Raw genomic sequence first — 41,189 nt, forward strand, 5'->3', positions numbered from 1 at the left:
CCCCCGCCCCCTACCCCCCTCCCGCGAGGGGAGGGGGGACTCAAAAGGGACAACGTGCGAGTGCCGTAGGCCGCGGGTGGCCGGCGGGTGATGCGTACCCGCAGGCTGGGAGCCTGCGATGATCACCGTCGTTGATCTCGGCGGCACCAAGATCGCCGCCGCCCGGGTGATGGGCGCCAGAGTGCTGGATCGGCGCCAAGCGCCGACCCCGCGCGATGGAAAATTCGAGAGCCTGGTCGAGGCCGTCGCCGCCCTGGTGGCCGGCTGGGCCGACGGGCCGGTCGGCATCGCCACCACCGGCCTGGTGCGGGACGGCAGGCTCTCCGCCACCAACCCCGGCACCCTGCCGGTGCCGCCGGATTCGCCTCTGGTCGCGGCGCTGCAGGACCGGCTCGGCGTGACGGTGCGGGCGGTCAACGATGCCCAGGCCGCGGCCTGGGGCGAGTTCCGCCACGGTGCCGCGCGGGGCGTCGGGTCGATGGTGTTCCTGACCGTGTCGACCGGCGTCGGCGGCGGGCTGGTGCTGGATGGAGAATTGCGGGTCGGGCCGGGCGGCCTGGCCGGGCATCTCGGCCATGTCGTGGCGGTGCCGGACGGGCCTCTGTGCGGCTGCGGCCGGCGCGGCTGCGTCGAAGCCGTGGCCTCCGGCCGGGCCCTGGCCGCCGCGGCGACCAAGACCTTCGGAGTGGAGATGGACACGCCAGCCCTGTTCCGGCGGGCGGACCCGGCGGCCGCGGCGCTGATCGACCGTGCCACCGCCGCCATCGCCCGGCTGCTGGCCGACCTGAAGGCGGCGCTGGACCTCGACCTCGCCGTGATCGGCGGCGGCGTCGGCCTGGCGGACGGGTTCCTCGGCCGGGTCGAGCTCGCGCTGGCGGCCGAGCCGCGGCAGTTCCGGCTGCCGCTGCGCCCGGCCGCGCTCGGTCACGATGCGGGGCTGATCGGCATGGCCGGCCTGCTGGGTGCCGACCAGCCCCGCTGATCCTGCGTCAGGCCGCCGCCGCCGCCGTCCTGCGCGGCCGGATGCCGACCGTGATCATCACCGCGGCGACCAGCAGCACGAAGCCGGCGGCGGTGAACACGCCCAAGGCACCACTGACGTCGAAGATGGCGCCGCCGGCCGCGGCCCCGGTCGCGATCGCCAGCTGCACCGCGGCGACCAAGAGGCCGCCGGCGCTTTCCGCCTCGTCGGGGACGGTGCGGGTCAGCCAGGTCGACCAGGCCACCGGCACCGCGCCGAAGGCCACGCCCCACAGCGCCACCATCGCCGTGTTCGCCACCGGCGCGCCGCCGCCCACCGCCACCAGGCCGAGCCCGAGGACGCCCATGGTCAGCGGCATCAGCATCATGGTCAGCCGCATGCTGCGCTCGAGCAGGAAGCCGCCCAGGAAGGTGCCCAGGAAATTGGCGATGCCGAAGCCCAGCAGGATGCCCGACACGCCGGTGATGCCGACGCCGGTCACGGTCTCCAGGAACGGCCGGATATAGGTGAAGAAGGCGAAATGCCCGGTGAACACCAGCAGCACGGCCAGCATGCCGAAGCCGACCTGCGGCCGGGCCAGCACCTCGACCAGGGTGCGCAGCCGCGTCGTCCCGCTCGGCGCCATGCGCGGCAGCGTCGCGACCTGCACGGCCAGCGCCAGCAGCCCCAGGCCCGCCGCGATCACGAACACGCCGCGCCAGCCGATGATGTCGCCGAAATAGCTGCCCATCGGGGCGGCGGCGACGGTCGCGGCCGAGACGCCGCTGAACAGCAGCGACAACGCCCGCGGCACCAGCGCCTCCGGCACCAGCCGCATCACCGTCGCCGCCGACATGGTCCAGAAGCCGCCCAGCGCCACGCCCAGCAGCACCCGCGCCAGCAGCAGGGCCGGCAGGCCGGGGGCGAAGGCGACCAGCAGGTTCGACACCGTCAGCAGGATGGAGAAGGACAGCAGCACGATGCGCCGGTCGATCCGACGGGTCGCGGTCGAGACCAGCAGGCTGGTCACCAGCGCCACCACGGCGGTCGCCGTCACCGCCTGGCCGGCCAGGCCCTCGGTCACGCCCAGATCGGCCGCCATCGGCGTCAGCAGGCTGGCCGGCAGGAACTCCGCCGTCACCAGCCCGAACACGCCGAGCGTCATCGAGACGACCGCGCCCCAGGCCGGCTCCTCCCGCGCCGACGCCGCGCCCGTCCGCTGTGCTCCCTCGATCATGGGGACCATCCTTCGAAGAGTTTTGCTGAAGAGGATTTTGATGCAGTGCAGCAGAAGGTAGGATGGACTCTTCGGACGATCCATGCCAGATACTCCGGAATGTTTGATCGTCCGTCCGAATCGCGATCCGAGCCCTCGGCGCCGCGGCCGACTGGCCCTCGGACCTCCGGCGACCTGGTCAGCGAGCTGCTGCTGGGCATGCGCCTGTTCGGCGTGGACTACCGCCGGATCGCGCTCGTGCCGCCCTTCGGCATCGGCTTCGGCACCGTCGAGAACCGGGCCCAGTTCCACTTCGTCGCCCGCGGCCCGGTGGTCCTGCGCACCGCCGACGGCACGCTCCACACCCTCGGCTCGGGCGACGCCGTGCTGCTGCCGCGCGGTGGCCCGCACGAGCTGCTCTCCGCGCCTGACCAGGCCAGCCGCGACATCTCCAGCTTCGCGACCGAGACCTTGTGCAAGAGCGTCGGCGTCATCCGCGCCTGCCCGGAAGGCTGCGAGCCCGGCTCGGGCATGCTGATCTTCAGCGGCTGCATGGAGTTCGACCTCGGCGGCATGCACCCGCTGGTGGCGCTGATGCCGGAGGTGATGCTGGTCGGCACGCTGCTCGACCGCCACCCGGAGATCCTGCCGATGCTGGAGGCGATGGCGCGCGAGGCCTGCGACGAGCGCGCCGGCTTCGCCGCGATCCTGGCGCGGCTGGCCGATGTCGTCTCCGCCTCGATCGTCCGCGGCTGGGTCGAATGCGGCTGCGGCGACGCCAAGGGCTGGATCGAGGCGCTGCGCGACCCACGCCTCGGCCGCGTCATCGCCGCCATGCACCGCGACCCGGGCCGGGACTGGACGGTGGCGGAGCTGGCGGCGGAGATGGGCGCGTCGCGCTCGGTCTTCGCCGAACGCTTCCTGGCCGTCACCGGCCTGACCCCGCTGCGCTATGTGGCCGATCTGCGCATGCGCCTCGCCGCGCAGTGGATCGGCCGCGACCGGATGCCGATCGAGGCCGCGGCCCACCGCCTCGGCTACGGCTCGCAGGCCGCGTTCAGCCGGGCCTTCAAGCGCGTGATCGGCCGGTCGCCCGGGGCGGTCCGCGCCGCCCCCGCGGGCGCCGACGGTCAGACGTTCGAGCTGTAGATCGCGTCGACCACCGCGTCGGTGACCTGCTGCGTCGTGGCGGTGCCGCCGACATCCGGGGTCAGGATCCCGGCCCCGGTCACCCGCTCGACCGCCCGCATCAGCCGCCCCGCCGCCTCATGCTCGCCGAGATGCTCCAGCATCTGCGCCGCGGTCCAGAAGCTGGCGACCGGGTTGGCGATGCCCTTGCCGGTGATGTCGAAGGCCGAGCCGTGGATCGGCTCGAACATCGACGGAAAGCGCCGCTCCGGGTCGATGTTGGCGGTCGGCGCCACGCCCAGGCTGCCGGCCAGCGCCCCGGCCAGGTCGGACAGGATGTCGGCATGCAGGTTGGTGGCGACGACGGTGTCGATGCTTTGCGGCTTCAGCGTCATCCGGACCGTCATGGCGTCGACCAGCATCTTGTCCCAGGTCACGTCCGGGAATTCGCGGGCCACCTCGGCCGCGATCTCGTCCCACATCACCATGCCGTGGCGCTGGGCGTTCGACTTGGTGACGACGGTCAGCAGCTTGCGCGGCCGCGCCTGCGCCAGGCGGAAGGCGTAGCGCATGATCCGGCTGACGCCGACACGGGTGAAGATTGCGACCTCGGTGCCGACCTCCTCCGGCAGGCCGCGATGGGCGCGCCCGCCATGGCCGGAATACTCGCCCTCGGAGTTCTCGCGCACGATCACCCAGTCCAGGTCGCCGGGCCCGGCATGGCGCAGCGGCGAGGTGATGCCCGGCAGGATCCGGGTCGGCCGGACATTGGCGTACTGGTCGAAGCCCTGGCAGATCGGCAGCCGCAGGCCCCACAGCGTGATGTGGTCCGGCACGTCGGGCGCGCCGACCGCGCCGAAATAGATCGCGTCGAACGGCTTCAGGATCTCCAGCCCGTCCGCCGGCATCATCGCGCCGTGCGTCTTGTAGTAGTCCGACCCCCAGTCGAAGGTCGTCACCTCGAACCGGACGTCGCCGAGCCGCTGCTGCAGCGCCTCCAGCACGGTGATGCCGGCGGCGATCACCTCGGGGCCGATGCCGTCGGCGGGGATGGCTGCGATCGAATGGTCGCGCATGGGCGGGTCTCCTGGGACGAGCGTAAGGTCAGCGCGGGCCGACCGGAAGGGGGATGGGGCGGCGCGGCAGTGTCGCCGGGCACCTTAGGCTCGGGGTGTGCGGACCCTCAATCCGCGTTGGATTGTCCAAACAAATGATATAATCCGGCGCGGGCAGGGGAGACGGGATGGATCTGCACCAGCTTCGCTGCTTCGTCGCGGCCGCGGAGGAGCTGCATTTCGGGCGCGCGGCGCAGCGGCTGGCCATGCTGCCCTCGGCGCTCGGCCGACACATCCGCCTGCTCGAGGAGGATCTCGGCACGCGGCTCCTGGCCCGGACCACGCGCCATGTCACCCTGACCGAGGACGGCGCCGTCCTGCTCGACGAGGCGCGGGCCTTGTTGGCGCGGGCCGACGATCTGGCGACGCGGTTCCGGGCCCGCGGACGCAGCCGGGCCGCGACGCTGCGGCTCGGCGCCATCGACAGCGCCGCGGCGGGGCTGGTGCCGCTGCTGCTCCATGATTTCCGGGAGCGCCGCCCCGACGTCACGGTCCGCCTGGTCGAGGACAAGACCATCCGCCTGGTGCCGCGCCTGCTGTCGGGCCGGCTCGACCTCGCCCTGATCCGCCCGCCGGAGACGCCGGACAAGGCGCTGGAGATCCTGTTCCTGTTCCATGAATCCGCCGTGGTGGCGGTGCCGGAAGCCCATGTCCTGGCCGGCCGCGACCGGCTGGCGGTCGCCGATCTCGCCGGTGAGCCGCTGATCGTGCCGGAGCGCCGGTCGCGGCCCCACAGCCACGACCTCACCGTCAAGCTCTTCGCCGAGGCCGGGCTGCAGCCGCACATCGCGCAGGTCGCGGACGAGAAGCAGACCATCGTCAACCTGGTCGCGGCCGGGCTGGGCGTGGCCGTCGTGCCGCGCTGGACCGAGAGGATGGCGACCCGGGGCGTCCGCTACATCCCGCTCGAAGGGACCGGCGGGACCATGGACCGGCTGCCACTGGCGGCCGCCTGGTTGCGCGGCGCCCGCGACGCGGTGCGCGACGACATGATCGCGCTGCTGCGGTCAGGCCTGGGCCGCTATTCCGGCCAGGCCTGACGGGCGACGCCGATCTGGACCTTGTCGGGCGCTGATGTCGCCCTCCCGCGAGCAGGGCGGTTCGCAATAGAGAAATCTGGATTTTATCAATATTTCTCGATCAATATAAATATTGATGTAATGGTGATGCAAGAACTACAATGAAGGTCAGAATATGAGAGGCAAATTCATTTAAAATCGTGGGTGACGCGCTGAGGATCCGCATGGCGCGGCGCCGGCGATGACGAAGCCTCCAGCCCAAGGATGTGTGGCCTTTTCACGTTGGAGGCGACCATGCCGCAATTGAACATCTCGACGATCTGCGATCGCATTGCCGTACAAGCGCCCTATTTCGCTTTTGGCGAACTGGAAGCCCTCCCGGAGGGGGCCGTTCGTGGCGTCTTCGCCTCGGAGCAGACGGTCGGCTACGAGCGCGGGCCGGTCGCCTCGGCCGAAATCGGGCGGCATCTCGCCATCCTCGGCTCCTGCGCCGCGGTGGCCGGGCGGGCGACGGAGCGCATCTACTATCTCGCGACCAGGGCGCGCTTCAGCACCCTCGATGGCGTCCCGCCCAGGGGCGCGGGGCGAGGCTTCGAAGCGACCGCCGAGACGGTGAGCCAGGACCGGCGGTCCCTGACGGCGCAGGCGATCGTGTCGGACGGTGCGCCTTTCGGCCATCTGCGCTGCGAGTACCAGGCTCTGCCGGAACGGGTGTTCCAGCGGCTGTTCCAGGACTACAGGACCGAGGAGGTCCCTCTTCCCGGCGGGTCTCCCTATCGCGAGCCGATCCCGCTGGAGTTCGACGAGCCGCAGGCACTGTCGCTCACAGCGCGCAGCCAGCCGCTCGCGCCGGCCCGGTGCGCCGGCCACTTTCCCGGCTATCCGGCATGGCCGGTCGCGATCATCGCGGAGACTATCGCGCAGGTGGTGAGCCGGCTCCTGCACAACATCCTGGGCCGGGAAACCGACTACTCCGTGATCCGGACCGACATCGCGGCGCTGAAGCTCGTTCCCGCCGCGGCGCCGCTGTCCTTCCATGTCGATTGCCTTTCGGCCTCGCGCACCCTCTCGCACTACGTCTTCTCCGCCCGGGTGATGCAGGGCGAGGAGATCGCAGCGACCCTGGATACGGAGCTGCGCGTGTGATCGGCCGCCGTTCCGGGCGCTACCTCTTCGCGAAATTGGCCGCGATCCGCTGCTGCAGATAGTCATGCGCCGTGATCGGCTCGTAGCGCCGGCCCTGGATCACCGCGTCCTTGTTGGCCTGGCAGAAGAAGGCCATGGAATAGCGCGACCCCTGCGGCTCCTGCGGCTTCGGCATGCGGACGCGGTGCAGGGTGGACAGCAGCCGGTCGTCGCTCCAGCGCATCAGCATGTCGCCGATGTTGCAGGTGACGACGCCGGGCAGCGGCTCGACATCGGTCCATTCCAGCGCCTCGGCCTCCTTGCCGGGGCACAGCTGCAGCCCGCCCTGGCCGGGACGCTGGTGCAGCAGGGTCAGGCAGTCGAAATCCGTGTGCGCCCCGGCGCGCCAGAATTGGAAGTCCTCCGGCCGCGCGTTCTCCATCGGCAGGTAGTGCAGCAGGCGCAGCGTGCTCTGGTACTCCGGCGATTGCGGGTCGTGCGCCGCGGTGAAGAAGTCGGGTGCGAAGCCGAGCTTCAGCCGGAAGCAGTCCAGCACCTTCATGCCGAGCGTCCAGTTCGCCCGCTCGAAGGCCAGCATCGTGGCCTTGAAGCCGGCCAGCTCCTCGCCGCCCGGCCACAGCGCCGCCATCCGCGGCAGGGTGATCTGGTAGGATTCCTTCTGGTCGGCGGTACCGGTTGACGGCCGCACCTGCGCCTTGTACTCCCAGCCGGCATTGCTGCCGCCGATCAGCGGGTACTGCGCCTTGACCGGCTGCGGCAGGGCGAAGAAGCGCTCGGCCATCAGGAACGCCTCGTCCACCAGCTCCGGCGCAATGCCGTGGCCGACCAGCTGGAAGAAGCCGATCTCGGTCGCCGCGGCCCACAGCGCATCGGCGATCTCCACCTTCCGCGCCTCGTAGCGGCTCATGTCGATGCGCGGCACCTCGCGCGGCTTCTCCCGGCCCGCGCCGCCATAGGTCGCCTCCCGGCGCAGCTCCTCGAGCGTGGTGTCGGTCATCGAATTCTCCTTCCGTGACATGCGGTTGCTCACCCGGCCCGGGCGATCCGGGCCACGATCCGTCCGGCGTCGGCGGACAGCCGGTCGAGGTCGAGCCACGGCAGCGTGCCGCCCTCCACCACCGGCCGGCCGTCGACGAAGCTGTGGCGGACCCGCGCCCCGCCGCCGGAGATGACCGGCCCCAGCACCCGGTCGTGCTGGCCGAGATAGCGCGGCGCGCCGAGGTCGAAGATGGCGAGATCGGCCTGCTTGCCGGGCTCGATCGTGCCGATCGCGTCGAAGCCCAGGGCGCGGGCGCCGCCGGCCGTGGCCCAGTGCAGCACGGTCTCGGCGGTGGTCGCGGCCGCGCCCTTCTGCGCCCGGTGCAGCGAGAAGGCGGCGTACAGCGCCGAGGCCATGTCCGCGGCCTCGTTCGCCGCCGCCCCGTCGACCGCCAGCGACACCGTCCCGCCCAGCGCGTGCAGCCGGTCGGCCGGCGCGATGCCGGATCCCAGCCGGGCATTGGCCTGCGGGCAATGCGCCATGGCGGTCCCGGTCTCGGCCAGAAGCCGCAGCTCGGCCTCGTCGCATTCGACCAGATGGGCGAACCAGACGTCGGGCCCCAGCCAGCCGTGCCCGGCCAGCCATTCCACCGGCCGCTGGGCATAGCGCGCCATGGTGTAGGTGACGTAGTCGATGGTCTCCGACAGGTGCGAATGCAGCCTGAGGCCCATGGACCGCGCCGCGGCGGCGACCTCGCGCAGTTCCCCTTCCTCCAGCGAGAAGGTCGGGGTGGTCGGGGCGAAGGCGACCCGGCGCATCGACGTGGGGGAGGGGTCGTGCCAGCGCCGGGCCGCGGCCTCGACCGCGGCGATCATGCGGTCGAGCGGCTCGGTCGGCAGCGGCGCGGCGCGGCCGGAATCGAAGGCGCGACCCTTGGTGGCGCCGCCGCGGGCCAGGACGAAGCGCAGGCCGAAGCGCTGCGCCGTCTCGAACAGGATCGCGTCCGGATCGAAGTCGTAGCGCTCTGAGTAGAAATAGTGATGATCGGCGACCGTGGTCGCGCCGGACAGCGCCAGCTCGGCCAGGCCGATGGTGGCGGCGACGCCCATCGCCTCCTCGTCCAGCCGGTCCCAATAGGCGTAGGGGACCAGGCGCAGCCAGGCGGCCAGCGCCTCGTTCATCCCCTCCGGCACGGCCTTCAGCACGCTCTGGAACAGGTGGTGGTGGGTGTTGACCAGGCCGGGGGTGACGACCGCGCCGGCGGCGTCGACCACCCGCTCGCCCGGCTCCGGCCGCAGGTCGCCGAGCTCGGCGATGACGCCGCCGCGCACCCGGATGTCGCCCGCCGCCCGGGCCGCGGCACCGGGCAGGCCGGTCAGGATGCCGACGGCACCGGTGATCACGAAATCGGTCATGCGCGGCCCCGCGGCAGGCTCCAGGGGAACCACAGGCGCTGCACCGCGGTGACCAGGTGGAACAGCGCCAGCGACAGCAGCACCAGCACCACCAGCCCGGCCCAGGCCTGCTGCACCTTGAACATCGAGGTCGAGAACTGGATGAAGTAGCCCAGGCCCTTCTCGGCGGCGACGAACTCGGCCACCACCGCGCCGATCACGGCGAGGGTGATCGAGATCTTCAGCGCCGAGAAGATATACGGCACGGCGAAGGGCAGGCGGATCTGCGTGATCTCGCGGATCGCCGGCGCGCGCAGGCTGCGCGACAGCTCGATCAGCTCGGGCGGCGTCGCCATCATCCCGGTGGTGATCGAGACCACCAGCGGGAAGAAGGTGATCAGCCCGGTGATGACGACGCGCGGCGCGTCGCCGGAGCCGAGCCCGACGATGATGATCGGCGCCACCGCCACGACCGGGATCGACTGGACGACGACGAGGATCGGGTACAGCGCCCGCGACAGCAGCTCCGACCGCGCCAGGGCCACGGCGATCGGCAGCGAGACGGCGATCGAGACGAAATAGCCGATCAGGGCCACGCGCAGCGTCGCCCAGACATGGTCGAGCCAGCGCGCGGTCTCGACCGCCTCGAAGCCGCCGAGGATGCGGCTCGGCGCCGGCAGCAGGAAGCTGGGGATGTCGAGCAGGCGGCAGGACGCCTCCCAGGCGACCAGGATCAGCGTGAAGGTCGCGGCCGGCAGCAGGCCGGGCGTGCGGGCCAGCCGTGCCGCCCGCAGCCGCCGGTCGGCGCCGGCCTCAGGCCGCGCGCTTGAGGAGGAGGGTGCGGAGATATCCGACATGGTCGTGCAGGGCCTTCTGGTTGCTGGTGTCGATGCCGCGCGGCCGGGGCAGGCCGATGGTGAGGTCCTCGACCACGCGGCCGGGCCGGTCGCTCAGCACCACGACCCGGTCGGCCAGCAGCACCGCCTCGCCGATCGAATGGGTGATGAACAGCACCGTCTTCGGCTGCGCCTCCCAGATCCGCAGCAGCTCGAACCCCATCTCTTCGCGGGTCAGCGCGTCGAGGGCGGAGAAGGGCTCGTCCATCAGCAGGATGTCCGGGTCCATGAACAGCGCCCGGGCGATGCCGACGCGCTGCTGCATGCCGCCCGACAGCTCGGCCGGCAGCCGCTTCTCGAAGCCCGCCAGGCCGACCCGGGCCAGCAGGGACCGGGCGCGCTCCCGGTCGCCGGGGCCGGCCCGTCCGGCCTTGTGCCGGGCCGGGAAGACGACGTTGTCCTCGGCCGTGGCCCAGGGCAGCAGCGTCGGCTTCTGGAACACGATGCCGATGTCGTCGCGCGGCTCCGTCACCTGTCGGCCGAAGACCTCGACCGTGCCGGCGGTCGGACGCAGGAGGCCGGCGGCCAGGCGCAGCAGGGTGGACTTGCCGCAGCCCGACGGGCCGAGCACCGCCACGAACTCGTGCCGGCCGATCGCCATGTCGACGCCGCCGAGGGCGCGGATCGTGCCGGCATCGGTCCGGAACGCCTGCTCGACGCCGGCGAAGCGGATGGCGGGCGGCGGGGCCGTCATGCGCTCACATCCCCGGCAGGAAGCTGCGGTCGACGACGGCCTCGGGGTCGAGCGCCGCGGGGTCCAGCTTCTCCGCCTTGGCCACGCGCTCCCAGGTCGCCTTCAGGCGGCCGGGCTCGAACACGCCGAGCCCGTCCTTCTCCGTCACCTCGTTGAAGGCGAGCGCCAGCGCGTCCTTGACCGAGCCCTCGACGTCCTCGGCCGACAGCTCCGGCACCATCGCCGCGACCGCCTCCGCAGCCTCCTTCGGATGGGCCTTCGTGAACTCCAGGGACTGCTTGTAGGCGGCGACGAAGCGCCGGGCCACGTCCGGCCGCTCCTTCAGGAACCGGTCGGAGGCGATCAGCGACGCGGAGTAGAGGTCGAGCCCCGCCGCCGACCACGGCAGGATGACCAGCTCCTTGCCCGCCTCCCGCGCCTGGCCGGTGTAGCGGGCGACATCGGTCAGCCAGGCGATGATCACGTCGGTCCGGCCGGTCATCAGCATGGGGCCGAGCGCGCCGGGATCGGCCTTGGTCAGGGTGATGTCGCCCTCGGACAGGCCGACATCGGCCAGCACCAGCGGCAGGTAGATGTTGGATTCGGTGAAGGGCGAGGTGGCGACGCCCTTGCCCTTCACATCCGCGATCGTGGCGATGCCGCCGCCGGCCAGGGCATAGAAGGCGTGCGGGCCCTGGTTGAACAGCGACATCACCGCGGTGACCGGCACCTTCTCGGTCGCCCGCGCCGACATCAGCGCGCCGAGGCCGGCCGAGCCGATGTCGGAATTGCCGGTGGCGATCTTGGTGATCGCCTCGGACGAGCCGCGACCGCTCTCGATCTTGACCTCCAGCCCGGCCTCCGCGCAGAAGCCCTTCTGGACGCAGACATAGATCGGCGCCTTGTCGCCGCCCGGCAGCCAGTCGAGCTGGTAGACGACCTTGTCCGCCGCCTGCGCAGCCGGAATGGCAATGGCCAGGGCGAAGACCCCGCCGAGCAGCCTCGCGAGTGTTCCGTGCACGGAAAGCCCCCTTGGTTCGTGGCGCAGACGTGGTCCCGTCCGTCCGATGCCGGACGGGCCGGCTGCTGCGCCTGTCGTGTCGCTGAACGGGTTAGAAGTCGGCATGCCGTCGCTCCAAGCGTCGATCCTGCCGAGCAATGTCCCGGGCCTCGGCCCTGACCGCTTCTACTCGTCGCCGCGAACCATGCAGGAGGCGTGCCACTCCTCAGGCCGGCAGAATGGCGGCGCCCAACGATATTCGGCACGCGTGACCGGCCTGGATTTGAGCAGCCTGCCCAAACAATGGTCAGATCCGCGGTTGCCCGAGTCATGGGCGCTGCGGTCCTTGTGGCAGGGCGGAGGGCCCGCTAGGACTGTCGGGACGGACGAGGAGAAGGGCCATGGCGATAACCCCGGAACGCGACCTCGCGCTGCTGCGCCGGACGATCCGGCTGGCCGAAGAGGCGCGGGCGCGCGGCGACCATCCGTTCGGCGCGCTGCTGGCCGACGCCGACGGCAATGTCCTGCTGGAGGCGATGAACACCTGCGGCACGCGGGGCGACCGGACCGGCCATGCCGAGCGCAACCTGATGACGGAGGCGTCGATCCAATACGGCGTCGCCTTCCTCGCCGGCTGCACCCTGTATTCCAGCGCCGAGCCCTGTGCGATGTGCGCCGGCTCGGCCTATTGGGCCGGGGTCGGCCGGGTGGTCCACGGCTTCGGCGAGGCGGCGCTGAAGGCGCTGATCGGCCCCGATCCGGAGAACCTGACCATGGACCTGCCCTGCCGCGATGTCTTCGCCGCCGGCCAGCGGCGGGTCGAGGTGGTCGGCCCGCTCTTGGAGGAGGAGTCGGCGCGGGTGCATGACGGCTTCTGGCGGCCGCCGGCGCCATAACCGGAAGTGATGCCCGCCGGTCCCGATGGTATGATGATCGTGCCATCACGGATCGCGGCCGCGTTTCGGCGGCCCAGGCAGGAGGTCATCTGGTGCGGGATTCCGCCGAACCCATCGTCCGCCGGAAGCTGTGGCACGAGATCTTCGATCGCCTCAGGTCGATGATCACGCGCGGCGAGCTGGCGCCGGGCGACGCCATGCCGTCGGAGCGCGACCTGATGGACCGCTTCGGCGTCGGCCGCCCGGCGATCCGCGAGGCGATGCAGGCCCTGGCCAATATGGGCCTGATCACCATCAGCCATGGCGAGCGCGCCCGCGTGCGGCAGCTGACGGCGAAGTCGATCATCCAGCAGGTCGACCTTTCCGCCCAGTTCCTGCTCTCCGCCTCGCCGGACAGCCTCGAGCATCTGAAGCAGGCGCGCCGCTTCTTCGAGCGCGGCATGGTGCGCGAGGCGGCGGAGAAGGCGACGGAAGAGGATGTCGCCCGGCTGGAGGAAACGCTGCGGGACCAGAGCGGCAAGCTCGACGACCCGGCCGCCTTCATCGCCGCCGACATGCGCTTCCACAGCCGGATCGCCGCGATCTCCGGCAACCCGATCTTCGAGGCGGTCAGCGAGGCGATGCTGAGCTGGCTGCGCGAATACCACACCGAGATGCTGATCTGGACGGGGAAGGAGAACGTCACCCTGTCCGAGCACCGCGAGATCCTCGCCCACATCCGCCGGCACGACCCGGATGCCGCCGAGGCGGCGATGATCCGCCACCTGGACCGGTCCGCCGTGCTCTACGCGCATCACGCCTGACGCGCATCCGCGGCCATGGACATCTCGCAGCTGCCGCTCAATGCCCTGCGGGCCTTCGAGGCCTCGGCGCGGCATTGCAGCTTCACCCGGGCGGGGCTGGAGCTGCGGGTGACGCAGACGGCCATCAGCCATCAGGTCAAGGCGCTCGAGGAGGTGCTGGGCGTCACCCTGTTCAAGCGCCTGTCGCGCGGCCTGGCCCTGACCGACGAAGGGCACGTGCTGCTGCCGGTGCTCACCGACGCCTTCCGCCGGATGAGCACCGCGCTCAGCCAGTTCGAGGAAGGGAATTTCCGTGAGATCCTCACCATCGGCGTGGTCGGCACCTTCGCCATCGGCTGGCTGCTGCCGCGCCTGGCATCGTTCCGGGATCAGCATCCGCATGTCGATCTGCGCCTGAAGACCAACAACAACCGTTCGGACATCCTGCTCGACGGGCTGGACCTGTTCATCCGGTTCGGCGACGGCGCCTGGCACGGGACGGACGCCATCCACCTGATGGACGCGCCGCTGTCCCCGGTCTGCGCGCCGGCGATCGCCCGGCGGCTGCGCATCCCGGCGGATCTGGCGGGGGAGGAGCTGCTGCGGTCCTACCGCAGGGACGAGTGGTCCCTCTGGTTCAGGGCGGCCGGATTCGAGCCGCCGGTCCTCCGGGGCTGGATGTTCGATTCGTCGCTGACGCTCGTGCAGGCGGCGGAGCGGGGCATGGGCGTCGCGCTGGTTCCGGTCGCGATGTTCGGCCAGGAGATCGAGGCAGGCCGGATCGTCCAGCCCTTCGACATGGCGGTGCAGGCCGGCGGCTATTGGCTGACGCGGCTGAAATCGCGCGAGGAAAGCGCCTCGATGCGGGCATTCCGCCAATGGCTGCTGGCCGAAGCCGGGGCAGGGCGCCGGCCGTAGGAGACGGCCCTTGTCCCGCCCGCCCAGTCGCCAGGGGCGTCGGCCTCGAGGCTTCCGACCCCTCCTTTGGCGTTTTTATCTCCTCGGTTTTGCTGTAACCGGCTGATGCAGGGGTGGTCATGGCGGGAGAGGGGTGATACCGCACCGCAGACTTGGCGATGATGCGATCCAGGACGATGGACTCGGATGACGGTGCATGAGCCGATCGGCAGGCCGGGCGCGCCGCGCCTGATGGAGTGCCATGAATGCGGCCTGGGCCATGCCGTGCCGGTGCTGCCGGACGGCACCGCCGCCCGCTGTGTGCGCTGCGGCGCCACCCTGCACCGGTTCCGCGCCAGCTCGCTCGACCACGCCTTCGCCTACACCTGCGCCGGGCTGGTGCTGTTCCTGATGGCGAATCTCCTGCCCTTCATCTCGCTGGAGATCTCCGGCCGGGTGCAGAGCGCCAGCCTGGTCACCGGCGTCTTCGCGCTCTACCGGCAGGGCTTGTGGGAGCTGGCGGCGGTGGTGGCGCTGACCATGTTCCTGGCCCCCGGCCTGCGGCTGGGCACGCTGTTCCTGGTGCTGGGGGGCCTGCGCCTCAGCCGTCCGCCGCGCTGGCTGCCGCGGCTGTACCGCTGGGCCGACCGGCTGGGCCCCTGGGCGATGGTCGAGGTCTACATGCTCGGCGTCTTCGTCGCCTATGTGAAGCTGGTCGACCTCGCCACCATCGTGGTCGGGCCCGGCCTCTATTCGGTCGGCGGGCTGATGCTGGCGATCATCGCCGCCGGCACCAGCCTGGACACCGAGACGGTGTGGCGGGCGTTCGAGCGCCGCGGCCTGGTGCCGACCCCGCCGCCGGCCGATCCGCGCCGCCCGACCTGCCTGTGCCATGGCTGCGGCCAGGTCTCCAACCTGCCGCCCGGCGGCCATGGCGGCTGCCCGCGCTGCGGCGCCGCCCTGCACCGGCGCCGGCCGGAGAGCCTGACCCGCACCTGGGCGCTGGTGGTGACCGCGATCATCCTCTACATCCCGGCCAACCTGCTGCCGGTGATGACGGTGATCTCGCTGGGCAGCGGGGCGCCGGACACGATCATGAGCGGGGTGATCGAGCTGGCCGATTCCGGCATGTGGCCGCTGGCGGCGCTGGTGTTCTTCGCCTCGATCACCGTGCCGGTGCTGAAGCTGGCCGGGCTGATCTATCTGCTGGTGACGACCCGGCGCGGCAAGACCGGGCAGTTGCGCAACCGCACCGTGATCTACCGCATCGTCGAGGCGGTCGGCCGCTGGTCGATGATCGACATCTTCATGATCTCGATCCTGGTGGCGCTGGTCCAGCTCGGCGAGCTGGCGACGATCGAGCCCGGGGTCGGCGCCGTGTGCTTCGCCGCCGTCGTGGTCATCACCATGATCGCGGCGATGACCTTCGATCCGCGGCTGATGTGGGACGCGGCAGGGGAAAACCATGACTGAGCCCGATGATCGGCCCGGGCCGGCGCCGGCCGCGCCGCGCCTCGACCGCAGGCGGCGGTTCTCGCCGATCTGGCTGGTGCCGATCGTGGCGGCGCTGGTCGGCGTCTACCTCGCCTGGATCACCTTCTCGGAGAAGGGGCCGACCATCACCATCAGCTTCCAGACCGCGGACGGGCTGGAGGCCGGCAAGACCCAGATCAAGCACAAGGAGGTGGTGTTCGGCACGGTCAGGACCATCACCCTGTCCGAGGATCTGAGCCATGTCGAGGTCACCGCCGAGATGACCCGCGAGGCGGCGCCGCATCTGCGGGCCGGAACCCGCTTCTGGGTGGTGCGGCCGCGCTTCTCCGCCAGCGGCGTCTCCGGCTTGAGCACGATCGTCTCCGGCGCCCATATCGAGCTCGATCCCGGCCAGGGTACCAGCGAACGCCGTTTCACCGGGCTGGAGGACCCGCCGGTGGTGCGGGCCGGCGTGCCCGGCACATCCTATCTCCTGAAGACCGAGCGGATCGGCTCGGTCGGCGCTGGCTCGCCCGTCTATTTCCGCGGCGTGCAGGTTGGCCAGGTCACGGGCTACGATACCAACGATCTCGAGGCCGGGGTGACCATCCACGCTTTCGTGCGGGCACCCTACGACCGGTATGTCCATGACGGCACCCGGTTCTGGAACGCCGCCGGCATCTCGCTGACCACCGGTCCGCAAGGCTTCAAGCTGCAGCTCGAATCCCTCACGGCGGTGCTGGCCGGCGGCATCGCCTTCGACACCCCCGCCACCGCCCGCACCGGCGAGCCGGCCAAGGGCGGCACGGTCTTCACCCTGTACAAGGACGCCACCAGTAGCGAGGAGGCGGACTACACCGTCCGCCTGCCCTATCTGGTGTATTTCGACGGCTCGGTCGGCGGCCTGGCGCCCGGCGCCTCGGTCGAGTGGCATGGCATCAAGGTCGGCCAGGTCACCGATGTCCGGCTGCAATACGACGCCGCACAGAACCGGATGCGGATCCCGGTGGTGGTCGAGCTGGAGCCGCAGCGGGTCGAGCTGGTCGGCACCGACAAGGATTTCGGGGCCGGCAACTACATCGCCGACTTCGTCCGGCGCGGGCTGCGGGCGCAGCTGAAGACCGGCAACCTGATCACCGGCCAGATGGTGGTGACGCTCGACCTCTATCCCGACGCCGCCCCGGCGGAGCTGGGCACGGGCGACCGCTATCCGGTGATCCCGAGCGTTCCCGGGCAGCTCGACAGCGCCATGCGCTCGATCAACGGCATCCTCGACAAGGTCTCGGCGCTGCCGCTCGACCGGCTGGTCGAGCAGGCCAACGCCACGCTGAAATCCTTCGAGACCCTCGCGGCCGCGCCGGAGATCACGGAATCGCTGCGCTCGCTGGCCGGCGCCCTGTCCTCGACCCAGCAGCTCCTGGCCCAGGCCAACACCGACCTCCGCCCGGTGATGGAGAGGCTGCCGCCGCTGCTGACCACGGCGCAGCAGGCGGTGCGGCGGCTCAGCGGCACGCTCGGCGACCAGGGCTACGGCGCGGAGTCGACCTTCAAGCGCGACCTCACCCGGCTGATGAGCCAGGTCGAGGACACGCTGCGCTCGGTCCGGGTTCTCAGCGACTATCTCGAGCAGCACCCCGAGGCGCTGATCCGGGGCAAGACCGAAGGGCTGAACCGATGATGCTGTCGCGCCGCACCGCCCTCGCCGTCCTGCTGGCCGGGACGGCCGCCTGCTCCTCGACGCCGCCCAGGGTCTACACCCTGACGACGGCGCCGGGCGCGCAAGGTCCTGGCGGAGGCCGGCCGGTGACGGCCTCGGTGGCGGCGGTCGACATCCCGAAATATCTCGACCGGCCGCAGATCGTCCGCCGCTCCGGCGCGGTCGAGCTCGGAGTCGAGGAGTTCGAGCGCTGGGGCGAGCCCCTGGCCGACATGGTGCAGCGGGTGCTGGCCGACGACCTGGCCGCGCGCCTGCCGGCCGGGTCGGTCGTCACCACCAGCCGGACGCTGTCCGGCGACGAGGCCCTGACGGTCGAGCTGGCGCTCAGCCGTTTCGATCCCGACCCCGACAGCACGGTGGTGCTGGAGGCGCAGTGGCGGGTGCGGCGCAAGGCCGGCGGCCGGGCCCGGACCGAGACCGCCCGGATCACCCGCCGGCCGACGGACGACAGCACCGCCGCCCAGGTCCGGGCCATGAGTGACGCCCTGGGCGAACTCGCCGACCGCATCGCCCGGGACATGCGGTAGCCGCCGCTCAGCGGCCAACCAGTTTCTGCAGATGCTCGGGGTAGCGGGCGCCCTGCACCGCGATGCCGGAGAGGGCGTCGTCGATGTCGCGCAGCTCGTCGGGCGTCAGCTCGACCGCCGACGCGCCGACATTCTCCTCCAGCCGGTGCGGCTTGGTGGTGCCGGGGATCGGCACGATCCAGGGCTTCTGCGCCAGCAGCCAGGCGAGCGCGATCTGGGCCGAGGTCACCCGCTTGCGGGCGGCGATGGCGCCGAGCAGGTCGACCAGGGCCTGGTTCGCCTTGCGCGCCTCGGTCGAGAATCGCGGCACGATGTTACGGAAGTCGCCGCTGCCGAAGACCGTGCTGTCGCTGATCGCGCCGGTGAGGAAGCCCTTGCCCAGCGGGCTGAAGGGAACCAGGCCGATGCCGAGCTCCTCCAGCACCGGCAGAACCTCGGCCTCCGGCTCGCGCCACCACAGCGAATACTCGCTCTGCAGCGCCGCGACCGGCTGTACCGCATGGGCCCGCCGGATCGTCTGCGCCCCGGCCTCGGACAGGCCGAAATGCCGGACCTTTCCCTCTTGAATCAGGTCCTTGACCGCGCCGGCGACGTCCTCGATCGGCACGTTGGGGTCGACGCGGTGCTGGTAAAACAGGTCGATGACATCGGTCTTCAGCCGCTTGAGCGAAGCCTCGGCGACCTGCCGGATGCGCTCCGGCCGGCTGTCCGGGCCGGCCGGGGCGCTGCCGTCCTTGAAGCCGAACTTGGTGGCGATCACCACCTGGTCCCGCACTGGGGCGAGCGCTTCGCCGACCAGTTCCTCATTGGCGAAGGGGCCATAGGCCTCGGCGGTGTCGAAGAAGGTGACGCCGAGGTCGACGGCCTTGCGGATCAGCACGATCCCCGCCGCCGTCTCGACCGCCGGGCCGTAGCCGAAGCTGAGCCCCATGCAGCCGAGGCCGAGGGCCGACACTTCGAGGTCGCCGCGGCCCAGTTTGCGCTTCTGCATGTCTTTCTCCATTGGATCGGCCTGCTGCCGGTCAGATCTCCTGGCGGGTCGGCCGGAACAGGATCTCGTTGATGTCGACGTCGTCCGGCTGGCTCATGGCGAAGGCCACCATATTGGCGAAGGAGCCGGCGGGGATGGCGGTGCTCTCGTAGAACGAGCGGATGCCCTCGGCGACGTCCGGTTCGGTGATGCTGCCGGGCAGCTCGCTTTGGACCGCGCCCGGCGAGATCACGGTGGTCCGGATGTCGTAGGGCTTGACCTCCTGCCGCAGCCCTTCGGAGATCACCCGCACCGCCGTCTTGGTCGCGGCGTACACGGCGCTGCCGGGGCGCACCTTGTGGCCGGCGACCGACGAGACGTTGATGATGTGGCCGCTGCGCCGGGCCTTCATGTGCGGCAGCGCGGCGGCGATGCCGTAGAGCACCCCCTTGAGGTTCACGTCGATCATCCGCTCCCAGTCCTGCACCTTGCCGCGTTCGAGTGGCGAGTGCGGCATCAGCCCGGCATTGTTGACGATCACGTCGATCCGCCCATGCAGCTGCACCGCCCGGTCCACGAGATGCTGGACCTGCTCGAACCTGGTGACGTCGGTCTGCACGGCGGCGTCACCGTCCAGCGCAAGCTCCTCCGCCAGCGCCTGCAGCCGCTCCAGCCGCCGCGCGCCCAGCACCAGCCTGGCGCCGTCACGGGCCAGGCGGCGGGCCGTCGCCTCGCCCAGCCCGCTGCTGGCCCCGGTGATGACCACCACCTTGCCTGCGATGCCGTCTGTCATCGGTCTCTCTCCAGTGCTTCGAGAGGCAGATCAGTCGAGGTTCTTCTGGTCGAGGAACTTCGACATCTGGTCTGCGACTTCGAGATTGTTCAGGTCCGAGAACGGGAAATGCGTGTTGCCGCGAATGCCGATCTCAGGCAGGTGCACCACGGTCACGTCGCCGCCATGGCGATTGACGGCGTCCCGCCACAGCCGCGCCATCTCCAGCCGCACGCGCCACTGGTCCGGCCCCGGCTCGGCCACGGGCGTGTCGGGGATGTTGTCGCCGTAGAAGACGATGATCGGGATCTCCGTCAGCCGCTGGAACTCCGGCAGGGAGATGCTCTCCGCCTCCAGCGGACCGTTGGCACTTTGCCTCGGCGGCGGCGCTTCCCCCTCCGGGAAGACGAAGCCGCTGCCCGGTTCGTAGGCCACGATCGCGCGCACGTTCCGGCTCTTGATCGCGGTGCGCCAGCCCGGCCCGCCGGCCTGCGAATGGGTGACGAGAATTCCGGGCCCGATCCTGTCGAACAGGGCCGCGGTCGCGTCCGAGACCACCGCGACATCGAAGGGACCCGTGTTCGGGGTCATCTGGCGGAAGTACTGGTTCAGCGACTCCGGGTCGTGCGGGAACTGGACGCCGGGAAAGTGGTTCGGCTATAGCCCGACGCGAAAGATGTCGAACCATCTCTGCTCGTCGGGCGTCGGCGTGATGGTGACCGGCTGCGTGCTGCGCCCGGCATCGCCGCGCCGGGGCTGATCGATCACATAGACGCCGAAGCCGCGGCGCAGGAAGATGGTCTGGTAGCCCTCGCGACCGTCCGGCGTGGTTTCCCAGGTCTTCGAGAACTGGCCGGCGCCGTGCCAGAGCACGAGGGGCAGCGGCCGCGCGTCGACCGGCACCTGATAGAACACATAGGCGTGATCGCCGTGAAACGTCTGCCCGGCAGGCGACGGCTTGTAGGGATCATAGGTGCCCGGAGCGCTGATCGTGGTTCCGCCGATGGCGAAGCTGCCCTGCTCCTGGATGACAAGGGGCGCGGGCTTCTCGTTGGCGAGAGCCACGGCGCTCAGCGACGGAATGATGCCGATCGAGACGGACAGGAGTGCGGCGAACAAGATCCGAGGCTTCGATGTCATAGGCTGATCCCGTCAATCTCGCTGCGTTCGACCGCAAATCTGGTGAGCGAAACGGCACGCGATTAGATGGTATAATCTGCATGAACCTATGACGGGTGCTCATGAATGCCGCGCGAGAACCTGAATGACCTCCTTGCTTTCCTGGCAGTCGCGCGCGAGCGCAGCTTCACCCGGGCGGCGGCGCAGCTCGGCGTGTCCCAGTCGGCGCTCAGCCACACCATCCGCGGGCTCGAGGAACGGCTCGGCCTGCGGCTCCTGACCCGCACCACGCGCAGCGTCGCCCCGACGGAGGCCGGCGAGCGTCTGGTCCTGAGCATCGGGCCGCGCTTCGAGGAGATCGACGCCGGGCTGGCCGCGCTGAGCGCGCTGCGGGACAAGCCGGCCGGCACCGTCCGCATCACCGCGGGCGAGCATGCGGCCAACACGATCCTGTGGCCGGCGGTGGCGAAGCTGCTGCCCGACTATCCGGACATCCGGATCGAGATCGCCGTCGACTACGCCCTCACCGATATCGTCGCGGAGCGCTACGACGCCGGAATCCGCCTCGGCGAGCAGGTGGCGAAGGACATGATCGCGGTCCGCATCGGCCCGGACATGCGCATGGCGGTCGTCGGCTCGCCGTCCTATTTCGGCAAGCGGCCGCCACCGCGGACGCCGCACGAGCTGACGGCCCACAACTGCATCAATATGCGCCTTCCCACCTATGGCGGGCTGTACGCCTGGGAGTTCGAGCGCGACGGGCGCGAGCTGAAGGTGCGGGTCGAGGGGGCGCTGGTGTTCAACACCGGCGTCCTGCGGCTGAACGCGGTGCTGGACGGGCTCGGTCTGGCCTATCTGCCCGAGGACCAGGTGCGGGATCACGTCGCGGCAGGCCAGCTGGTCCACGTGCTGGCCGACTGGTGCCCGCCGTTCCCGGGCTATCACCTGTACTATCCCAGCCGCCGGCAGTGCTCGCCGGCCCTGTCCGTGCTGATCGATGCGCTGCGCTACCGGGGAGACCCGCGCCCGCATTGATGAGCCCGGTCGATAGCTCCATGCGTCTTCGGGCCTCTAATCGCCGGCCGCCGCCCGGCCCATCTCCCGAGCTCCCCGGATGATGGACGGAGAGTGATCGATGAAGCTGCCCGCCACCCTGCTCGCGATGGCCTCTCTGGCCGCTTCGGCCCAGGCGGATGAACGGAGGCCGGCGGTCCCGCGGGTGGCCCCGCCCGATGTCCGGGCGACCGTGCCGGCGCTGGCCGACTACACCGACGAGGTGCTGTTCGCGGATGTCTGGGCCAGGCCCGGCCTGTCGCCGCGCGACCGCAGCCTGGTCACGATCGCGGCCCTGATCGCGACGGGCCAGACCGCGCAGCTGACGGGCCACATGAACCGGGGGATCGACAACGGCTTGACCCGGGCCCAGTTGTCTGAGGTCATCACCCATCTCGCCTTCTATGCCGGCTGGCCCAGGGCGATGTCCGCGGTCCCGGTGGCCAAATCGGTGTTCGAGGCGCGCGGGCTGCCACCGGGAGAGACCGCCGGCCCCGAGACGCAAGGGAGCACGACATTGGATATCGTTCGCCACGGCTCGACGCCGGCCCAGCCCGGCCCGGCGGAGTACTTCACCGGCACGGTCCGGATCGCCTCGCGCTTCCAGCGCCCCGATCCGGCGCGGGTCGGCGGCGCGATCGTCAGCTTCGAGCCCGGCGCCCGCACCGCCTGGCACACCCATCCGCTGGGCCAGACGCTGATCGTCACCTCCGGCCAGGGCTGGGTACAGCGCGAGGGCGGCCCGGTCGAGGAGATCCGCCCCGGCGACGTGGTCTGGATCCCGCCGGGTGAGAAGCACTGGCACGGCGCGACCGCGACCTCGGCCATGACCCATGTCGCCGTCGCGGAGGCGGTCGACGGCAAGAGCGTCGACTGGCTGGAGCACGTCTCCGACGACCAGTACGGCGCCGCCCGAAGCGGAGGCTGAGCCGCGACGGGCCGTCCGCGGTCGGCTGATCGCCGAGGCTCCGGCACCGCTTCTGGCGTTTCCTCGGATTCGGCGTAAAATCGGGCCATGAGCGAAGTCCAGGCCCTGTTCGCGGCCCTGCGGCAATCTGCCGACGGGGAGGCTGCGGCAGCGGTGGAGCGGCTGGTGCAGGACGGGCCGGACCGCGCGCTCTGCCGCGTCAACGTCTTCGACTTCGCGGCGCACACCGGGATCGATATCGAGCGCGCCATCGCGGTGTTCCTGCACGCCGCGCGCCTCGGCCTGTTCGAGCTGTCCTGGAACGTGCTCTGCCCCGGCTGCGGCGGCGTCCTGGACGCCGGCGCCACGCTGAAGTCGCTGGACCGCGAGGAATACCACTGCGCTCTCTGCGCCGCGGGCTACGAGCCCACGCTCGACGAGATGGTGGAGGTGGCCTTCACCGTGAGCCCGCGGGTGCGCCGGATCGGGGCGCACGACCCCGACACGCTTCCGCCGGTGGAGTATTGCCGTCAGGTGTTCTGGGGATCCGGCGTCGATCTGCCGTCGAATTTCGAACAGCTGATCGAGGACATCACGCTCGATTTCGTCGAACTGCCGGCCGGCGAGAAGGCGCTCCTGTCGCTGCAGCTGCCGGCGGAGTTCCTCATCGTCTTCGATCCCGTCAGCCATGCGACGCAGTTCCTCGACGTGAAGGGCGAGCCCACGCGCGACCGCCAGACGCTGTCCTTCATCATCGATCCGGTGCACCGGCCGAACGAGACCATCCCGCTGCGGCCCGGTCCGCTGCGCCTCTCCGTCGAGAACCGGACCGGCCGCCGCGTGCTGGCGGGGGTCTGGATCGCCGGGCCCGCGCTGCACGACCTGCTCGGCCGGCGCAAGCCGTTCCTGACCGCCAAGCGCCTGCTCACCAACCAGACCTTCCGCGACATCTACCGGACCGACACGCTCGATATCGACCAGCGGCTCAGGATCACGAGCATGACCTTCCTGTTCACCGATCTCAAAGGGTCGACGGCGCTGTACGAGCGCGTCGGCGACCTGGCCGCCTTCGACCTGGTGCGCGCCCATTTCCGCGTGCTGCACGAGATCGTCGCGGCCGAGGCCGGCGCCGTGGTCAAGACCATCGGTGACGCCGTGATGGCCACCTTCCCGACGCCCGACCGGGCCGTGGCCGCCGCGCTGCGCATGCGCGACGCCATGGGCCGCCTGAACGATGCGCATGCGAACGAGGACCTGGTGCTCAAGATCGGCATCCACGAGGGGCCGTGCCTCGCGGTCACGCTGAACGAGCGCCAGGACTATTTCGGCCAGACCGTCAACATCGCCTCCCGCGTGCAGACCCTGGTGAATTCACGCGCCATCTTCGCGACGGAGGCGGTGGTGAAGGATTCCGATACCGCAAGGCTGCTGCAGGCCGGCGGCATCGAGCCGGTCCCGCAGCGCCACACGCTGCGCGGCATCGCCAACGAGTTGACGCTCTACGAGATCCCTTAGCTTCCGGGGAAACGCGGCGGGTGCTCGATGGGCCCCGCTCGGTGTCGAGCCGAACCCGCGCGTCGTCCCGCGAGCCGGCCTCAGCCGCGGCGCTTCCGCCCGGGCCGGCGGACGGCTCTCACCAATCCGCTCTTGCCGCTGCCGCAGAAGAACTGGTCGCCGCCGTCGGATTCCAGGCCTGACACGAACGTTCCGGCCGGCATCTCCAGGCTCTCCAGGACCTTCCCCGACTGCGGATCGATCCGCCGCAGCTCGCTCTCGTCGGCCTCCCAGGTGGCGTGCCACAGCTCGCCGTCCACCCAGCTGACGCCGGTGACATGGCGGTTGGATTCGATGGTGCGCAGCACCTTGCCGGTCTCCGGATCGAGCTGGTGGATCTTGCACTCCCGGTACTGCCCGACCCAGAGCGTCCCTTCGGCCCAGGCGAGGCCCGAATCCCCGCCGCCGCCGGGCGCCGGGATGGTGGCCAGCACCCGGCCGGTCTCCGGGTCGATCTTCTGGATCCTACTCTCGGCGATCTGGAACAGGTGCCGGCCGTCGAAGGCCGTGCCCGCATGCGCCGCCACGTCGAGCGAGCGCACCATCTTGCCGCTCTTCGGGTCGAGGGCGTTGAGCCTGTCGCCGGAGGCGAACCAGACATGCTCGCCGTCATAGGTGACGCCGGCCACCTCGTCGACGCCCGGAAACGGCCCGTATTCGCGGATGATGTCGGCCATGGATTGTTTCCCTGATCGTTTCATGGGGTCAGCCTAGCCGTCGGGCAGCGGGGCCGGGAGTAACAAGGCCGTCGTGAAACCGGGCAGGGGCGGGGTCACCCAGCGGCGCGCCCGGCCCTGGCCGAAGAACTGCACCTTGCCGGCTTCCGCAAGCACGTCGAGCGCGCGCTGCACCGTGCGCTGGCTGGCGTCGAGCGCCAGCGCCAGGGCCGAGCTGGACCAGGATTCGCCGTCGGCGAGGAAGGCCAGCACCGCTGCGTGCCGCTCCTCCACCGGCCGGGCCAGCACCAGGACCTCGCGGCCGGGCCGCGGCACCAGGGCGTAGCCGCGCGCCGTCGCGTGCAATTCCGCCAGCGGCCGCAGCGCCGCGCGCAGCCGCCCGATCTCGACCCGCAGCCGCGCCCGATGCGACTCGTCGGCGAACTTCGCGCCGAAGGCCCGCTGCAGCAGCGTGCCCCTCGGCACATCGCCGGGCCAGGCTTCGCCCAGGGCGCGGGCGAGCGCGAACAGCACCGGGCGCCGGGCCAGCGGCACCGCGGTGCCGGCCTCCCGCACGACATGGCGGCACGCATCCACGACCAGCGCCGGCGACATCAGCAGCGCCTCGACCTCCTCCAGCCGCAGCGGGCGCTCCCGGCCGCGCGCGATCAGGCGTGCCGCGGGCGCCTCCAGCATGCGGGACGCGCTCTCGACCTCGGCCGACAGCGCCGGGATCCGGGCGAGGCGGGCGGCGTGCTCGGCCCGGGCCAGCGCGGCACGCGCCGGCGCCGTCCGCAGGCGCCGCATCGCGATCCCCGCGGCCACCAGCTCATGGGCAGTGCGCCAGGCCGGCGGAAAGGGCGCGGGGTCGAGCTCGGCCAGCGCCTGCTCGGCCTCGTCGAGCCGCCCGATCAGCAGCAGGCGCCGGATCGCGAGGGTGCGCGCATGGGCGGCGTTCAGCCGGTCGCCATGCGCTTCCAGCGTCGCCCGCGCCGCGTCCAGCGCCTTGGGCGGCCAGCCCAGGTCGCGCGAGGCCAGCGCGACCTCGGCCTCGGCGACGATGCAGCGGGCGCGGGCCACGGCCTCCTTCGTCCCGAAGGCGCGGGCCGCCCGCCGCAGCAGGGCCTTCGCCCGGGTGAGGTCGCCCAGCTGCGCCATGGCGATGCCGCGCAGCGCCAGCGCCGGGGCGTCGTCGCGCAGCGCGACCCGGTTCAGGGCACCGAGCGGATCGCCCGCGGCGAGAGCGCGCCCCGCCGCCGTGATCAGCGAGTCCATCGGAATCCCGTCACACTTGTCACTCCCCGCTGTCCGCTCCCCGGCGCCAGTCTAACCCATGACCACCGGACACCAATGGAGAGTGGAACGATGACGACGCACCCGACCGGAACCCGCGAGGAATGGCTGGCGGCGCGGCTCGGCCTGCTGGCGGCGGAAAAGGAGCTGACGCGGCAGAGCGACGAGCTGGCGCGGCGGCGGCAGGACCTGCCCTGGGTCCGGATCGACAAGGACTACCGGTTCGAGACCGACGGCGGCACCGCCTCGCTGAAGGACCTGTTCCAGGGGCGGTCGCAGCTCCTGGTCTATCACTTCATGTTCGGGCCCGACTGGAAGGCGGGCTGCCCGTCCTGCTCGATGATCGCGGACAGCTTCAACGGCTTCGCGGTCCATCTCGCCAATCACGACGTGATGCTGTGGGCGGTGTCGCTGGCGCCGCTGGCGAAGCTGCAGGCTTACAAGCAGCGGATGGGATGGACCTTCCCCTGGGCCTCCTCGCTCGGCGGCGACTTCAACCACGACTTCAACGTCTCCTTCACCGAGGAGCAGCAGCGCGGCGGGGCCATCGAATACAACTTCCGGCGCGGCGGCCATGCGATGGACCTGGTCCCGGCGCCGGAGCCGATCGTCCAGTTCGCGGCCGCCTGCGGCACCGACGCGCCCAGCTACAATCGCGACCGGCCGGGCCTGAGCGCATTCGCCCTTCAGGACGGCGCCGTCCACCACACCTATTCCGCCTATGCCCGCGGGCTCGATGCGCTGTGGGCGTCGTATCAGTGGCTCGACCGTGCCCCCAGGGGACGCAACGAGGCCGGGATCTGGTGGCGCCGCCGCGACGAGTACGCCCATGGCTGACCTCGCGATGCCCCGCCGGCCGCTCGGCGCGGCCGGCTGGCTGCACCTCGCCGCCACGCCGACCTTCGCCGTCATGGCGCTGGTCACGGGCCTGTCCGGGGGCGAGGCGGATGTCCTCTGCTCGGCCGCGGGCATGTCGCCGCTGGGCGGGATGGTGCCGATGTACCTGCTGATGAGCGTCTTTCACGCGGCGCCCTGGCTGAGGCTGGTCGGACGAGGAGAGAAGGAATGAGCGAGCCCTGGACCGGCGGATGCGCCTGCGGCGCGATCCGCTACGAGATCGCGGCCGAGCCGATCTTCATGAACGACTGCCAGTGCCGCGACTGCCAGCAGCGGAGCGGTACCGGCCACGGCTCGTACCTGACCTTCCTGAGCGCCGGGGTGAAGAAGCTTCAAGGCGAGGCCACGCGCTGGGACATCGTCGCCGACAACGGCAACGTGAAGAGCCATGCCTTCTGTCCCGCCTGCGGATCGCCGGTCTACCTGACCTCCGCGGCCAAGCCCGATGTCTTCACCGTGCACGCCGCCAGCCTCGACGATCCGGCCCGGTTCAGGCCGCAGGTCGTGACCTACCGCATCCGCGGCCATGCCTGGGACCGCATCGACGAGGCCCTGCCGCAATTCGAGAAGATGCCGCCGATGTGAGATGCGGTGTGACCGAAGCCGATCTCCGGCCGGGCCGCGCACCGATCATCGCAGCCGCATGCGGCCGGTCACGGCGGATCCGCCAGGTCGACGGTCCGCCCGGCCCCGGCGCTGCGATAGGCGGCCTCGAGCAAAGCGAGCGTCTTGAGATTGTCGCGGCCGGAGGTCGCCGGCTCCCGCCCGTCGCGCAGGCAATCGACCCAGTGCTGCTGGATCGCCGCGACGCTCTCCTGGATGTTGTGCCAGGGCCGCGCGGCCCAGGGCAGCAGGCGGGGCGGGACATCGACCGTCTCGCTGCCGTCGCGGCCGGTCACCACCATGCGGTAGCCCTGGCTGAGCCGGATGGTGCCGGCGCTGCCGTCGACCTCGACCAGCGTCTCCGGGAAGGGCTCGGTCTCCAGCCGCGTGGCGTAGGAGCAGTCGACCACCGAGGTCACCCCGCCGGCATGGTCCAGCAGCATGGTCGCGACATCCTCGCCGCGGATCGCCGGGTTGACCCGCCGGGTCCGGGCGGTGAGCCGCGTCGCGTCGCCGAACAGGAAGCGGGCGATGTCGAGGATGTGGATGCCCAGGTCCTCAATGATGAAGCGCTCGCCGGTGGCGAGGTAGGGCTGGCCGGAGAACACGTCATAGGCCGAGCGGAAGGAGACGCGGCCCCAGAACACCTCGCCGATCCGGCCGGACTCGATCACCCGGCGCACCGCCTGGATCGGCGACTGCCAGCGGAAGTTCTCATGCACCATCAGGGCCACGCCGGCCGCCTCGCAGGCCGCGACCATGGCCTTCGCGTCGTCCAGCGTGGCGGCGAAGGGCTTCTGGCAGATCACCGGCACCCGGTACCGGGCGGCCAGCTCGACCAGCGGCCGGTGGCTTGGCACCGTGGTGGCGATGTCGACGAAATCCGGCGTCTCGCGCGCCAGCATCTCTTCGGCATCGGCATACAGCCGGGCGATGCCGAAATCGCGCCCCGCCGCCTCCAGCCGGGCCGGGTCGCGGTCGCACAGCGCCGTGATCTCCGCGCCCTCGACGTCGCGCCAGGCGTGCAGCTGGTTGACGGCGAAGAAGCCGCAGCCGATCAGGGCGCCGCGCAGCATGTCAGCCCTCCCGCGCCATGCGCCGCAGCACCACGCGCTGCTGCAGCCGGCGCTGCGCCTGGTCGACCACCACCGCGGCGATGATCACGAGGCCCTTGATCACGGTCTGCCAGAACGAGCTGACGCCCATCATCACGAGGCCGTCCGACAGGATGCCGATGACGAAGGCACCGATGATGGTGCCGCCGATGGTGCCGCGCCCGCCCGACATCGAGGTGCCGCCCAGCACCGCCGCGGCGATGGCGTTCAGCTCGAAGGTCTCGCCCGTCGCCGGATGCGAGGCCATCAGCTGCGAGGAGATGATCAGCCCGACCAGCGCGGCGCAGAAGCCGGAGAACATGTAGACGAACAGCTTCACCCGGTTGACCCGGACGCCGGACAGGCCCGACGCGCGCTCATTGCCGCCGACGGCGAAGATGTGCCGGCCCAGCGGTGTCCGCGCGGCGAGATAGGCGGCCCCGGCCGCGACCAGGATCAGGAGCCAGATGGTCAGCGGCAGCCCCAGCAGCGTGCCGGCGCCGAGCGTGGCAAAGCCGGTGGTGCCGTGCTCCGGCTTGCCCGCGAGGTTGGGGAAGGTGCTGCCGTCGGACAGCAGCATCGCCGCACCGCGGGCGACATACAGCGTGCCCAGCGTGGCGATGAAGGGCGCCACCTTCAGCCGGGTGATCAGGAGGCCGTTGACCGCGCCGATCAGCACCCCGAGGGCGAGGGTGATCAGCATGATCTCCGGCACGTTGAAATAGAGGGTGTAGCCGAAGCCGAGGGCCGACAGGTCGATGCCGTGCAGGATCAGCCCGCCCGCCACCATGCCGCACAGCCCGACGATCGACCCGACCGACAGGTCGATGCCGCCGGTGATGATGACGAAGGTCATGCCGATCGCCAGGAAGGCGTTCAGCGCCACATGCTTCGACATCAGGATCAGGTTGGCGGTGCTGAGGAAGTTCGGCGCGATGGCGGAGAACACGATCAGCACCGCGAACAGCGCGATGAAGGTGCGCAGCTTCATCAGATGGAGCGCGATGGCGTCGCCGCTCCAGCCCTCGGCCGCCTTGTCCGCTGCCATCATGCGTGCGCCTCCCTCAAGACTTGGTCCGGCCCGTGCCCGGCGGCGGAGGCCGCAACGACGCGGTCCTCGGTCGCGTCGGCGCGGTCGAACACCTCGACCAGCCTGCCGTTGCTCATCACCGCGATCCGGTCCGACAGCGCCATCACCTCTTCGAGGTCCGATGTCGCGAACAGGATGCCGAGGCCCTGGGCCGCGAGGTCGCGCATCACCCGGAAGATCTCGGCCTTGGCGCCGACATCGATGCCGCGGCTGGGCTCGTCCATCAGCAGCACCCTGGGGTTGGTCATCAGCGCCTTGCCGATCACCACCTTCTGCTGGTTGCCGCCCGACAGCGCGCTGACCTCGATGGCCGGATCCGATACCTTGATCGCCAGCTCGCGGATCGACCGCCGCGCCGCCTCGGCCTCCGCCCCTCGCCTCAGATGGAAGCCGCGCAGGAAGCGCCGCAGGCTGGACAGGGTCAGGTTCTCGGCCACCGACAGGATCGGCACCAGCCCGTCGCGCTGCCGGTCCTCCGGGATGATGGCGAGGCCGCGGCGGATCCGCCCGGTCACGTCGCGCGCCGTCACCCGCTCGCCGTCGAGATAAATGGCGCCGCGAGCGAAGGCATGGCGCCCCATGATGCAGTCGAACAGCTCGGTCCGCCCGGCGCCCATCAGCCCGTAGAGGCCGAGGATCTCGCCCGCCCGCAGCGACAGCGAGACATGGTCGACGGCATAGCCGCCGGTGGCGCGCGGCAGGCAGATCGTCTCGGCCCGGAAGATCTCCGGCCCCGGCGGCCGGTCGCCCGGCGCGGCGAAATCCGTCATGGCGGAGCCGACCATCTGCCGCACGATCCAGGGCACGTCGATCCGGCCCATCCGCTCATGGCCGGTGATGCGCCCGTCGCGCAGCACGGTGATGTGGTCGCCGATCCGCACCAGCTCCTCCAGCCGGTGCGAGATGTAGACGATGGCGACACCCTGCGCCTTCAGCTCGGCGATCACCCGGAACAGGATCTCGACCTCGGCGGCGCTGAGGGCCGAGGTCGGCTCGTCCATGATCAGGATGCGGGCATCCTGCGCCAGCGCCTTGGCGATCTCGACGATCTGCTGCTGGCCGATGCCGAGGTCGCCGACCTCGGCGCGCGGGTCGATGTCGTGCTCCAGCCGACGCAGCAGCTCCGCCGCCCGGCGGTTCTGGCCGCGATGGTCGATGCCGCGCAGCCCGCCCGTCAGCTCGCGGGCCATGAAGATGTTCTCCGCCACCGACAGGTTGGCGCAGAGGTTCAGCTCCTGGAACACGATGCCGATGCCGTGCCGGGCGGCGTCCTGCGGGCTGTGCAGCATCGCCGGCCGGCCGTCGACCACGATCCGGCCCTCGGTCGGCTGCTCGACCCCGGCGATGATCTTCATCAGCGTCGACTTGCCGGCGCCGTTCTCGCCGACCAGCACGTTGACCGCGCCGCGATGCACGGTGAAGTCGACGCCCTTCAGCGCTACCGTGCCGGGATAGACCTTGGTCACCCCCTCGACCTGGAGGGCAGGGGCCTCGGTCACGGCGCCGCCTCCAGGCTCAGCTCGGCCGGGGTGACCAGCGGCTTCGCCTTCGGGTCGTCGAGGGTGAAGACGCCCAGCAGCGTCACTTTCCGCCCCACCAGCTTGTCCCGCGGCAGGGCGCCCAGGGCGGCATTGTAGATGTGCGCGTTCAGCGCCTTGCCGAACTTGGCGTATTCGATCTGGTTGGCGAAGCTGTTGAACGAGATGAAGTCCAGGCTGTCGCGCAGCGCCGTGCCCTTGAACACCGGGCCGATCTGGACCGTCAGGTCGGAGGTGCCGTCGCCATCCGCGTCGACCTCGATGGTCGCCGCCCGCATGCTGGTATCGGCCGCCGTGATCCCGCCCTCGACCGTCGCCGCCACGGTCCAGGGCATGCTGTCCACCGCCCGGTAGCCGAAGCGCTTCCCGGCCTCGTCCGGGGCCAGCGCCCGCACTTCGGCGAAAGAACCTGCCTTGGCCTTGAGATACGGCAGCAGCTTCGGCTGCCAGATCTCCTCGACCGTCTTCTCGGGGTCGAAGGCCGGATTGTCGAAGGAGGTCGCGACGCTGCCCGCCGCCGAGGCCACCTGCGGCGGCTCGTTCTTCACGAGCTTGCAGGCGGCCAGCGGCAGGCCGGCGGCCAGGATCGCGATCACCAGGCGTCGGGCCATATCGGGACTCCCGCCTCAACCTCCCGTCACTTCATCGCGAAGGTTTCCAGCTTGCCGGCGTTGTCCGGCGTGATCAGCAGGCAGTCCATCAGCTGCTTCTCGGGCTGTCCGGTCTTGCCCGTCTTGAGGTACTGGTCGGCCTGCTCGACCGCCAGCTCGGCCTGGCGATAGGCCGGCTGCAGCACGGTGGCCTTGATCCCGCCCTGCTTGATCGAATCCCGCACGTCGTTGCTGCCGTCGAAGCCGACCAGGATCACGTCGGTGCGGCCGGCGGCGGTCAGCGCCGCCCAGGCGCCCATCGCCATGGTGTCGTTGCCGGAGATCACGCCCTTGATGTCGGGATGGGCCTGCAGGATCGACTCCATCTTCGAGAACGCCTCGGTCTGGCTCCAATTGGCCGACTGGCGGGCGACCATCTTCAGGTCGGGATAGTCGTCGATGACGTCGTGATAGCCCTGCGAGCGGATGCCGGCATTGGTGTCGGCCTCGCGCCCGACCAGCTCGGCATAGTTGCCCTTCTCGCCCATCAGCTTGACGAACTCCTGCGCGCCCAGCTGGGCGCCTTGGTAGTTGTTCGACACGATCTGCGCGACGGCGACGCCGGTGACGTTGATCTCGCGGTCGATCAGGAAGGACGGGATGCCGGCGTCCTTCGCCTTCTGCACCGCCGCCACGGTGGCGTCGGCGCCGGCATTGTCCAGGATGATCGCCTTGGCGCCGCGGGCGATGGCGGTGTCGATCCGCTCCATCTGCTTGTTGGCGTCGTCGTCATGGACCAGGACGATGGTGTCGTAGCCCAGGGCCTCGGCCCGCTTCTGGGCGCCCTCGGCCTCCGCCTTGAAGAAGGGGTTGTCGTGCGACGGGGTGATGACGGCGATCAGGTCCGCCGCCTGCGCCATCGCGCCGAAGCCGAGAACCAGTGTGCCGGCGATACCCGCCGCGAGAAGCGCCTTGGTGAAACGCATATGATCCTCCCTGTGGATGTCGTTGATGTCGCCCGGTTCGGGCCTGCGGCCCGCCGGATCTCAGGTGATGCGTTGGATGCTGGCCGCGATCTCGTCGGGCTCGAACACCCGTTTCCAGTCCGGCCGCATCAGCACCGGCTTGCCGAACTCGATCGCCTTGTTGCAGGCGTCGGAGAACACGCCCTCGCGCTCGTCGAAGATGACGGAGGCCAGCACGTTCAGATGGCCCAGCAGGAAGTCGCGCGCCGCGTCGTGGGTGACGCCGCGCGCCACCACCTCGTCCATCGCCTCGCGCATCACCACCAGCAGGGTGGCGCAGACGGTCTCGGACAGGCCGGGCTCCAGCAGCGCCATCTGCTCGACCGAGACCCGGTGCGAGCGCATCACCGGGGCCCAGATGACTCTGGCGATCTCCTCGCCCAGCGCATAGGCCTCCTCCGGCCCCTGCATCAGGGCGGAGACGATGTGCTGCTTGGCCGCGATGCCGCCGAAATAGTCGGTCTTCGCCGCCATCTCGGTCTCGTCGTTGAAGATCGGCGGATGGCAGGGATGGGTTACGAAATAGGTCAGGTCGTCGCGCTTCGGCAGGTGCCCGGCGAAAGGCGCGGCCGCGTCCAGCGCAATCACCATGGTGCCGGGCCTGAGCTGCTTTTCGATCCCGGCGGCGACCCTACCGATCAGCGTGTCCGGCACGGCCAGGATCACCACATCGGCGCCGTCCAGCGCCGCCTCGGCCGGGACGCAGTCGACGCCAAGCTTGGCCTTCAGCTGGGCCCGGCCGGCGTCGCCGACCTCGACATGGCGCACGTCGAAACGCGACCCCTTCAGGTTGCTGGACAGCCGGAAGCCCATCTTGCCGCCAGCCCCGAACAGCGCGATCGACGTCATTGGGCGCCCTCTCTTGTCAGATCCTTGCCGAGACGAGTAAGACAACTGGTATGATGAGTCAATCAGCATGATTTGATCATCGGCGGATGGAGAGGGCAGGGGATGGAGCGCATCGAGGCCGACTACCTGATCGAGACGGCCTATGACCCGCGGGCGGCAGCCGAGGCGATGGCGGGCGAGCAGTCCTCCGGCACCTTCGTGGCGGTGCCGGGCGAGACGCCGGCATTGAAGGAGCGGTCGGCGGCGCGGGTCGAGCGGCTGGAGGTGGTCGGCGACGCCCCGGCGCCGTCGCTGCCCGGCGCGGGCGGGACAGGGCCCGTCGTCCGGGCGCGGGTGACCCTGTCCTGGCCTCTGGCCAATCTCGGCCCGTCGCTGCCGAACCTGATGGCGACCGTGGCCGGAAACCTGTTCGAGCTGAAGCAGTTCTCCGGCCTGAAGCTGCTCGACATCCGCCTGCCCGCGGCCTTCGCCGCGGCCTATGACGGCCCGCGCTTCGGCATCGCCGGCACCAGGCGCCTGGCGGGCGTCGAGGGCCGGCCGCTGATCGGCACCATCGTCAAGCCCAGCGTCGGGCTGGGGCCGCAGGAGACGGCCGATCTGGTGCGCACCCTGGCCGAGGCCGAGATCGACTTCATCAAGGACGACGAGCTGCAGGCCGACGGCCCGGCCTGCCCGTTCGAGGATCGTGCCCGCGCCGTGATGCGGGTGGTCAACGACGTCGCCGAGCGCAAGGGTCGCAAGGTGATGTTCGCCTTCAACCTGACCGGCGACCTGGACGAGATGCGGCGCCGGCACGACCTGGTGCAGGCGCTGGGCGGCACCTGCGTGATGGCCAGCGTCAACTCGGTCGGCCTCGCCGGCATGATCGCGCTCGGCCGCCACAGCGCGCTGCCGATCCACGCCCATCGCAACGGCTGGGGGTACCTGTCGCGCCACCCGCTGCTCGGCTTCAGCTTCACCGCCTGGCACAAGGTCTGGCGGCTGGCCGGGGCCGACCACATCCATGTCAACGGCCTGGCCAACAAGTTCTCGGAGGACGACGACAGCGTCATCGCCTCGGCCCGGGCCTGCCTGAACCCGCTGTTCCCGGACAAGCCGTGCCCGATCATGCCGGTCTTCTCCTCCGGCCAGACGGTGCGGCAGGCCCCGGGCACCTGGCAGGCGCTGGGCTCGACCGACCTGATCTTCGCCGCCGGCGGCGGCATCATGGCCCACCCCGCCGGCCCCGCGGCCGGCGTCGCCGCGTTGCGCGAGGCCTGGGAGGCCGCGGTCGAAGGTGTGCCGCTCGCCGACCACGCCGGCACCCGCCCCGCTTTGGCCCGGGCGCTGGAGGCGTACAAGGGATGAGAGCTTCTTTCGAGCTGGCCCCTGTTCATCTTAGTCCCCCCTCCCCTTGCGGGAGGGGGGCAGGGGGAGGGGTCGGCGCGCGTCCGCGCGCGAATGCGCTTTCGTACCGCTTTGCATGCGAGTCGGTTTGCCGCGGTCCAGGATCGGATCGAGCCGAGAGAATCCCCTCCCTCTATCCCCCTCCCGCGAGGGGAGGGGGGACTCGTTTGCTTTCCGGCGGGGTCCGCTTTAGCCCTCGAGGATGCGTGCATCCGACGGCGCAGGGAGAGGCCGCATGACCTCTTCCCTCCCTTCGGGCCCGCTCGTCTCCTGGTACGGCGACGACTTCACCGGCGCCGCCGCGGTGATGGAGGTGCTGACCTTCGGCGGCGTGCCTTCCGTGCTGTTCCTCGACGTGCCGACGCCGCAGCGCCTCGCCGCCTTTGCCGGCTACCGCGGCATCGGCATCGCCGGGGTGGCGCGATCGAAGGACCCGGCCTGGATGGAGCGGCACCTGCCGCCGGCCTTCGCCGCCCTGGCCGGGCTCGGCGCGCCGGTGGCGCAGTACAAGATCTGCTCCACCCTCGATTCCGCGCCCGATGTCGGCTCGATCGGCAAGGCCGTCGAGCTGGCCGTGCCGTGGCTCGGCGGCGCCTGGCATCCCTTCGTGGTGGCGGCGCCGGCGATCGGGCGCTGGCAGTGCTTCGGCAACCTCTTTGCCGCTTTCGATGGTGCGGTCCACCGCCTCGACCGGCACCCGACGATGAGCCGCCACCCGGTGACGCCGATGCACGAGGCCGATGTCCGGCGGCATCTGGCGCGGCAGACCGACCGCGCGATCGGTCTCGTCGACCTCACCGACCTCCGCTCCGGCGGGGGCGAGGCTGCGCTGCGGCGGGAGATCGAAATGGGCGCCGGGATCGTCGCCTTCGACGTGGCGGACGAGGCCGACCTCGCCGCCGTCGGCGGCCTGATCTGGCGGAACCGCGGCGACAGGCTGTTCGCGATCGGCTCCCAGGGGCTGGAATACGCACTGCTGGCTTACTGGCGAGAGGCCGGGCTGATCGAACCGCCCCCGCCAGTGCCGAGCGCCGGGGTGGTCGACCATGTTGCCGTCGTCTCCGGCTCCTGCGCGCCGCAGACCGCGGCCCAGATCGCGCATGCGCTGAAGCGCGGCTTCCAGCCCGTCCCGGTCGACGCCCGCCACGCTATCGACGCGACCGCCTGGGCCGGCGAGATCGGCCGGGCGGTGGAGGCGGCGCTGGCCGCGATCGGCGCCGGGCACGATCCGCTGCTGTTCACCGCCCGCGGCCCGGACGACCCGGCCGTGGCCGCGCTCAACGACGCGCTCGCCGCCTCCGGCGCCGATCCGGCCGCGGTCAACGAGCGCATCGGCACCGGCCTCGGCACCGCGCTGAAGCAGGTGCTGGGCCGGGCCGGGCTGAAGCGCGGCATCATCGCCGGCGGCGACACCTCGGGCTACGGCGCCGGCGTCCTCGGCATCCACGCCTTGACCGCGCTGGCGCCGACCATCCCCGGGGCCGCGCTGTTCAAGGCCCATGGCGACGATCCGGCTCTGGCGGGGCTGGAGATCGCGCTGAAAGGCGGTCAGATGGGCGCGCCCGACCATTTCCTGCGGATCAAGGCCGGGGGCGGATGACCGGCCGATACACCGCCGTCGCCGTCTCGTGGAACAGCTTCGCCTGGTCCTCCGGCGGCAGCGGCGCCAGGATCCGTTTGAAGCCGGTGAAGATGTCGTCGAAGCGGCCGCACAGGCGGTCGACCGGGAAGTTGCTGGCGACCATCGCCCGGTCGGGCCCGAACATCGCCACTGTCTCGCGCACGATCCAGCCATTGGCCTCGGCGGTCCAGGGCAGGCCCGGCCGGCCGAGGCCGGAGATCTTGACCGCGACATTGGGCCATTCCGCCAGCCGGGCCATGGCCCGGTGCCAGCCGTGCAGCCCCTCCTCGCTGCGGTCGGCCGGCAGGCCGGTGTGGTTCAGCACGATCAGGGTCTTCGGGAAGTCGCGCGCCAGCGCCTCGGCCTCGGGCAGCACCCACCAGGCGGCCTGCAGGTCGAAATGCAGCCCGGCGCCTTCCAGCAGGGCATAGCCGCGGCGCCAGCCTTCGTCCGCCATCAGGCTGCGGCCCGCCTCGCCCGGCCACGCCGGCCCGCCCGGCTTGTGGCGTACGCTGCGCACCAAGGGGAAGCCGGCCTGGGCCCGCAGCACCTCCGGCCAATCGGCCCGGTCCAGCCAGCCCTGGGCGATGATGGCGTTGGGCCGGCCGGTCCGCGCCGCGAGGTCCGACACCCAGCGGGTCTCGCCGATGGGATCGGCGGGGTCCCATTCGGCCTCCATATAGACAGTGGCGCGGATGTCGTGGCCGCGCGAATCCTCGGCATAGTCCTGCGGCAGGTAGCGCCGCTTGATCGGCGTGTAGTCGCCGTAGCGGAAGGGGATCCGGGCCTCCGGCCGCAGCCAGGGATGGTGCCCGTCCTCCGGGATCCAGAAATGCTGGTGGGCGTCGACGATCGGGCCGGTCCAGAGAGCGGGTTCCATCATCGGGCGGCTCCGCGGCGGGCGAAGGGGATGGCCAGTGTGCCGGCCACATAGGTCGCGGCGCAGCCGGCGAAGAAGGTCAGCACGGCGGCATAGGCGCCGGTGGCCTGCAGGATCAGCCCGGCGGCGATCGGCACCACGATGCCGCCGACGCTGCCGGCGCAGTTCATGAAGCCGCCGACCGTGCCCTCCTTGCCCGGCGGCGCCAGCATCGCCGGCAGGCTCCAGTACAGGCTGCCGAAGCACAGCAGGAAGTCGGTCGCGGCCAGCAGGGCCACCGCCGCCCCCGCCTCGGCGACATGCGGCAGCAGCAGGAAGCCGGCCAGGGTGCCGAGGCCGGAGACGGTCAGCAGCAGCTTCAGCGCCACGCCGCGCCGCAGGCCGCGCTTCTGCAGCGCGTCGGCCAGGAAGCCGGCGGTCAGGGCGCCCAGGAAGCCGGCGCCGAAGATCACGAAGGTGGCGGCGCCCATCGCCTTCAGGTCCAGCCCGCGCGCCTGGGCCAGGTAGCTCGGCCCCCAGGTCAGCAAGCCGAAATTCATCATCGCCCAGCCGAAGCGGCCCAGCATGATCGGGGCGACGACCCGGGCGGCGACCGTATCGCCGGTCCGGCCCTTCTCCGCCGCCTCCTGCGGCGCCGGGGCGCGGATATGTGCCAGCTCGGCCGCGTTGACGCCGGGATGCTTGGCCGGGTCGTCGCGCAGCAGCCGCCAGGCGGCGAAGCCCAGCCCGATGGTGACGATGCCGGCGATGCCGAAGGCCAGGCGCCAGGACTCGAGGGCGTAGATCAGCCAGGCGATGGCGGCCCCGCCCAGCGCAGCGCCGAGATAGCTGCCGCTGTCCATGATCACCGCGCCGCGCGCCCGCTCCTGCGGCGCCAGCCACAGCGCGTTCAGCTTGCCGCCGGCGGGGAACAGCGGCGCCTCCGACACGCCGAGGCCGATCCGGGTCAAGAGCAGGGTGAAGCCGTTCACTGCGAACATCGCCGCGGTCTGGAACACGCCCCACAGCAGGGTCGACCCGGCGATGATCCGGCTCGGCCCCATCCGGTCGATCAGCCAGCCGCCGGGGATCTGCAGCAGCGCGTAGCTCCAGAAGAAGGCGCTCAGCAGCACGCCCTGCATCGTCGGCGACAGCTCCAGCTCCTTGGCGATCGTCGGCATGCCGACCGACAGCGAGGTGCGGTCGGCCAGGTTGATCACCGTCAGCACGGCGACGAAGGCGAACACCTTCCAGCGCACCGCGGTCGGCGTCTCGGCCCGCTCCGCCGCCGTGATTCCGATCTGCGCCATCGCGTCCTCCCTCAGGCGGTTCTTCAGTTCGTGCCGATGCGGAACAGGCGACCCGGCCGCGCCGCGCCCAAGACACGGCCGATCAGCGGCCAGGCCAGCATGACGAGGCCCAGCGTGGTGATGCTGCCGACCAGGGCGTTCGACCAGAACACCGACAGGCTGCCGCCGGACATGATCATCGACTGGCGGAACGCGTCCTCCGCCTTGTCGCCCAGCACCATGGCCAGCACGAGGGGCGCGATCGGGTAGTCGAGCTTCTTGAAGACGTAGCCGGCGATGCCGAAGGCCAGCACCAGCCCCATGTCGAAGGGCGAGTTGGCGACGGTGTAGGCGCCGGCGAAGCACACCACCACGATCACCGGCCCGATGACGGCGAAGGGGATGCGCAGGATGGCGCTGAACACCGGCACGGTCGCCAGCACCAGGGCGACGGCGACGACGTTGCCCAGATACATGCTGGCGATCAGGCCCCAGACGAAGTCCGGCTGGTCGATGAACAGCATCGGGCCGGGCGTCAGGCCCCAGATCATCAGCCCGCCCATCATGACGGCGGCGGTGGCCGATCCGGGCACGCCCAGCGCCAGCATCGGCAGGATGGCGCAGGTGCCGGCGGAGTGGTCCGCGGCCTCGGGCGAGACGATGCCGGCCGGCTCCCCCTTGCCGAAGCCCTCTTTCCGCCGGGCGAAGCGCCGGGCCAGGCCGTAGCTCATGAAGCTGGCGGCGGTCGGCCCGCCCGGGGTGATGCCCATCCAGCAGCCGACCAGCACGCTGCGCAGCAACGCCAGCCATTGCCGCGGCAGCTCGCGCATGGCGCGGCCGACGTCGCGCAGCCCGACCCGGGCGCGGATGCCGTCGAAGCGCAGCCCTTCCTCCATGGTCAGGATCAGCTCGCCGATGCCGAACAGGCCGATCACCGCGACCAGGAAGCTGATGCCCTTGATCAGGTCGACGAGGCCAAAGGTCAGGCGCAGGTTGCCGGAGACGGTGTCCATCCCGACCGTGGCGAAGGCGAAGCCCAGCATCATCGACACCACGGTCTTCACCGGCGACCCGCTGCCCATGCCGACGAAGGAGGCGAAGGCCAGGAAGTAGACGGCGAAGAATTCCGGCGAGCTGAAGCGCAGCGCGAACTGCGCCACCCAGCCGGACAGCAGGGTGATGACCACCACCCCGGCCAGGGCGCCGAAGCCGGCCGACAGGAAGGCCAGGGTCAGCGCCCGCGCCGCCTGGCCGGCCCGGGCCATCGGATAGCCGTCGAAGGTGGTGGCGACCGAGGACGGCTCGCCCGGGATGTTGAACAGGATCGAGGTGGTGGACCCGCCGAACAGCGCGCCCCAGTACATGCAGCTCAGCAGGATGATGGCCGAGACCGGGTCCATGGCGAAGGTCAGCGGCAGCAGCAGCGACACGCCGTTCGGCGCGCCGAGGCCGGGCAGCACCCCGACCAGGATGCCGAGCATCACGCCCAGCACCATCAGCATCAGGTGATAGCCGCTCAGCACCGTGCCGAAGCCGTCGACGAGATGGGCGAGATTGTCCACGAGGCGTCTCCGGATGTCAGGCGAGGCCGAGCCAGGCCTCGACCGGGCCCTTCAGCAGCGGCACCTGGAACCAGGTCTCGAACACCAGCCACAGCAGCGCGGCGACGCCGAGCCCGACCGGCACGGCCGTCCGCAGCCGGTAGCCGCCCTGCAGTCGCATCACCCCGGCGAGGTAGAGGGCGGAGGCGACATAGAGGCCGAGCGGGATCGACAGCGCGACGAAGGCCGCCATCGGGCCGAAGAAGGCGGCGACCCGGCGCAGCCGCACGCCATCCAGGAACGTGCTGCCGTCGCGGGCCCGGATCGCCTGCACCAGGGTGCCCAGGCTGCCGGCGACGATGATCAGGCCGACGGCGAAGGGGAAGGTGCCGGGCTCGGGCCCCGCCTCGTTCCAGCCGATGCCGCCCTGCAGCCCGCCGATGGCGGCCGCGGCGCCGACCGCGCCGGTGGCCGCCGAGGCCGCGCATTCCATCGCGAAGCGGGAGATCCCGCCGCCTTCAGGTTCATGACGTTGATCGATCACCTGTCGGACCCTTTTTTAGTCCCCCCTCCCCTTGCGGGAGGAGGGTTGGGGGAGGGGTCTGCGCGCGTCCGCGCGCGAATGGGCAGAGCACCGAATTCTCCGTCCGCGCCGGTTTGCGAC

General features: G+C 70.8%; 41 protein-coding genes and 1 pseudogene. 19 read left to right on the forward strand and 23 right to left on the reverse strand.

The window, feature by feature from the left end:
* Positions 1-118 precede the first annotated feature (118 nt).
* The gene (locus ACFW16_RS30415) at positions 119-982 is read left to right on the forward strand and encodes an N-acetylmannosamine kinase (RefSeq protein WP_380312317.1); all 864 of its coding nucleotides are present in this window, start codon (positions 119-121) and stop codon (positions 980-982) included.
* A gap of 7 nt (positions 983-989) precedes the next feature.
* Here the strand turns inward: ACFW16_RS30415 and ACFW16_RS30420 are convergent, their stop codons facing one another.
* Positions 990-2,198, reverse strand: coding sequence for an MFS transporter (locus ACFW16_RS30420; RefSeq protein ID WP_380312319.1), 1,209 nt, complete (start codon positions 2,196-2,198; stop codon positions 990-992).
* Positions 2,199-2,297: 99 nt separating this feature from the next.
* On the opposite strand from ACFW16_RS30420, the gene ACFW16_RS30425 reads away from it, so the two are divergent.
* Complete coding sequence (locus tag ACFW16_RS30425) at positions 2,298-3,326, forward strand: cupin domain-containing protein (protein WP_380312321.1); 1,029 nt, start codon at positions 2,298-2,300, stop codon at positions 3,324-3,326.
* Here ACFW16_RS30425 and ACFW16_RS30430 read toward each other — a convergent pair.
* Entirely contained in the window at positions 3,308-4,381 is a 1,074-nt protein-coding gene (locus ACFW16_RS30430; RefSeq protein ID WP_380312323.1) for a tartrate dehydrogenase, read from the reverse strand. The two genes, ACFW16_RS30425 and ACFW16_RS30430, sit on opposite strands and share 19 nt — an antisense overlap.
* 167 nt (positions 4,382-4,548) lie before the next feature.
* Here ACFW16_RS30430 and ACFW16_RS30435 point away from each other — a divergent pair, with 167 nt between their 5' ends.
* The gene (locus tag ACFW16_RS30435; protein ID WP_380312325.1) at positions 4,549-5,460 is read left to right on the forward strand and encodes a LysR family transcriptional regulator; all 912 of its coding nucleotides are present in this window, start codon (positions 4,549-4,551) and stop codon (positions 5,458-5,460) included.
* 273 nt (positions 5,461-5,733) lie between these two features.
* Entirely contained in the window at positions 5,734-6,585 is an 852-nt protein-coding gene (locus ACFW16_RS30440) for a hypothetical protein (protein ID WP_380312327.1), read from the forward strand.
* A 19-nt stretch (positions 6,586-6,604) separates the two neighbouring features.
* On the opposite strand, the gene ACFW16_RS30445 is transcribed toward ACFW16_RS30440, so the two are convergent.
* Genes ACFW16_RS30445 through ACFW16_RS30465 form a run of 5 tightly spaced genes read right to left on the reverse strand, consistent with a single transcriptional unit; the run spans position 6,605 to position 11,548 of the window.
* A complete protein-coding gene (locus ACFW16_RS30445) occupies positions 6,605-7,582 on the reverse strand; it encodes an isopenicillin N synthase family dioxygenase (protein ID WP_380312329.1) in 978 nt (325 codons plus the stop codon).
* A 29-nt stretch (positions 7,583-7,611) separates the two neighbouring features.
* Positions 7,612-8,979: an amidohydrolase family protein gene (locus ACFW16_RS30450; protein WP_380312331.1), complete on the reverse strand. Its 1,368-nt coding sequence runs from the start codon at positions 8,977-8,979 to the stop codon at positions 7,612-7,614.
* Entirely contained in the window at positions 8,976-9,815 is an 840-nt protein-coding gene (locus ACFW16_RS30455; protein ID WP_380312333.1) for an ABC transporter permease, read from the reverse strand. The genes ACFW16_RS30450 and ACFW16_RS30455 overlap by 4 nt, the downstream gene beginning before the upstream one ends.
* Positions 9,772-10,548: an ABC transporter ATP-binding protein gene (locus ACFW16_RS30460; protein ID WP_380312335.1), complete on the reverse strand. Its 777-nt coding sequence runs from the start codon at positions 10,546-10,548 to the stop codon at positions 9,772-9,774. The genes ACFW16_RS30455 and ACFW16_RS30460 overlap by 44 nt, the downstream gene beginning before the upstream one ends.
* Before the next feature lie 4 nt (positions 10,549-10,552).
* Entirely contained in the window at positions 10,553-11,548 is a 996-nt protein-coding gene (locus ACFW16_RS30465; RefSeq protein WP_380312338.1) for an ABC transporter substrate-binding protein, read from the reverse strand.
* Between the two features lie 380 nt (positions 11,549-11,928).
* On the opposite strand from ACFW16_RS30465, the gene ACFW16_RS30470 reads away from it, so the two are divergent.
* The 6 genes from ACFW16_RS30470 (at position 11,929) to ACFW16_RS30495 (ending at position 17,819) form a co-directional block, all read left to right on the forward strand.
* Positions 11,929-12,423, forward strand: coding sequence for a nucleoside deaminase (locus tag ACFW16_RS30470; protein WP_380312340.1), 495 nt, complete (start codon positions 11,929-11,931; stop codon positions 12,421-12,423).
* Between the two features lie 92 nt (positions 12,424-12,515).
* On the forward strand, positions 12,516-13,226 hold the full coding sequence (locus tag ACFW16_RS30475) for a transcriptional regulator NanR (RefSeq protein ID WP_380312341.1): 711 nt from the start codon (positions 12,516-12,518) through the stop codon (positions 13,224-13,226).
* A gap of 15 nt (positions 13,227-13,241) precedes the next feature.
* Positions 13,242-14,123, forward strand: coding sequence for a LysR family transcriptional regulator (locus tag ACFW16_RS30480; RefSeq protein WP_380312343.1), 882 nt, complete (start codon positions 13,242-13,244; stop codon positions 14,121-14,123).
* A gap of 186 nt (positions 14,124-14,309) precedes the next feature.
* Entirely contained in the window at positions 14,310-15,575 is a 1,266-nt protein-coding gene (locus tag ACFW16_RS30485; RefSeq protein WP_380312344.1) for a paraquat-inducible protein A, read from the forward strand.
* Entirely contained in the window at positions 15,568-17,253 is a 1,686-nt protein-coding gene (locus ACFW16_RS30490) for an intermembrane transport protein PqiB (RefSeq protein ID WP_380312346.1), read from the forward strand. Before ACFW16_RS30485 ends, ACFW16_RS30490 begins: the two co-directional genes overlap by 8 nt.
* Positions 17,250-17,819, forward strand: coding sequence for a membrane integrity-associated transporter subunit PqiC (locus ACFW16_RS30495; protein WP_380312348.1), 570 nt, complete (start codon positions 17,250-17,252; stop codon positions 17,817-17,819). The genes ACFW16_RS30490 and ACFW16_RS30495 overlap by 4 nt, the downstream gene beginning before the upstream one ends.
* A gap of 7 nt (positions 17,820-17,826) precedes the next feature.
* On the opposite strand, the gene ACFW16_RS30500 is transcribed toward ACFW16_RS30495, so the two are convergent.
* The 4 genes from ACFW16_RS30500 to ACFW16_RS30515 form a co-directional block, all read right to left on the reverse strand.
* Positions 17,827-18,810 (reverse strand): aldo/keto reductase, encoded by a 984-nt coding sequence (locus tag ACFW16_RS30500; RefSeq protein ID WP_380312351.1) that lies wholly within the window; start codon positions 18,808-18,810, stop codon positions 17,827-17,829.
* A gap of 31 nt (positions 18,811-18,841) precedes the next feature.
* Complete coding sequence (locus ACFW16_RS30505) at positions 18,842-19,582, reverse strand: SDR family oxidoreductase (protein WP_380312354.1); 741 nt, start codon at positions 19,580-19,582, stop codon at positions 18,842-18,844.
* A 30-nt stretch (positions 19,583-19,612) separates the two neighbouring features.
* The gene (locus tag ACFW16_RS30510) at positions 19,613-20,152 is read right to left on the reverse strand and encodes a hypothetical protein (protein ID WP_380312356.1); all 540 of its coding nucleotides are present in this window, start codon (positions 20,150-20,152) and stop codon (positions 19,613-19,615) included.
* Between the two features lie 66 nt (positions 20,153-20,218).
* Positions 20,219-20,701: a hypothetical protein gene (locus ACFW16_RS30515; RefSeq protein ID WP_380312359.1), complete on the reverse strand. Its 483-nt coding sequence runs from the start codon at positions 20,699-20,701 to the stop codon at positions 20,219-20,221.
* Between the two features lie 105 nt (positions 20,702-20,806).
* On the opposite strand from ACFW16_RS30515, the gene ACFW16_RS30520 reads away from it, so the two are divergent.
* From ACFW16_RS30520 to ACFW16_RS30535, 4 genes and pseudogenes are all read left to right on the forward strand, one after another.
* The gene (locus ACFW16_RS30520; protein WP_380312361.1) at positions 20,807-21,715 is read left to right on the forward strand and encodes a LysR family transcriptional regulator; all 909 of its coding nucleotides are present in this window, start codon (positions 20,807-20,809) and stop codon (positions 21,713-21,715) included.
* 127 nt (positions 21,716-21,842) lie between these two features.
* Positions 21,843-22,169 (forward strand): annotated as a pseudogene (locus ACFW16_RS30525) (carboxymuconolactone decarboxylase family protein); the annotation flags it as partial.
* A gap of 81 nt (positions 22,170-22,250) precedes the next feature.
* Positions 22,251-22,661, forward strand: a complete 411-nt coding sequence (locus tag ACFW16_RS30530) for a cupin domain-containing protein (RefSeq protein WP_380312402.1) — start codon at positions 22,251-22,253, stop codon at positions 22,659-22,661.
* Positions 22,662-22,748: 87 nt separating this feature from the next.
* Complete coding sequence (locus ACFW16_RS30535; protein WP_380312363.1) at positions 22,749-24,155, forward strand: adenylate/guanylate cyclase domain-containing protein; 1,407 nt, start codon at positions 22,749-22,751, stop codon at positions 24,153-24,155.
* Between the two features lie 80 nt (positions 24,156-24,235).
* Here ACFW16_RS30535 and ACFW16_RS30540 read toward each other — a convergent pair whose 3' ends face one another.
* Positions 24,236-24,871, reverse strand: a complete 636-nt coding sequence (locus ACFW16_RS30540) for a PQQ-binding-like beta-propeller repeat protein (protein ID WP_380312365.1) — start codon at positions 24,869-24,871, stop codon at positions 24,236-24,238.
* Between the two features lie 33 nt (positions 24,872-24,904).
* Positions 24,905-26,125, reverse strand: coding sequence for a hypothetical protein (locus ACFW16_RS30545; protein WP_380312367.1), 1,221 nt, complete (start codon positions 26,123-26,125; stop codon positions 24,905-24,907).
* 90 nt (positions 26,126-26,215) lie between these two features.
* On the opposite strand from ACFW16_RS30545, the gene ACFW16_RS30550 reads away from it, so the two are divergent.
* From ACFW16_RS30550 to ACFW16_RS30560, 3 genes are read left to right on the forward strand one after another with little or no spacing between them, the layout of a single operon-like run.
* Positions 26,216-26,980 (forward strand): DUF899 domain-containing protein, encoded by a 765-nt coding sequence (locus ACFW16_RS30550; RefSeq protein WP_380312369.1) that lies wholly within the window; start codon positions 26,216-26,218, stop codon positions 26,978-26,980.
* Entirely contained in the window at positions 26,973-27,212 is a 240-nt protein-coding gene (locus tag ACFW16_RS30555) for a hypothetical protein (RefSeq protein WP_380312371.1), read from the forward strand. The genes ACFW16_RS30550 and ACFW16_RS30555 overlap by 8 nt, the downstream gene beginning before the upstream one ends.
* Complete coding sequence (locus ACFW16_RS30560; protein WP_380312373.1) at positions 27,209-27,625, forward strand: GFA family protein; 417 nt, start codon at positions 27,209-27,211, stop codon at positions 27,623-27,625. Before ACFW16_RS30555 ends, ACFW16_RS30560 begins: the two co-directional genes overlap by 4 nt.
* Positions 27,626-27,693: 68 nt before the next feature.
* Here ACFW16_RS30560 and ACFW16_RS30565 read toward each other — a convergent pair whose 3' ends face one another.
* Genes ACFW16_RS30565 through ACFW16_RS30590 form a run of 6 tightly spaced genes read right to left on the reverse strand, consistent with a single transcriptional unit; the run spans position 27,694 to position 33,829 of the window.
* Positions 27,694-28,719 (reverse strand): Gfo/Idh/MocA family protein, encoded by a 1,026-nt coding sequence (locus ACFW16_RS30565; RefSeq protein WP_380312375.1) that lies wholly within the window; start codon positions 28,717-28,719, stop codon positions 27,694-27,696.
* Position 28,720: 1 nt separating this feature from the next.
* Positions 28,721-29,788 (reverse strand): ABC transporter permease, encoded by a 1,068-nt coding sequence (locus ACFW16_RS30570; protein WP_380312377.1) that lies wholly within the window; start codon positions 29,786-29,788, stop codon positions 28,721-28,723.
* On the reverse strand, positions 29,785-31,326 hold the full coding sequence (locus ACFW16_RS30575) for a sugar ABC transporter ATP-binding protein (protein ID WP_380312379.1): 1,542 nt from the start codon (positions 31,324-31,326) through the stop codon (positions 29,785-29,787). The genes ACFW16_RS30570 and ACFW16_RS30575 overlap by 4 nt, the downstream gene beginning before the upstream one ends.
* Positions 31,323-31,976: a DUF2291 family protein gene (locus tag ACFW16_RS30580; protein ID WP_380312381.1), complete on the reverse strand. Its 654-nt coding sequence runs from the start codon at positions 31,974-31,976 to the stop codon at positions 31,323-31,325. Before ACFW16_RS30580 ends, ACFW16_RS30575 begins: the two co-directional genes overlap by 4 nt.
* Positions 31,977-32,002: 26 nt before the next feature.
* Entirely contained in the window at positions 32,003-32,941 is a 939-nt protein-coding gene (locus ACFW16_RS30585; RefSeq protein ID WP_380312383.1) for a D-ribose ABC transporter substrate-binding protein, read from the reverse strand.
* A gap of 60 nt (positions 32,942-33,001) precedes the next feature.
* A complete protein-coding gene (locus tag ACFW16_RS30590) occupies positions 33,002-33,829 on the reverse strand; it encodes a phosphogluconate dehydrogenase C-terminal domain-containing protein (RefSeq protein ID WP_380312385.1) in 828 nt (275 codons plus the stop codon).
* 102 nt (positions 33,830-33,931) lie between these two features.
* Here ACFW16_RS30590 and ACFW16_RS30595 point away from each other — a divergent pair, with 102 nt between their 5' ends.
* Positions 33,932-35,176: a ribulose-bisphosphate carboxylase large subunit family protein gene (locus ACFW16_RS30595; protein WP_380312387.1), complete on the forward strand. Its 1,245-nt coding sequence runs from the start codon at positions 33,932-33,934 to the stop codon at positions 35,174-35,176.
* Positions 35,177-35,450: 274 nt separating this feature from the next.
* Positions 35,451-36,815, forward strand: a complete 1,365-nt coding sequence (locus ACFW16_RS30600) for a four-carbon acid sugar kinase family protein (RefSeq protein ID WP_380312389.1) — start codon at positions 35,451-35,453, stop codon at positions 36,813-36,815.
* Here ACFW16_RS30600 and ACFW16_RS30605 read toward each other — a convergent pair.
* The 4 genes from ACFW16_RS30605 to ACFW16_RS30620 are packed head-to-tail and all read right to left on the reverse strand — an operon-like array spanning position 36,796 to position 41,069.
* A complete protein-coding gene (locus ACFW16_RS30605; RefSeq protein ID WP_380312392.1) occupies positions 36,796-37,719 on the reverse strand; it encodes an amidohydrolase family protein in 924 nt (307 codons plus the stop codon). The genes ACFW16_RS30600 and ACFW16_RS30605 overlap by 20 nt on opposite strands.
* On the reverse strand, positions 37,716-39,005 hold the full coding sequence (locus ACFW16_RS30610) for an MFS transporter (RefSeq protein ID WP_380312394.1): 1,290 nt from the start codon (positions 39,003-39,005) through the stop codon (positions 37,716-37,718). The genes ACFW16_RS30605 and ACFW16_RS30610 overlap by 4 nt, the downstream gene beginning before the upstream one ends.
* Before the next feature lie 23 nt (positions 39,006-39,028).
* Positions 39,029-40,546 carry a tripartite tricarboxylate transporter permease gene (locus ACFW16_RS30615; protein WP_380312397.1) on the reverse strand — a complete coding sequence of 506 codons (1,518 nt, stop codon included), beginning with the start codon at positions 40,544-40,546 and terminating at the stop codon, positions 39,029-39,031.
* Positions 40,547-40,562: 16 nt separating this feature from the next.
* On the reverse strand, positions 40,563-41,069 hold the full coding sequence (locus ACFW16_RS30620) for a tripartite tricarboxylate transporter TctB family protein (protein ID WP_380312400.1): 507 nt from the start codon (positions 41,067-41,069) through the stop codon (positions 40,563-40,565).
* Positions 41,070-41,189: the final 120 nt, after the last annotated feature.

Origin of the sequence: Inquilinus sp. NPDC058860 (assembly GCF_042743185.1) — a bacterium.
In the GTDB taxonomy this organism is placed as follows: Bacteria; Pseudomonadota; Alphaproteobacteria; order DSM-16000; family Inquilinaceae; genus Inquilinus.

Coding starts and splice junctions, on each gene's coding strand:
- ACFW16_RS30415 (WP_380312317.1), top strand. CDS start 119: ATGATCACCGTCGTTGATCTCGGCGGCACCAAGATCGCCGCCGCCCGG.
- ACFW16_RS30420 (WP_380312319.1), bottom strand. CDS start 2,198: ATGATCGAGGGAGCACAGCGGACGGGCGCGGCGTCGGCGCGGGAGGAG.
- ACFW16_RS30425 (WP_380312321.1), top strand. CDS start 2,298: ATGTTTGATCGTCCGTCCGAATCGCGATCCGAGCCCTCGGCGCCGCGG.
- ACFW16_RS30430 (WP_380312323.1), bottom strand. CDS start 4,381: ATGCGCGACCATTCGATCGCAGCCATCCCCGCCGACGGCATCGGCCCC.
- ACFW16_RS30435 (WP_380312325.1), top strand. CDS start 4,549: ATGGATCTGCACCAGCTTCGCTGCTTCGTCGCGGCCGCGGAGGAGCTG.
- ACFW16_RS30440 (WP_380312327.1), top strand. CDS start 5,734: ATGCCGCAATTGAACATCTCGACGATCTGCGATCGCATTGCCGTACAA.
- ACFW16_RS30445 (WP_380312329.1), bottom strand. CDS start 7,582: ATGACCGACACCACGCTCGAGGAGCTGCGCCGGGAGGCGACCTATGGC.
- ACFW16_RS30450 (WP_380312331.1), bottom strand. CDS start 8,979: ATGACCGATTTCGTGATCACCGGTGCCGTCGGCATCCTGACCGGCCTG.
- ACFW16_RS30455 (WP_380312333.1), bottom strand. CDS start 9,815: ATGTCGGATATCTCCGCACCCTCCTCCTCAAGCGCGCGGCCTGAGGCC.
- ACFW16_RS30460 (WP_380312335.1), bottom strand. CDS start 10,548: ATGACGGCCCCGCCGCCCGCCATCCGCTTCGCCGGCGTCGAGCAGGCG.
- ACFW16_RS30470 (WP_380312340.1), top strand. CDS start 11,929: ATGGCGATAACCCCGGAACGCGACCTCGCGCTGCTGCGCCGGACGATC.
- ACFW16_RS30480 (WP_380312343.1), top strand. CDS start 13,242: ATGGACATCTCGCAGCTGCCGCTCAATGCCCTGCGGGCCTTCGAGGCC.
- ACFW16_RS30485 (WP_380312344.1), top strand. CDS start 14,310: ATGACGGTGCATGAGCCGATCGGCAGGCCGGGCGCGCCGCGCCTGATG.
- ACFW16_RS30490 (WP_380312346.1), top strand. CDS start 15,568: ATGACTGAGCCCGATGATCGGCCCGGGCCGGCGCCGGCCGCGCCGCGC.
- ACFW16_RS30495 (WP_380312348.1), top strand. CDS start 17,250: ATGATGCTGTCGCGCCGCACCGCCCTCGCCGTCCTGCTGGCCGGGACG.
- ACFW16_RS30500 (WP_380312351.1), bottom strand. CDS start 18,810: ATGCAGAAGCGCAAACTGGGCCGCGGCGACCTCGAAGTGTCGGCCCTC.
- ACFW16_RS30505 (WP_380312354.1), bottom strand. CDS start 19,582: ATGACAGACGGCATCGCAGGCAAGGTGGTGGTCATCACCGGGGCCAGC.
- ACFW16_RS30510 (WP_380312356.1), bottom strand. CDS start 20,152: ATGACCCCGAACACGGGTCCCTTCGATGTCGCGGTGGTCTCGGACGCG.
- ACFW16_RS30515 (WP_380312359.1), bottom strand. CDS start 20,701: ATGACATCGAAGCCTCGGATCTTGTTCGCCGCACTCCTGTCCGTCTCG.
- ACFW16_RS30520 (WP_380312361.1), top strand. CDS start 20,807: ATGCCGCGCGAGAACCTGAATGACCTCCTTGCTTTCCTGGCAGTCGCG.
- ACFW16_RS30535 (WP_380312363.1), top strand. CDS start 22,749: ATGAGCGAAGTCCAGGCCCTGTTCGCGGCCCTGCGGCAATCTGCCGAC.
- ACFW16_RS30540 (WP_380312365.1), bottom strand. CDS start 24,871: ATGGCCGACATCATCCGCGAATACGGGCCGTTTCCGGGCGTCGACGAG.
- ACFW16_RS30545 (WP_380312367.1), bottom strand. CDS start 26,125: ATGGACTCGCTGATCACGGCGGCGGGGCGCGCTCTCGCCGCGGGCGAT.
- ACFW16_RS30550 (WP_380312369.1), top strand. CDS start 26,216: ATGACGACGCACCCGACCGGAACCCGCGAGGAATGGCTGGCGGCGCGG.
- ACFW16_RS30555 (WP_380312371.1), top strand. CDS start 26,973: ATGGCTGACCTCGCGATGCCCCGCCGGCCGCTCGGCGCGGCCGGCTGG.
- ACFW16_RS30560 (WP_380312373.1), top strand. CDS start 27,209: ATGAGCGAGCCCTGGACCGGCGGATGCGCCTGCGGCGCGATCCGCTAC.
- ACFW16_RS30565 (WP_380312375.1), bottom strand. CDS start 28,719: ATGCTGCGCGGCGCCCTGATCGGCTGCGGCTTCTTCGCCGTCAACCAG.
- ACFW16_RS30570 (WP_380312377.1), bottom strand. CDS start 29,788: ATGATGGCAGCGGACAAGGCGGCCGAGGGCTGGAGCGGCGACGCCATC.
- ACFW16_RS30580 (WP_380312381.1), bottom strand. CDS start 31,976: ATGGCCCGACGCCTGGTGATCGCGATCCTGGCCGCCGGCCTGCCGCTG.
- ACFW16_RS30585 (WP_380312383.1), bottom strand. CDS start 32,941: ATGCGTTTCACCAAGGCGCTTCTCGCGGCGGGTATCGCCGGCACACTG.
- ACFW16_RS30590 (WP_380312385.1), bottom strand. CDS start 33,829: ATGACGTCGATCGCGCTGTTCGGGGCTGGCGGCAAGATGGGCTTCCGG.
- ACFW16_RS30595 (WP_380312387.1), top strand. CDS start 33,932: ATGGAGCGCATCGAGGCCGACTACCTGATCGAGACGGCCTATGACCCG.
- ACFW16_RS30600 (WP_380312389.1), top strand. CDS start 35,451: ATGACCTCTTCCCTCCCTTCGGGCCCGCTCGTCTCCTGGTACGGCGAC.
- ACFW16_RS30605 (WP_380312392.1), bottom strand. CDS start 37,719: ATGATGGAACCCGCTCTCTGGACCGGCCCGATCGTCGACGCCCACCAG.
- ACFW16_RS30610 (WP_380312394.1), bottom strand. CDS start 39,005: ATGGCGCAGATCGGAATCACGGCGGCGGAGCGGGCCGAGACGCCGACC.